The sequence below is a fragment of the Labrenzia sp. THAF187b genome (assembly GCF_009363375.1).
GTDB classification, from domain to species: Bacteria; Pseudomonadota; Alphaproteobacteria; order Rhizobiales; family Stappiaceae; genus Roseibium; species Roseibium algicola.
Window position 1 is genome coordinate 3,169,933 of record NZ_CP045344.1, and the last position, 56,093, is coordinate 3,226,025.

At 57.2% G+C, this 56,093-nt stretch carries 57 protein-coding genes and 1 other RNA gene (2 of these 58 only partly in view); 45 read left to right on the top strand and 13 right to left on the bottom strand.

Translation table 11 applies throughout. The features are described 5' to 3' along the window. The 25 genes from FIV03_RS14490 to FIV03_RS14610 all read left to right on the top strand — a co-directional run. Positions 1-548, top strand: the 3' portion of a protein-coding gene (locus tag FIV03_RS14490; protein WP_152510044.1) for a hypothetical protein. It extends 1,702 nt beyond the left edge of the window; 548 of the gene's 2,250 nt are visible here — the last part of the coding sequence; the start codon falls outside the window, past its left edge; the stop codon is at positions 546-548. 325 nt (positions 549-873) lie between these two features. Then, the gene (locus FIV03_RS14495) at positions 874-1,095 is read left to right on the top strand and encodes a hypothetical protein (protein ID WP_006936041.1); all 222 of its coding nucleotides are present in this window, start codon (positions 874-876) and stop codon (positions 1,093-1,095) included. Further along, a complete protein-coding gene (locus tag FIV03_RS14500) occupies positions 1,095-2,798 on the top strand; it encodes a portal protein (protein ID WP_152510045.1) in 1,704 nt (567 codons plus the stop codon). Before FIV03_RS14495 ends, FIV03_RS14500 begins: the two co-directional genes overlap by 1 nt. Further along, complete coding sequence (locus tag FIV03_RS14505) at positions 2,785-3,099, top strand: hypothetical protein (RefSeq protein WP_006936039.1); 315 nt, start codon at positions 2,785-2,787, stop codon at positions 3,097-3,099. The genes FIV03_RS14500 and FIV03_RS14505 overlap by 14 nt, the downstream gene beginning before the upstream one ends. A gap of 2 nt (positions 3,100-3,101) precedes the next feature. After that, positions 3,102-4,013 carry a hypothetical protein gene (locus FIV03_RS14510; protein WP_152510046.1) on the top strand — a complete coding sequence of 304 codons (912 nt, stop codon included), beginning with the start codon at positions 3,102-3,104 and terminating at the stop codon, positions 4,011-4,013. A gap of 80 nt (positions 4,014-4,093) precedes the next feature. Next, positions 4,094-4,987 (top strand): hypothetical protein, encoded by an 894-nt coding sequence (locus tag FIV03_RS14515; protein WP_152510047.1) that lies wholly within the window; start codon positions 4,094-4,096, stop codon positions 4,985-4,987. Positions 4,988-5,014: 27 nt separating this feature from the next. Continuing rightward, positions 5,015-5,296 carry a hypothetical protein gene (locus FIV03_RS14520; RefSeq protein WP_152510048.1) on the top strand — a complete coding sequence of 94 codons (282 nt, stop codon included), beginning with the start codon at positions 5,015-5,017 and terminating at the stop codon, positions 5,294-5,296. A 137-nt stretch (positions 5,297-5,433) separates the two neighbouring features. Next, entirely contained in the window at positions 5,434-6,219 is a 786-nt protein-coding gene (locus tag FIV03_RS14525; RefSeq protein WP_152510049.1) for a hypothetical protein, read from the top strand. Between the two features lie 275 nt (positions 6,220-6,494). Beyond that, positions 6,495-6,941, top strand: coding sequence for a hypothetical protein (locus FIV03_RS14530; protein ID WP_139314136.1), 447 nt, complete (start codon positions 6,495-6,497; stop codon positions 6,939-6,941). 14 nt (positions 6,942-6,955) lie between these two features. After that, a complete protein-coding gene (locus tag FIV03_RS14535) occupies positions 6,956-7,864 on the top strand; it encodes a hypothetical protein (RefSeq protein ID WP_152510050.1) in 909 nt (302 codons plus the stop codon). Between the two features lie 378 nt (positions 7,865-8,242). Beyond that, positions 8,243-9,280, top strand: coding sequence for a hypothetical protein (locus FIV03_RS14540; protein WP_152510051.1), 1,038 nt, complete (start codon positions 8,243-8,245; stop codon positions 9,278-9,280). Positions 9,281-9,491: 211 nt separating this feature from the next. Beyond that, a complete protein-coding gene (locus tag FIV03_RS14545; RefSeq protein WP_055655537.1) occupies positions 9,492-9,830 on the top strand; it encodes a hypothetical protein in 339 nt (112 codons plus the stop codon). A 21-nt stretch (positions 9,831-9,851) separates the two neighbouring features. Continuing rightward, positions 9,852-10,439 (top strand): hypothetical protein, encoded by a 588-nt coding sequence (locus FIV03_RS14550; protein ID WP_152510052.1) that lies wholly within the window; start codon positions 9,852-9,854, stop codon positions 10,437-10,439. Beyond that, positions 10,436-12,868, top strand: coding sequence for a hypothetical protein (locus tag FIV03_RS14555; protein WP_152510053.1), 2,433 nt, complete (start codon positions 10,436-10,438; stop codon positions 12,866-12,868). Before FIV03_RS14550 ends, FIV03_RS14555 begins: the two co-directional genes overlap by 4 nt. A gap of 3 nt (positions 12,869-12,871) precedes the next feature. After that, complete coding sequence (locus FIV03_RS14560; RefSeq protein ID WP_152510054.1) at positions 12,872-13,372, top strand: hypothetical protein; 501 nt, start codon at positions 12,872-12,874, stop codon at positions 13,370-13,372. Between the two features lie 211 nt (positions 13,373-13,583). Beyond that, positions 13,584-14,924 carry a hypothetical protein gene (locus FIV03_RS14565; protein WP_152510055.1) on the top strand — a complete coding sequence of 447 codons (1,341 nt, stop codon included), beginning with the start codon at positions 13,584-13,586 and terminating at the stop codon, positions 14,922-14,924. 89 nt (positions 14,925-15,013) lie between these two features. After that, positions 15,014-16,969 (top strand): hypothetical protein, encoded by a 1,956-nt coding sequence (locus tag FIV03_RS31865; RefSeq protein ID WP_152510056.1) that lies wholly within the window; start codon positions 15,014-15,016, stop codon positions 16,967-16,969. A 9-nt stretch (positions 16,970-16,978) separates the two neighbouring features. After that, the gene (locus tag FIV03_RS14575) at positions 16,979-17,251 is read left to right on the top strand and encodes a hypothetical protein (protein ID WP_152510057.1); all 273 of its coding nucleotides are present in this window, start codon (positions 16,979-16,981) and stop codon (positions 17,249-17,251) included. A 273-nt stretch (positions 17,252-17,524) separates the two neighbouring features. Beyond that, positions 17,525-17,647 (top strand): hypothetical protein, encoded by a 123-nt coding sequence (locus FIV03_RS31870; protein ID WP_286202191.1) that lies wholly within the window; start codon positions 17,525-17,527, stop codon positions 17,645-17,647. 57 nt (positions 17,648-17,704) lie between these two features. Further along, entirely contained in the window at positions 17,705-17,998 is a 294-nt protein-coding gene (locus tag FIV03_RS31875; protein WP_286202192.1) for a glycoside hydrolase family protein, read from the top strand. Next, positions 17,989-18,342: a hypothetical protein gene (locus tag FIV03_RS14590; RefSeq protein WP_152510059.1), complete on the top strand. Its 354-nt coding sequence runs from the start codon at positions 17,989-17,991 to the stop codon at positions 18,340-18,342. The genes FIV03_RS31875 and FIV03_RS14590 overlap by 10 nt, the downstream gene beginning before the upstream one ends. 7 nt (positions 18,343-18,349) lie before the next feature. After that, the gene (locus tag FIV03_RS14595) at positions 18,350-18,577 is read left to right on the top strand and encodes a hypothetical protein (RefSeq protein ID WP_286202193.1); all 228 of its coding nucleotides are present in this window, start codon (positions 18,350-18,352) and stop codon (positions 18,575-18,577) included. After that, entirely contained in the window at positions 18,574-18,828 is a 255-nt protein-coding gene (locus tag FIV03_RS14600) for a hypothetical protein (RefSeq protein ID WP_152510060.1), read from the top strand. The genes FIV03_RS14595 and FIV03_RS14600 overlap by 4 nt, the downstream gene beginning before the upstream one ends. Positions 18,829-18,960: 132 nt before the next feature. After that, positions 18,961-19,560, top strand: coding sequence for an NAD(P)H-dependent oxidoreductase (locus FIV03_RS14605; RefSeq protein ID WP_152510061.1), 600 nt, complete (start codon positions 18,961-18,963; stop codon positions 19,558-19,560). Positions 19,561-20,308: 748 nt separating this feature from the next. Next, positions 20,309-21,454, top strand: a complete 1,146-nt coding sequence (locus tag FIV03_RS14610; protein ID WP_152510062.1) for a DUF2336 domain-containing protein — start codon at positions 20,309-20,311, stop codon at positions 21,452-21,454. Positions 21,455-21,460: 6 nt separating this feature from the next. On the opposite strand, the gene FIV03_RS14615 is transcribed toward FIV03_RS14610, so the two are convergent. After that, positions 21,461-22,087 (bottom strand): LysE family translocator, encoded by a 627-nt coding sequence (locus tag FIV03_RS14615; protein WP_152510063.1) that lies wholly within the window; start codon positions 22,085-22,087, stop codon positions 21,461-21,463. A gap of 98 nt (positions 22,088-22,185) precedes the next feature. Here FIV03_RS14615 and FIV03_RS14620 point away from each other — a divergent pair, with 98 nt between their 5' ends. Together FIV03_RS14620 and FIV03_RS14625 are read left to right on the top strand one after the other, a co-directional pair. Further along, the gene (locus tag FIV03_RS14620) at positions 22,186-22,974 is read left to right on the top strand and encodes an extensin family protein (protein WP_173013851.1); all 789 of its coding nucleotides are present in this window, start codon (positions 22,186-22,188) and stop codon (positions 22,972-22,974) included. Between the two features lie 73 nt (positions 22,975-23,047). After that, the gene (locus FIV03_RS14625; protein WP_152510065.1) at positions 23,048-24,268 is read left to right on the top strand and encodes an alanine racemase; all 1,221 of its coding nucleotides are present in this window, start codon (positions 23,048-23,050) and stop codon (positions 24,266-24,268) included. A 171-nt stretch (positions 24,269-24,439) separates the two neighbouring features. Here the strand turns inward: FIV03_RS14625 and FIV03_RS14630 are convergent, their stop codons facing one another. After that, on the bottom strand, positions 24,440-24,880 hold the full coding sequence (locus tag FIV03_RS14630; protein ID WP_152510066.1) for a BA14K family protein: 441 nt from the start codon (positions 24,878-24,880) through the stop codon (positions 24,440-24,442). Positions 24,881-25,062: 182 nt separating this feature from the next. On the opposite strand from FIV03_RS14630, the gene FIV03_RS14635 reads away from it, so the two are divergent. Together FIV03_RS14635 and FIV03_RS14640 are read left to right on the top strand one after the other, a co-directional pair. Further along, on the top strand, positions 25,063-25,827 hold the full coding sequence (locus FIV03_RS14635; RefSeq protein ID WP_152510067.1) for a DUF2470 domain-containing protein: 765 nt from the start codon (positions 25,063-25,065) through the stop codon (positions 25,825-25,827). A 357-nt stretch (positions 25,828-26,184) separates the two neighbouring features. Then, positions 26,185-26,787, top strand: coding sequence for a DUF1062 domain-containing protein (locus tag FIV03_RS14640; protein ID WP_286202308.1), 603 nt, complete (start codon positions 26,185-26,187; stop codon positions 26,785-26,787). A 113-nt stretch (positions 26,788-26,900) separates the two neighbouring features. On the opposite strand, the gene FIV03_RS14645 is transcribed toward FIV03_RS14640, so the two are convergent. After that, positions 26,901-28,655: a methyl-accepting chemotaxis protein gene (locus tag FIV03_RS14645; protein WP_152510069.1), complete on the bottom strand. Its 1,755-nt coding sequence runs from the start codon at positions 28,653-28,655 to the stop codon at positions 26,901-26,903. Between the two features lie 223 nt (positions 28,656-28,878). Beyond that, positions 28,879-32,463: a hydantoinase B/oxoprolinase family protein gene (locus tag FIV03_RS14650; protein WP_152510070.1), complete on the bottom strand. Its 3,585-nt coding sequence runs from the start codon at positions 32,461-32,463 to the stop codon at positions 28,879-28,881. Positions 32,464-32,665: 202 nt separating this feature from the next. On the opposite strand from FIV03_RS14650, the gene FIV03_RS14655 reads away from it, so the two are divergent. Continuing rightward, positions 32,666-32,893 (top strand): hypothetical protein, encoded by a 228-nt coding sequence (locus FIV03_RS14655; protein ID WP_152510071.1) that lies wholly within the window; start codon positions 32,666-32,668, stop codon positions 32,891-32,893. Between the two features lie 17 nt (positions 32,894-32,910). On the opposite strand, the gene FIV03_RS14660 is transcribed toward FIV03_RS14655, so the two are convergent. Next, on the bottom strand, positions 32,911-34,362 hold the full coding sequence (locus tag FIV03_RS14660) for a glycosyltransferase family 39 protein (RefSeq protein WP_152510072.1): 1,452 nt from the start codon (positions 34,360-34,362) through the stop codon (positions 32,911-32,913). Positions 34,363-34,585: 223 nt separating this feature from the next. On the opposite strand from FIV03_RS14660, the gene FIV03_RS14665 reads away from it, so the two are divergent. From FIV03_RS14665 to arsH, 7 genes are all read left to right on the top strand, one after another. After that, the gene (locus FIV03_RS14665; RefSeq protein WP_173013853.1) at positions 34,586-35,581 is read left to right on the top strand and encodes a TRAP transporter substrate-binding protein; all 996 of its coding nucleotides are present in this window, start codon (positions 34,586-34,588) and stop codon (positions 35,579-35,581) included. A gap of 74 nt (positions 35,582-35,655) precedes the next feature. Further along, positions 35,656-36,213, top strand: coding sequence for a TRAP transporter small permease (locus tag FIV03_RS14670; protein ID WP_152510074.1), 558 nt, complete (start codon positions 35,656-35,658; stop codon positions 36,211-36,213). Continuing rightward, positions 36,213-37,517 carry a TRAP transporter large permease subunit gene (locus tag FIV03_RS14675; protein WP_152510075.1) on the top strand — a complete coding sequence of 435 codons (1,305 nt, stop codon included), beginning with the start codon at positions 36,213-36,215 and terminating at the stop codon, positions 37,515-37,517. The genes FIV03_RS14670 and FIV03_RS14675 overlap by 1 nt, the downstream gene beginning before the upstream one ends. A gap of 106 nt (positions 37,518-37,623) precedes the next feature. Further along, positions 37,624-38,178, top strand: a complete 555-nt coding sequence (locus tag FIV03_RS14680; RefSeq protein ID WP_152505993.1) for a winged helix DNA-binding protein — start codon at positions 37,624-37,626, stop codon at positions 38,176-38,178. 67 nt (positions 38,179-38,245) lie between these two features. Further along, a complete protein-coding gene (locus tag FIV03_RS14685; protein WP_023000467.1) occupies positions 38,246-38,584 on the top strand; it encodes a metalloregulator ArsR/SmtB family transcription factor in 339 nt (112 codons plus the stop codon). A 16-nt stretch (positions 38,585-38,600) separates the two neighbouring features. Next, positions 38,601-39,014, top strand: a complete 414-nt coding sequence (gene arsC / locus FIV03_RS14690; protein ID WP_152510076.1) for an arsenate reductase (glutaredoxin) — start codon at positions 38,601-38,603, stop codon at positions 39,012-39,014. Further along, the gene (gene arsH, locus FIV03_RS14695) at positions 39,007-39,747 is read left to right on the top strand and encodes an arsenical resistance protein ArsH (protein ID WP_152510077.1); all 741 of its coding nucleotides are present in this window, start codon (positions 39,007-39,009) and stop codon (positions 39,745-39,747) included. The genes arsC and arsH overlap by 8 nt, the downstream gene beginning before the upstream one ends. Positions 39,748-39,765: 18 nt before the next feature. On the opposite strand, the gene FIV03_RS14700 is transcribed toward arsH, so the two are convergent. Continuing rightward, positions 39,766-41,970 (bottom strand): bifunctional diguanylate cyclase/phosphodiesterase, encoded by a 2,205-nt coding sequence (locus tag FIV03_RS14700; RefSeq protein ID WP_209009665.1) that lies wholly within the window; start codon positions 41,968-41,970, stop codon positions 39,766-39,768. A 366-nt stretch (positions 41,971-42,336) separates the two neighbouring features. Between FIV03_RS14700 and FIV03_RS14705 the strand changes: the two genes are divergently transcribed. From FIV03_RS14705 to FIV03_RS14715, 3 genes are all read left to right on the top strand, one after another. Continuing rightward, positions 42,337-43,029: a DnaJ family molecular chaperone gene (locus tag FIV03_RS14705; protein WP_023000471.1), complete on the top strand. Its 693-nt coding sequence runs from the start codon at positions 42,337-42,339 to the stop codon at positions 43,027-43,029. Continuing rightward, positions 43,026-43,790, top strand: coding sequence for an N-acetylmuramoyl-L-alanine amidase (locus FIV03_RS14710; protein WP_023000472.1), 765 nt, complete (start codon positions 43,026-43,028; stop codon positions 43,788-43,790). The genes FIV03_RS14705 and FIV03_RS14710 overlap by 4 nt, the downstream gene beginning before the upstream one ends. 413 nt (positions 43,791-44,203) lie before the next feature. Next, the gene (locus FIV03_RS14715) at positions 44,204-44,803 is read left to right on the top strand and encodes a lytic transglycosylase domain-containing protein (protein ID WP_152511938.1); all 600 of its coding nucleotides are present in this window, start codon (positions 44,204-44,206) and stop codon (positions 44,801-44,803) included. Positions 44,804-44,892: 89 nt separating this feature from the next. Here FIV03_RS14715 and FIV03_RS14720 read toward each other — a convergent pair whose 3' ends face one another. Continuing rightward, positions 44,893-45,567 (bottom strand): pyridoxamine 5'-phosphate oxidase family protein, encoded by a 675-nt coding sequence (locus tag FIV03_RS14720; protein WP_152510078.1) that lies wholly within the window; start codon positions 45,565-45,567, stop codon positions 44,893-44,895. Between the two features lie 84 nt (positions 45,568-45,651). Between FIV03_RS14720 and FIV03_RS14725 the strand changes: the two genes are divergently transcribed. After that, a complete protein-coding gene (locus FIV03_RS14725) occupies positions 45,652-47,166 on the top strand; it encodes a PLP-dependent aminotransferase family protein (protein WP_152510079.1) in 1,515 nt (504 codons plus the stop codon). Here FIV03_RS14725 and FIV03_RS14730 read toward each other — a convergent pair. The 4 genes from FIV03_RS14730 to FIV03_RS14745 form a co-directional block, all read right to left on the bottom strand. Further along, on the bottom strand, positions 47,136-47,786 hold the full coding sequence (locus FIV03_RS14730) for a 3-oxoacid CoA-transferase subunit B (protein ID WP_023000476.1): 651 nt from the start codon (positions 47,784-47,786) through the stop codon (positions 47,136-47,138). The genes FIV03_RS14725 and FIV03_RS14730 overlap by 31 nt on opposite strands. Next, positions 47,786-48,439: a 3-oxoacid CoA-transferase subunit A gene (locus FIV03_RS14735; RefSeq protein ID WP_152510080.1), complete on the bottom strand. Its 654-nt coding sequence runs from the start codon at positions 48,437-48,439 to the stop codon at positions 47,786-47,788. The genes FIV03_RS14730 and FIV03_RS14735 overlap by 1 nt, the downstream gene beginning before the upstream one ends. Positions 48,440-48,569: 130 nt before the next feature. Then, the gene (locus FIV03_RS14740) at positions 48,570-50,255 is read right to left on the bottom strand and encodes a methyl-accepting chemotaxis protein (protein WP_152510081.1); all 1,686 of its coding nucleotides are present in this window, start codon (positions 50,253-50,255) and stop codon (positions 48,570-48,572) included. Between the two features lie 12 nt (positions 50,256-50,267). Continuing rightward, positions 50,268-50,870: a hypothetical protein gene (locus FIV03_RS14745; RefSeq protein WP_208993488.1), complete on the bottom strand. Its 603-nt coding sequence runs from the start codon at positions 50,868-50,870 to the stop codon at positions 50,268-50,270. 416 nt (positions 50,871-51,286) lie between these two features. On the opposite strand from FIV03_RS14745, the gene rnpB reads away from it, so the two are divergent. Beyond that, positions 51,287-51,709, top strand: an RNA gene (rnpB, locus tag FIV03_RS14750) — RNase P RNA component class A. A 13-nt stretch (positions 51,710-51,722) separates the two neighbouring features. Here the strand turns inward: rnpB and FIV03_RS14755 are convergent. Together FIV03_RS14755 and FIV03_RS14760 are read right to left on the bottom strand one after the other, a co-directional pair. Next, positions 51,723-53,210, bottom strand: a complete 1,488-nt coding sequence (locus FIV03_RS14755; RefSeq protein ID WP_152510082.1) for an NAD(P)/FAD-dependent oxidoreductase — start codon at positions 53,208-53,210, stop codon at positions 51,723-51,725. A 94-nt stretch (positions 53,211-53,304) separates the two neighbouring features. Then, on the bottom strand, positions 53,305-53,751 hold the full coding sequence (locus FIV03_RS14760) for a cupin domain-containing protein (RefSeq protein ID WP_031269111.1): 447 nt from the start codon (positions 53,749-53,751) through the stop codon (positions 53,305-53,307). Positions 53,752-53,876: 125 nt separating this feature from the next. On the opposite strand from FIV03_RS14760, the gene FIV03_RS14765 reads away from it, so the two are divergent. The 3 genes from FIV03_RS14765 to rsmH form a co-directional block, all read left to right on the top strand. Further along, on the top strand, positions 53,877-54,929 hold the full coding sequence (locus tag FIV03_RS14765; protein WP_209009666.1) for an AraC family transcriptional regulator: 1,053 nt from the start codon (positions 53,877-53,879) through the stop codon (positions 54,927-54,929). Positions 54,930-55,343: 414 nt separating this feature from the next. Then, complete coding sequence (locus FIV03_RS14770) at positions 55,344-55,811, top strand: cell division protein MraZ (protein ID WP_023000484.1); 468 nt, start codon at positions 55,344-55,346, stop codon at positions 55,809-55,811. Then, on the top strand, positions 55,808-56,093 hold the beginning of the coding sequence (rsmH, locus tag FIV03_RS14775) for a 16S rRNA (cytosine(1402)-N(4))-methyltransferase RsmH (RefSeq protein ID WP_152510083.1). 755 nt of this gene lie beyond the right edge of the window; only the first 286 of its 1,041 coding nucleotides appear in the window; the start codon lies at positions 55,808-55,810; its stop codon lies off the right edge, out of view. Before FIV03_RS14770 ends, rsmH begins: the two co-directional genes overlap by 4 nt.

Genomic DNA, 56,093 nt, shown 5'->3' on the forward strand with positions numbered 1-56,093 from the left:
GGCTGTTCAGGCAAAGCTATGTCGAACTGGGCGGCCACAAGGAGGCTGCCAGGGACTATGCGATTTACCGGTTCAAGCAGATGTGGGGTCTTTCGGCCTTCGCGCCGGAGGCGGAAGGGACCGTATTGAAATATCCGGTCGAGACAGCCTATCCGGATCTTGGAAAAGACGGCCATGGTTACGTGCGCAAGGACGTTGAGGACCTGCTGAAAGCACAGGGTGTGCGCGCCGCGAAATGGCATCTGATGCCAAATGACAAGACCGGCCGGGACAGGCGGCAGGCCCCGGCGGACGAGGACGGCTACGGCCCGCGCATGACATTGACCTATGACGACGAGACCGGACAGCGCCATTTGCTGACGGAAGACTTTCAGGCAAATGTCGGCCGGGCTCGGGACAGGGCGTGGCAGACGTACGCCAAAAACAACAGCAGGCGGGCCGCGCGGCAGGCCCCTGCCGCACCGGCTGGAAACGTTCCGGCGGCGCTGGCTGCCGCAGCGCCCGGTAAAGCCGCGCCGCTGGATGGAGCTTCCACCGGGGCGCGGTGAAAAAACACCGCTTCGGGCGCACAACCGGGAAGCTTCAAAATGCCTTTGAGCGGCAAGAGCTTTCCGGAAATGCGTGTCTGAACAACAGGTTCAGACATCTGGCCTTGCTGGACGCTTCGTCAAAACAGGGCTAAAACAGACCTCATACCGGTACTTTGGAAAATTGCGGCTTGGCCGGCAGGAACGCTTTGGCGCTGCCGGATACGTCCGTTCGATCTTTTTCCGGCCGCCTGCGCGGACCGGCCTTGAGGCGCTGCCGCCGTGCCGGCAGGCGGCGCTGATTACACGTTTTCAAGACATTGAGAGAAAGGGACCACCCATGTGCATGTTTGGTGGGGGAGGCTCCAAGCAGCCGGACCCGGAACCGACACCGCCGCCGCCGCGCGAACCCGATCCGCAGCGGCAGGCGCGCAACCTGCAGGAAAACGGGCGCCGGCGCCGGGCCGCCGCCTATAACACCCGGGCCACCAACCTGACCGGCCCGCTGGGCGTTGCCGATTACGGCAGTGCCTCGCGGCCCGGTGTCACACTTTTGGGGCGTGCGTGATGGGGATTGTCGACGATCTGAAAACCGAGCTGCAATCGGCCCGTGCGGAACGCCAATGGGTGGAGGCGGACTGGCAGGACTATGTCACCTATACGGCGCCGGACATGGAGCGGGCCTTCAACCGGCCCGGCGGCGTGAGTGCCCGGGATGGCATGAGCGCCCTGCGCGGGTCTGCCGCCCGGGACCGGTCGCGCAAGCTGTACGACCCGACCGCCGTCTGGCTGCTGGACAGGCTTGCTTCCGGCATCGGCTCGCTGACCATGCCCGAAGGCTTTCCCTGGCATGGGGTCGGCTTCGGCGATCCGTTTGCGCCAGCGCCCAGCCAGGCGGACGAGGAGTTTTTCGAACTGGTGCGCGATCACCTGTTTCGTGTGCGGTATTCGGGGCGATCCGGCTTTGCGCTGGCCAATCGCTCGCGTCTGCTGTCCACCGTGAAACTGGGGACGGGTGTGCTGTTTCCGGTCGAAAACGAGGACAGCCTGGCGGATATCCGCACGCCGGTTCACTACCGCTATGTGCCACTTTACGAGATTTACCTGGTCATCGATGCCCAGGGCAACGATTGCGGGTTCTTTCGGGTGCGCACGCTGAAGGCGTGGCAGGCGGTGAAGGAATATGCCGGCAAGGTGTCGCCCAAGGTGAAGGAAGACGCGGCCGACGCGAAGCGCAAGAACACTGACTACACTTTCGTACATGCCTGCTTTCTGCGCGAAGGCGGCCACGCCCAGGCAACCGACACCAGGAAATCCCGGTTCGAGAGCATCCACTTCGAGGAAGACAGCGGGCATATCTGCCGGCGGGGCGGCTTCTTCGAATATCCGCTGGTGATCAGCCGGTGGGACCGGGACGGGCTGTCGCCCTATGGCTCGCCGCCGCAGGCAAAGCTGATGAGCGACATCAAGAGCCTGCAGAGCCTGGCGCGCGACGGGCTGATTGCCAGTTCGCAGGCGGTGCGCCCGCCGATCGCCACCCATGCGCAGGAGCGCCAGCTTGACCTCAACCCCGGCCGGATCAACCCCGGGCTGATCGACGAGCAGGGCCGGCCGCTGTTCCGGCCGATGATCGACACGGTGAACCCGGGCGCGGCGGATGCGCAGATCGAGACCATCCGCGAAAAGCTGCGGGTGGGGCTTTATGGCGACCTGTGGCAGACGCTGCTGGAAGGCAATGGCCGCACGGCAACGGAAGCCAATATCCGCCGCAAGGAAATGGCCGACATGATCGGGCCGTTCTCCACCAACATCATGGCCGGAAACGAGGCCTTGTTCGAACGGGAGATCGGCATTCTGGGACGAAGGGGCGCTTTTGCCCCCGGGTCGCCCCTTGCCCCGCCGCAAAGCGTGCTGGAGGGCGATGTGACCCTGACGCCGACGGCGCCCATCGACCAGATGCGCGAGGCCGGGCATTTCGAGGCGATCATGGGCTTCCAGGAGTATCTCGGCATCGCGGCTGGGGCCGATCCCTCCATTCTGGATCTGCACGACCGGGAAGCCGAATATGACCTGACTCGCCGCGCGCTGGGGCTGCCCGCCAAGCTGAGGCGGCGGCCGGAAGAGGTGGAAGCACTGCGGCAGGAACGGGCGGCCGAGCAGCAGCAACAGCAGCAGCTTGCGACCGGCGAAAGCATGGCGCGGATCGCCCGCGACGGGGCGCCGCTTCTGCAGGCCCTGGGCGGCGAGGGAGGGCTGGATGGTCTGGCGTAGCCTCAAACGAGCCGCCCGGCGGCGCCGGGAGCGGGCTGGAGTGCTGGAACGGGCCTATCGGTCCGTTTTTTTGTGTCCGGACGGCGAAATCGTGCTGGCGGACCTGGCTGCCGAATGCGGCATCTACCAGGCGCCGCCGGTGAACCTGGAGCCGAGGGCGGGCGGTTATCTGGACGGGCGCAAGGCACTTTATGCCCGCATCCTGTCCATGATCCGCATTCCGCCGGAAGAGCATGCCGCGCTGCAGGAAGCTGCCCGGCTGGAAATGCTGCCCGAGTTCGAAACTGACGAGGAATATTGACGATGTACGACGCGATTGAGCCGGCAGCAGGACCGGAGGCCGGCGGGCACGACGGTTCTGGACACGATGGTATGGGGCATCACCCTTCGGAGGGTGGAGGTTTCATCGACGGCCTGAGCGATGCCGACCGGGACATGGCCGCCAGCCATGGCTGGCGCGATGCTGCCGGCATTCTGGAAAGCTACCGCTCACTGGAAGACAGACTGTCCGGGGCGCTTCAGGTTCCGGGCGAGGATGCCGACAGCGAGGAGCAGGCGGCCTTTTATGCCGATGTTTCCAGCCGCTGGACGCCGAAGGACGGCTATCGCTTCAAAATGCCCGAGACGCTGCCGGAAAACTTTCCCTACGACCGGGCCTTTGCGCAGGAAGCCGGAGACTGGTTCAAGGAGGCGGGGCTTCACCCCGAGGCAGCGCAGAAGCTGCACGACCGGTGGGTGGGCAAGATGGCAGAGCAGTTTTCCGCCCATGAGGAAGCGGCTGATGACGCCGCGCAGAAACAGGGCGAGGCCGCCGAGGCTGCGCATCTTTCCCTGATCAGGGAATATGGCGAACCGGACAGCGACGGCTATCAGAACGCCATTGCCAAGGCCGACCGGGCGCTGAGCACCCTGAAGACGGCCGGGGTGGATCTGACGGGATGGTTCGCGGAAAAAGGCGCCCTGACCACGGCAGGCAGCGACGGTTTGCAGCAGGTGACGGACCCCGTGGCGGTGAAGCTGCTCGCCTTCATCCACGACAGCGCCTTTTCGGAAGACGGCCTGAACGGTTTCGGCGCGGGCGGGGAGGGCGGCAATCCCTTCGAGACCGGCAATCCGGACCTCAGGCAGCAGTCGGACCTTCTGGAAAACAGCCCCTTGCGGGCACGGCAGATGATCGTTGCGGCGGGGCGGGATCCACGGTTGTTCGGGCTTTGAACCTGTCCGAAACTGTTGAACGAATTTGTTTTCTCAGTAGAAAAAGTCGATTTCGTGCGTTTCGGAAATGAAAGATAGTGATGGATAAGTATTGGAAAAATGAACTCAAAAAGAGTTTCGTTGGATCCCGAGTTGATGGCGCTTTCGATCGTGCAAACAAGGGGTCACTAAACGAAAAGGTATATATCGATACGCGGCGCAAAGAAGCGGATGAAGTTGTCGCTGAGATCTTGGCTGAGCATGAGGCGCAGACGCAGAGGCGCGAAGAACTCAGGGAAATGCGAGACTACTTGTTTGACCACTACGGCTCGAGTGGCGTCGGCCTTGAAGGGATGCAGGATGCGCTTCAAGAATTTGGTCGCCAAAGTAAAGAGCACTACCTTGCTAAACAACTAATATCGGGTTTGCTAATATCGAACTCAACTAGAGCTGATAACACATTGAGCCAACTTGGCCTTGGTATGGTCGGTGCCGGTGAGCAAATAGGGATGATAGTAGCAGAAAGATTTGACGATGAAAAAACACGAGCACTTGCGAGACAGTTTCTCGGGCTGGAACAGAATATTTCTGTAAAGGCACGGGATAGTTCTACGGAAAATCCACGTAGTGCTAAGGGAGATCTCAAAATTTCGCCAAAGGTTTCCGGTCGAACTTTTCAGCCGGATAGAAGTGCCCCGCCCAACAGAACACAGTCGCTAAGTGCGCCAGACGTAAGTTCATTCGATGAGGCATTGACGCCAACTTCTACCGAGACTGCGTCGCGATTTTTGCTTCATGAACCAGGAAGGAAAAACGCACCCATACCAGCACCCCGTCCCCACACGGGTAAGAAGCAAGAAGCTTCAGAGGTTAACCCCTTCGACGTCAAGACACCCGACCTGAAATTGCAAGCCGCGCTCCTGGAACGTTCTCCGGTACTTGCGAAACAGTTGATCATATCTGCTAGGCGTGACCCAAAGATGTTCGGCCTATAGGTGTCTGGTATTTAGGATGCAGTTGAAATGGGCTTTAGGGCCAAAAAAGGCGCCCTGAGCACGGCAGGCAGCGACGGTTTGCAGCAGGTGACGGACCCCGTGGCGGTAAAGCTGCTCGCCTTCATCCACGACAGCGCCTTTACGGAAGACGGCCTGAACGGCTTCGGCGCGGGTGGCGAGGGAGGCAATCCCTCCGAGACCGGCAATCCGGACCTCAGGCAGCAGTCGGATCTTCTGGAAAACAGCCCCTTGCGGGCACGGCAGATGATCGTTGCGGCGGGGCGGGATCCACGGTTGTTCGGTCTCTGAAAAGGCCGCCGATTTCGGAAGAGGTTTTCGTGCCAATTTCAATTAAGGGTTGATCAGGAACAAATAATGAACATATTCTGATTGTTCAGCGTCTCGATGCCTTTGTTCGAGAGCGATGATATATAAAGGGATCCGGAATGAAAATGAACACCTTTCGTTTTATCAAAGGCTTTGGGGCAATTCTGAAAGTGTCGGGGGTTATTGCTCTGCCGTCGGTTTGCCTGGCCGCGGACGGTGCAGTCATCCCGTGGGAACAGCAACCTGAAGTTCTTCGGTCTGAAATAGAGGGCTATGTCAATTCAAGCCTCGATCCCGCAATGTTCAAGGTGCAGGTCGCGGAGGATGTCCGTGTGGTCTATCTGGGCTTTTCGCCCGAGGAAATCGAACAGAATGCGGAGCAGTTTCCGGACATTCCAGGCCATGGCATCTCGCATCTGCCCTATGGACGGAACGAGTATTACAGCACTCCGGTGGATGCGTTGGATTACCAGCTTTCCAATACGATTACCGTGCTCAATCTCGATCTGGACAAGAAGCCGGGATCGGATGGTGGCAGTGGCGAGAAGAGTACGGAATTGACTGAAATTCTTGCGCCACAAGGAGAATTCTTTCAATCGCTCGGGTTATCCATTTTTGATTTGATGAGGCTCAAGGATGGTCGGGGCACTCTCGTTGAGTTCGGCCCGCCAATGTCAGTGTTCGACGATTTCGAGTTTTCCTATCGGGACAAGATTCTAGAAACGCCTTGCACATCGGTTTTTGAGTTTGCAGGAACTGACGACGGTACACAGGAAAACACCATGGTTGTTTATTCCGGCGCCGAACCCGGCTCCGCCGATCAACTTCAGTGCCTGGAGATGCAGTCTTTGGTCTTCCTGCGGCCTGCGAGCCTACCACTTTCCACAGCGCTCGAAGAGAGATGAAACTCGCTGGCAGGTGTCGGTTTACTGCGCATTTCCATAAACCTGCACAAGCTGACACCTGCCTGCAAAGTCGTGCTGTGCCATGAGCAATCGTGCCAACTGATGCCAGCAATCCGTCTGTGGAGCAGGTCAGACACCCCGGCAGAAAAATCTGGCGATCTTTTCAGTCTCCGGTGCGAAGGCCTGGTTCTCTAACCGGATGCAATTAAAGGTTTTTTGGAACATATCATGAACAATATACCGGTATCAAAAGATCAAAATCGGAGAGTTCGATTGTGAAACTATCAAGACTATCGGGCATTTTGTTGGGCCTGTTTCTCGTTGCCTGCGCGTCAGATGAAGAGAGAAATTTATCAGGTGCAAACGGGAAAACGGTGGTTTCGGCCTGTGATCCCGGACCGATTTTCGAACGGCTTGAGAAAGAAATGAAAACCGGTCTTGCTGGCGCGGATCAGGAGAGGATTTCTCGCGTATACAACGAATATTTTCGAATAGTGAGAATTTGCGACAAAACTCAAGATATGACTTATGTCGTGAAGCAAGAATATGCCGACAAAAGAACCGCCGCATTTCTCGGTTTTCCACCGCCTCCCCCGTATATTTATACGCAAAAAAAATCCCGAAAAGGTGAGCTTTGCCTCAGTCGGGAGGGCTCGGAAAGTTCGTTGATTTCCGCACCGAAATGGTATTGCGAAAAGGGCGGTTGGTCTGACAACATTTAGATAAGGGCCAAGTAATGGATAATCACGGACAGCAAACGATACGTATCGGTGAGTACAAGCTGTTTGGAGTTGCCTCACATATTGTCATCACAGCTCATGATGAAACCGGCAAGCAGATCTGGGAAGTCAACGGACTTTCACATGACAGGCAAAATAATATAATTCCAATAGGAAAACCCTGGGACGGAAGCGATACGATCAAAGGTCACTTGGATAATTTTTCAAGGATGGGGCATCTCGTCGACAACCAGACAACAATTATCGCGGGGACGCCGGCTGAAATCGAGGCATACAGGATAAGAGCTCGCAGCGCTATTGATCGGATCAATGCTCAAAACCTTGATTACAGAATCGACAACCAAAATAGCAACAGCGTGGCGGGGACGGTCCTGAAGTCTTTCGGGATTTCGCCACAGGAATTGCTGAATTCAACAAGGCATCAATTTGAAAAACCAGTCCCAGGCTTTACCGAAGATCTGATCGGCAACAAAGATGTCTTACCTGCAGGATCGGCGCAGTCAGATCCTGAATTGGATGGTCAGTCGGCGCATGGCAACAGATTACGAAACCATGTTTCTGCTCCGTTTCCGATGCCGAGACCTCATTTGGCAGCGGATGACAACCGTTCGAGGGATAGTCAGCCCGCGTTGCGTGGCGAAAGTGATATTCCGCCGCCATCCTTGAGCGAACCGAAGAGCGGTGAGGCTTTTGAGAACGGTCCCATTCCGAGCGCCAAACCGAGTAGAGCTCGCTCTATGCTCCAGCCTGATAATCTGAAGAATGCAAATCCATTCGACGTGAGAAAACCCGACCTCAAACAGCAGGCCTTCCTTTTGGACCATCAGCCGACGAAGGCGAAGCAGCTTATCCTTTCTGCTGGACGAAACCCGGAGTTGTTCGGGTTCAAGGGTGTTGTCGTTTAACTGAACGACCCCTCAAATTTACGTGGTCCGATGCATTACCTCACAAATCGGATCCATCAGACGCCAGATCCTTGCTCACTTGCGAAGTCCTTTGTGCGCTTTGCCGTCAAAGCAACTCAGGCCTGTGACTGTCATCGCGATATTGCCACCTCGGCTGAGCGATCTTACCCGCTTTGAGCGATTTCTGCCCCGTTAATCGAGGAAACGGAAGTCCTCCAAAACTGCGTATTTCTTTTTTCAACCGGAACGTTGCTTCAGCTACTTCAAAATTGGAAGGGGCGACTTTTTGGCAAATTGCCTGCGGCCATGGCGAGGAAACGTGCGTCATCGACAGCAGTCCGTTAGAGCCGGAAAATTGTCAAAATCAAAGGAAATTCAATGACATCTCAAATTTCAGACATCGTCGTCCCGCGTGTGTTCACCCCCTATATGGCGGAGAACAAGCCGGCCAAGCTGATCATGCTGGAAAAATCCGGCATTCTGGCCGGTCCGGCACCGGAAATCGGCAAGCGCTTCAAGGCCGGTGGCAACCAGATTGAAGTGCCGTACTGGGAAGACCTTGATGATGCCGAGCCGACGGTGATCGACGACAGCGACAACAAGATCGGTGTCAGCAAGATTACCGCCAGCGACATGAAGGCCTACAAGCACCGCCTGGCCAAGAAATACGGTGCCAAGACGGTGGCAAGCTATGCCGCAACGGGCCGGGGCGACAGCGCCATGAACCGGGTGGCCGAACGGATCAGCGCCTATTGGGGACGCCGCAAGGAAGAGCGCATCATTGCGACGGCTGAAGGCGTGATCGCCGACAATGTCGCCAATGACAGCGGCGACATGGTCTATTCCATCTATTCCGATGTCGGTTCGCCGACGGCCGCCAACCGCATCAGCTATCAGGCGATCAACCGGGCCCGGCTGACCATGGGTGAGAACCTGGACGACCTGCGCGTGATCGCCATGCACAGCTTCGTCTATGGCACGCTTCTGGACGACGAAAAGATCGAGTTCAAGAAACCGTCCGAAGCGCCGTTCGAGGTGCCTTATTATGCCGGGATGATGGTGGTGCATTCGGAAATGATGCCGGTGACGGCCGGGGCCAATTCGGACGAATACTCCTGCTTCCTGTTCGCACCGGGCGCATTCATGCATATCGACGAAGTGCCGAACCGCTCGACGATCTACGGCAACGAGGGCACCGAAATCACTCGTGATCCGGACATCGGCGACGGTGGTGGCGCCGACTATCTGACCACCCGCCGTTTCGAGCTGATCCATCCGGCCGGAATGGATTTCACGGCGTCTTCTCTTGCCAAATCCCAGGGCGCGAGCCTGGCCGAACTGCGCAACGCGGCCAACTGGGACCGGAAATACAACCGCAAGAACGTGAAGCTGGCCTGCCTGAAGGTGAACATCTGACGGCGTACCCTTGGGGCAGTCTGGAGGCGAGCGACCGCAGACATCCACCCCAACGTTTTTGGACCGATCGACCTTTCTGCCCGTAGCCTTTCCTGCGGGCTTTTTGCTTGGTCGGTTCGACCTCTCACGGGCCTGATCAAGTCAGGGCCTGCCAAACTTCTTCGGGCGGCGTTTGCCGCCCTTTTTCATTTTCTCGAAAAAGAGGCCAGACATGGACGAGATCATCATGCGCCGCTTGCGGCATCTCCAGCGCCTGGAAGAACAACACGAAGCCGATTTTCTGGCCCGTTGTGCCCCGGCCAAAACCGAGGTCGAAAAGCGGCAGGAACACCTGGCGGATGCGCTGGCCGCGGACTGGAACCGCAAGCAAAGGGCGGCAAGGCAGCCACAGGCCGAAAAGCCGCTGCCCAAAGGCTGGCGCAAGGAGCACTGGAAGACCCAGCAGGCCATGGCCGCGGATTATGCCGGCGTAAAAGCCGCCAACAAATACGAGGCCGTTCAGGCGCTTGCCGCCTATGAGGCCAAAGCCGGCGATCTTGCCGCCGCCTGATCCTTTCAAGGAAACTATTTCATGTCGGGAACCGTCAAAACAGCCGTTGAGATGGCGAACCTTGCGCTTGCGCATCTGAAGGAAGCGCCCATCCGCGACTTCGATTTTTCCTCCGTGGCGTCGCGCTGGTTCAGGAACCACTATGCGGCGCACCGGGATGCCTATCTTGCCATGCACGACTGGGACTTCGCCATCGAGCTGGTGAACCTGCCTGCGGAAACCGAAAAACCGCCGTTTCGCTGGGCCTACCAGTACAAGCTGCCGGCCGACACGCTTCGCATTCCACAGCAGAGTGTTGGTGGATCGCCGGGAGGGACGATCATTCCCTTCGAAGTGGTGGGCCAGCGCATCATGTCGGATCATCCGCCGCCGTTTCCGCTCCGCCATGTGCACCGGGTGGTGCGGGAGGCCGAATTCGCGCCGCTGTTCGTGAACGGGTTCGCCCTGTTTCTGGCGGCAGGCTGCGCCCATTCGATCACCGGAAAGAACAGCCGTGCTGAAGCCCTGCGCCAGGCGGCGCGGGAAGCCTTCGACCAGGCCGGAACATCCGACGCCCTGCAGGGCACACCGCTGCCCATGATTGACCTGGATATCATTACAAACAGATGAGCTATCACCTTCAAGCCACGTTCAGCCGGGGCGAACTCGACCCGGAGCTGATCTATCGTTCGGACCTGGAACTGTTCCGGTCCTCCCTGGCCGAATGCCGGAATTTTCTGACACTGAAACGCGGCGGCCTGCGCCGGCGCGGCGGCACCAAATTCATTGCGGAACTCAAGGACAGCAGTCGGCAAGGCTGGTTGATCCCGTTCGAGTTCGGAAACGGTCAATATTACATGCTTGAGTTCGGCCACCACATGTTCCGGGTGTTCACCAGCGAGGGGCGGGTCGGTACTGTTGAGGTGGCGACGCCCTATTCCTCCGAGGTTTTGCCACGGCTGAAATTCGTGCAGTCAACCGACACACTGTTCATCGCCGGTGGCGGCGTTGCACCACAGGCCCTCAAGCGATTATCGGAGCTTTCCTGGGCGATCGAGCCGATGTCGTTCAGGGATGGTCCCTATCTGGACGTCAATATCTCGCCGACGAACCTGAAACCGGCCGGCACGGGCAATGCGGTTCCGAAAATGACGTCGAACACAGCCCCAAGCGGGACGGTGTCTGCCTCCAACGGCAGCGCTTCGGCGTGGCAGGTTTTCAACCGCTCGGAGGGCAAGACAGTGCTTTCATCCGGGGCAACGGGTTGGGTGCAATACCAGTTCCCCGGCAGTGTCGTGATCGACGCCTACATGCTGCAGGCGCCGAACGACAACAGCCAAAATGACGACATGCCCTGGCAGTGGAACATCGAGGCGTCGAACAACGGCTCCGACTGGACAATTCTGGATACGCAGGACGGTCAGGATACCTGGGCCTCCAACGAATGGCGGGAATATGATTTTCACAACGAAACCGCCTTTACTCATTACCGGCTGAGCTTCACGCAAGGAGGCGGATCTGCTTCGGACAATTCCGCCATCGGGCAACTGGTGTTTCACCAGGCAGGTGGCGATCAGAGCCCTTTCACGCTGACCGCATCAGGCACTGCGGGGATCAATGGCGGTGCCGGCTTTCAGGCGTCTGACGTGGGGCGGCATATCCGGTTTCGCGGGTCGGACGGGTTCTGGCGCTGGTTCCGGATCTACAGCCGCCAGTCGGCAACCTCGGTCAAGGTGCAGCTTTTCGGCCAGGCACTGCAGGACACGAAGGCACAAAGCATCTGGCGGCTGGGGGCATGGTCCGGCACGACGGGATGGCCGGAAACGATCGGCTGGCACAAGAACAGGCTCGCCTTCGCGGGCACCAGCGAGGAACCGCAGAAGATCTGGGAAAGCCAGACGGAGGACTTCACCAACTTTTCCGTCTCCCATGTTCTGAAGGCATCCGACGCGGTGACCGCGGGCATTCTTTCCGGACAGGTGAACCGGATCCAGTGGCTGGTCGACGATAACGACCTGATTGTCGGCACGACCCGCGCGGTGCGTGCCGTCGGCAAGGCGACCGATCAGGACCCTTACGGGCCGGAGAATGTCGACCAGAAGCCCGAGACGAATTTCGGCGCCAATGACGTCAGCCCGATCAAGGTGGGGTCGGTGCTGATCTACTACGGCCCTTATGGAACCGACATGCGCGAAATGGCTTATGACTTCGGCTCCGATGGCCGGGTGTCTCAGGCGGTGAGCGAGGTGCAGTCGCATCTGTTTCAAAGCGGTATTTCCGGGGCCTGCTACCAGCAATATCCCGATAGCGTCATCTGGCAGTGGGACCAGAAAGGCCGTGGGATCGGTTTCACCTATGAACGCCAGCAGCAGGTCTATGGCATGCAGCGCCACGATTTCGGTGGTGTGGTGGAATGTATGGCGGACCTTTCGGGCGCTGGAGCGGACACCGTCTGGATGATCGTGAAACGGACCATCGACGGACAGACAAGGCGGTACATCGAAATCATGCAGCGGCCGTTTCCAGGTGGAATGATCGAGGATGCGTGGCATCTCGATTGCGGCGCGCGCTACGAAGGCCTGCCGGCAAACTCGGTCTCGGGACTTCAGCATCTGGAAGGCGAAGAGGTGATCCTTTATGCCGATGGGACCGACTATCCGGCAACTGTGACCGCCGGAGAAGCGAGCCTGCCGAATGGCCAGACAGCGGAAAAGATCCTGGTCGGGCTGAATGTTTCGGCGAGGGCGAAGACCTTGCCGTTTCCCGTTAATGCGCAGGATGGTTCGGCCATGGGCCGCAAGATGCGCGTGGACAATTGCAGCATCGCGGTTCTGGACACCGGAACCCTGAAAGCCGGGTCAGACGAAACCTTTCTGGACGAGCTGATCTACTACCGTGCGGGTGACACCGCCGGAGAGCCGGCGCCCTTGCGCACTGGCGTGCTCGACCAGCCAATCGAAACGCGATGGGAAGACGGGGGGCAGCTTACGCTGGCAGCCAGCGGCGGCAAACCCTGCACCATCCTGGCCGTCAATTTCGGCCGAGACGCGGAGCCTTAATTCATGTGTCACCCAGCAATATTGGCTGCGGTCTCCGTTGCGGGATCGCTGGCCGGCGGCGCTGTGCAAGCGCAGGGCGCGCGCCAGCAGGCAGATGCCCAGGCAAAGGCGGAAGAGCGCCGTGCAGAACTGGCTGACCGCCAGAAGGCGGTCAACCAGACCCAGGCTTCTTTTGAGCGAAAACGAACCCTGGACAAATACGAAAGGGCGCTCGGCTTCAACCGGGCTGCCGGAGCCGAACGGGGCCTATCGCAAACCGGTTCGCTAAACGATGTCGCGGACGACAATGCCTTCGAAGCTGCTCAGAACATCGAAGCGATCCGGTATGGCGCGGAAGGCAAGCGGGACAATCTGACCTTCGAGGCGAGAACAGCCCGGGAGCGGGCACATTCGAGCCGCCGCGCTGGGCGTATCAGCGCCACCGGCGCCATGCTTGGTGGTGTTACCCAGGCTTTCACGACGCTTGGCAATGCCGCCTACAACGGCGCTTTCAAATTCAGGTGACAAAACGGTTCTGACAATGGCGAGATTGCAGAAATTCAATGGTGCCGACAGCCTTCCGGGCGTTGGTAGTCCGCAAGTTGTCGCGGACACCGCAGTTGGAGAAGCGGCGGCAGGGCTGGGACAACAAATCCGCCGCTCGGCTGGGGCTTTCGGTGATCTTGCCGAGACCGCTGCTCAAAGACGCAGGCGAATTGAGGACTTTCAAGTTCAAATGGCGCAACGGGAATTTGACGCCAGGTTGAAGGAAAGGGCTGCGGAGGAACAGCGGCAGGCGCAACCAGGAGGCTTCGGCTTCACCGAGGCCATGATGGCGCATCTTGAAAGGTCGAAGGAGCAGGCGCTCAAGGAACTGCCGGAGAGTTCAAGGCCTGCTTTCGATCAGCATGTCGAGGCGCAGCGGGACCGCTATGTCAACGGCTTTGCCGCAATCGAGGCAGGGGAAAACGAACGCTATTTCCAGCAGGGTTTGGAAGAAGAAGGCATCCGGTTGGCATCAGAGGTGCGCGAGAACCCGGATGGTCTCGCAGAAGCATTCGAACAGGCAAGAACGTTGCTGAGGGCTGCTCCCTTGCCGGCCGAAGGCAAAAAGGCAGCCTATGCGAAAATAAGCGAGACACTGGCAGAGGCCTGGGCTGAGACAAGACCACTTGAAGAACTGCTACCAGCAATCGGCGACGAACTTGCAAGGCGAGAGTTTGCAGGACCGGAAGGTTTAGGAAGTGATCTCGAACAGGTGGGTGAGACCGTCCATGGCCCCGACGGGCCGGAGGCAGTTGCGGACGAAAGCCAGGTACTGGCAGAGCGGCTGAAACTGCTGCCTGGTGAAACGCTGGGCCGAATGCAGGTAAATGCCGTTAAAAGCAGAGCGGCGATTGCTGCTGGGGAAGTCGGCAAGATCGAACGCCGCATCGAGGCGAGTTTTGGCCAGTTGGACAAATCCGAGATCGAAGCAAACGGTTTGCTTGACCCAAGGCAGAAAACACGACTGATCGGTCAGCTTGAAGTCGCAAAAAAGGAGCATATCGCGAACATTGAAGCTGCGAACTGGCTCTTGTCTACTGAAATAGAGGATCGGGGACCGCAGCGCCAGAAGAACGCAGACCGGGCGTTCACCTTTCTGGATAATGGCGAAATCGACCGGGACACACTTGCACTCAAGATTGTGGAAACGAAGGGCTTTGTTCCGGAGGGGTATGCCGCCGCCTTGAGCAAGGGAACGCGGAGTAGCGAACCCGAGGTCATTGTACGAGCATTCGAAAACCTCGCAAAGGTTCTTGCGCTGGTACCGCAGTCGGCTGTGTTGGCAAAAAGAGATCGCAATCTTGTCGACAGGTTTGAAAAGTGGACCCTTTTGACAAAAGGCTATGGACTGAGCCCTGAGGAAGCCGCGGTGACGCTGGCAAAAGGCAATGATCCTCGTTCTGGGTATAGTCTGGAGGAGGCTTTTGACCGGCAGTTTCCCGGTTGGGAAGGGAAAGACCTCGATAGCCAGAGTTTGAAAGAGTTGCTGACATCTGCAGATACAAGATTTCCAGAAGGATCTGGCGGATAAACGCAACAGGTTCAATCCGGCGAGAGCCCTTTCGAGCCGCCAATGTGACCGTGGCTCAATTTCTGATCTCAATTTTTACAGGGAACTCCATGACAGTAGCAGCCTTGACCGAAGGCCGCGCCCAGATCACGGGCGACGGCGTGACGGATCGTGTCGACTTGCCTTTCCAGTTTGTCGATCAAAACAACCTGCAGGTATCGCACCGGACTGCAACCGGCGTGATTACCGTTTGGCAGTATCAGCAAAGCCCGGGCAACTGGCACTTTACCGGCGGCAACTTCGGCACCGGTACCGTGCACTTTGACGCCAGCGCATTGCAGGCAGGGGAAACGCTGACGGTTTTGCTGGTGAGCAAATACGATCAGCCTTACAGCCTGGCGGGTGGTGAGATTGACCCGGCGGTCATGGAACGCGCCATGGACCGGACGGCGATCAACATGCAGTCGGTCGCCACTCGGGCGCTGATCGAGGTCAACGGCGGCTTTGACCTGAAAGGCCGGCGGATGATCAACGCGCTTGATGCGGCCGACAATCAGGACCTGCCGACGCTGCAGCAGGTTCTTGAAATCGCCTCACTGCCAGGCGCGCAAGGGCCGAAAGGCCCGGTCGGCAACCAAGGCCCCACGGGTCCGGCCGGTCCGCAAGGCCCTGCAGGTCCGCAGGGGCCACAGGGGGAACGCGGCCCGCTCGGCTATGAAGGTCCGCGAGGCCCAACCGGCTATCAAGGTCCGGAAGGCCCGCGCGGTCCTGAAGGGCCATCCGGTCCGACTGGCTCACAAGGTCCGATTGGGCCGCAGGGTCCGCAGGGGCCAGAGGGGCCGATTGGCAAGTCATTTGACCCGGATTACACCGGCTTGACCGCCGACCGTGCGGCCTATGACGCTGAACCCAAAGACACGTCCTTTCTCGATACCGAGGCCGGGATTGTTTATTGGAAGCTCTCCAACGCGGTCGGCGCCTGGTCGACGGGCGTCAACTTCGGGCGCGGGCCGCAGGGTTTGCAGGGGCCGCAGGGCATTCAAGGCCCGGCCGGTCCTGTCGGGCTGAACCACCGTGGAACGTGGAACGTGGCAACCGCTTACGTTGAACGGGATACGGTCAGCCATGACGGGTCTTACTTCATCTGCGTGGCGGCTCATACCGGCGTCACCCCGGAAGATGCTGCGGCAGAATGGGACATTGTCACCGCCAAAGGCGAACGCGGCCTGCAGGGTTTGCAAGGCATTCAGGGACCGGAAGGGCCGCAGGGTGTGCAAGGCCCGGAAGGCATCCAAGGCCCGAAAGGCGATACTGGTGCGCAGGGGCCGACGGGTGCGGAAGGTCCGCAAGGCCCGCAGGGTGACCCCGGGTTGAGCTATCGCGGTGTCTGGACTTCGGGCGAAACTTACAATTCTGACGAAACGGTCACCTATAACGGATCATCCTATATCTCATTGCGGGTGAATATCGGTCAAAACCCGAGCATATCGCCGGATGATTGGGGCTTGCTGGCGGCCAAGGGCGACGTGGGGCCGGTGGGGGCCACGGGGCCAGAAGGGCCGCAGGGTTCAACCAGCTACGACGCCGGGACCGTCGGCGGTCTGACGTCGGGCCAGCTTCTGCGGTCTGATATCAGCGGAACGATAAGTGGCAACCTCACGGCAACCGGGCAGCTTCTGTCGAACAACCATATTTATCTTGGCCGTGCCGGGGCCGGTGATAACTGGCTGATTTTCCGAGACGCGAACAGCAATACGGACAGGTACTTTGGATGGGATGACAGTGCCAACGCTCTCGTCGCAGAAGAGAACGACGGTGGGTTTCATAAGGTTGGGATGGTCTACGACGGCTCAAGTGTAAACGAAACCAACTTTCCAATTGGGCACATCATCTGGGCATCTGCACCCGCCGGGATCAACAGAAACGCTTCACGAGCCTGCTATTTGCACACAGCGTCAACGGGCTATGCCGACAGTTCGGACGGTAACAGATCATCCGGCCTATCGGGCACGTGGCGATGCCGAGGGCAAGCCGGTGCTGTCGCCATCTATCAGCGTGTCGCGTGAGGAAAAGGAATGACCGAAATCAACGTCAAGACAACCGTCATCACCAATTTCCATGGCTTCTTTCCAAGCCACGAAACCGACCACACTCTAACCGATATGTCCAAGATCGTCGGCGCGTGCTCCTATGATGTGCAACACGCAAATGGGTACACGGAAACACTCGAAACCGGCTTGCGGCCAGGTGAAAACTTCGGGTGGAGCATCAAGGTAATCCAGGCAGCGCAGGCCTGGCGAAACTCCGGTGGGGTCATTCCGGAATGGGTTCCGCCTACGTCTGAATAAACTCGGCCAAACCGACCGAAACACACACCGCCCTTGAGGCGGTTATTTTATGCCTGAAAGGCACTCCAATGAAACTGGTTTCAGACTGGCGCGCAGTCCTGCAAAGGGCTTGGAGCGTGCGCCTTATGCTGCTTGCTGCACTGCTCTCTGGCGCGGAAGTAGCGCTGCCCTTCCTGGGTGACTTCATTGCGCCGGGCTTACTCGCTGCCCTGTCGGCGCTCACAGTGTCGGCCGCGTTCGTGGCCCGACTTCTCGCACAAAGGAATATGAACGATGGGACGTAAAACCCGCCTTGCCGGCGGCATTGGTGCGGTTGCGATTGCGCTGGTCGGTGCCTGGGAAGGTCTGCGCTTGACGGCATACCGGGACGTTGTAGGCGTTCCAACCGTCTGTTAAGGCGAAACGCTCGGCGTCAAGCTTGGGGACAAGCACACAAAGGCCGAGTGTGACGCAATGCTATTGGCCGCGTTGCAGCGGCATGAAGCCGGAATGAGAAAGTGCCTCATGCGGCCGGATGCCATTCCCGCAAAGTCCTATGTCGCGTTCGTCAGTCTCACCTATAACATCGGGGTAGGGGGCTTTTGCCGGTCGACAGCGCGCAAGCGTCTCGACGCCGGGGATGTGCGCGGGGCTTGTAACGCAGCCAAGTGGTTTAACAAGGCAGGCGGCCGGACGATCCGGGGACTTGTAAACCGCCGGGCGGCCGAGCATTCGCTATGCCTGGAAGGGCTGCAGGAATGCCGGTGATCGCCTGGATACTCCAAAGCCGCGCCGCGTGTGCTGCCCTCGCCATTGCCGCCGTTCTGGGCGGCTTTTTTGTTTGGCACAAGGTCGACAAGTCGAGCGCGGTTCGCCGGGCCGTTGTCGAGTATGTGGCCGACGCGGAATTGACCGCAGCCCGGGTGCAGCTTGAAGAACTGAAACGCCGGAAGGTTGTCACGGAACGGGCAAATCGGCGTTTCCTCTCCCTTATCGATCAGGCCAACGCGGAAGCGGAAGCCGCAGCACAGGAGTTGGACCACTATGTTTCGACCGTTGGGGATGGCTGCACTTTGCAGCCTGATCTTTTTGAGCGCTTGCGCAACCAATGACGAGCGGTTGCGAACTGCCGCCGCACTCTCGGCGCAGGCGGAAGCCTCGAAAGAGTTGCCGGGTTATCCGGAAGACTGCCGGCGGAAAGAAGCGTCCAGCGTTCGGATCGGGGAGCCACTGGATGTTGCCTTGATCCGGACAGACCAGGCACTTGGCCGCGCCAATGCCCGCGTGGTGCGGTGCGGCCGATGGTACGACGAAATCAAACAGGGCTACGCAGGAGGCGTGCAGTGAACGAAGATCAGATGTGGGAAATTGCCTGCGAAGGTGGCAAAGAAGGCGGCCGGGAGGCTGCCCAAGAAGTGCTCAAAGCGCTCGGTGTTGATATCGAGAACACCATCGAAGCGCAGAAGGACATGCACTTTCTGCGTGATCTGCGAAAAGGAACCTCCAGCGTTAAAGGCAAGGTGATCAATACCGTTGTGGGGGCGTTGGCGCTGGCTGGCCTCTACAAGCTTCTGTCGGGAATAAGGTGGGGGGCTTGAACTCTCCAAAAGGCATTGTGCGTTAACTTGACATACTGTTCACTATTTCAATGCTAGTTATCCGATAATATCAAAACTATCTCCAAAAAATGAACAAACACCGATGCCGGGTTTGAAACTTTGGAGATCAAGATGTCGTCACCGTTGAAATCAATTCTGCATATCAATGCCTCAGCACGTACCGCCGGTTCAGTGACGCGTGACCTTGGGCAGACTTTCGTGACACGTTTGCTGGCAAAATCACCAGACGCAAAAGTCATTATTCGCGATGTTTCCCAAGGGGTACCCTTCCTGAATGAAGAGTGGATCGGCGCGACTTTTACAGATCCTGCTGCACGGAGCGCAGAACAAAAAATGGTGCTTGCTCTGTCCGATACGCTTGTTGGGGAATTGAAGGAGGCAGACACAATCGTAATTGGGACGCCTGTTTACAACTTCTCTATTCCGGCTACGCTAAAAGCCTGGGTTGATATGGTCGCGCGAGCAAGAGAGACGTTCCAGTACACTGAGAACGGACCGGTCGGTCTGCTTCAGGGTAAAAAGGCGTATGTCATCATTGCCTCTGGTGGAACCAAAATAGGATCAGAGATCGACTTTGCCGGAAACTACCTGAAGCATATTCTTGGCTTTATCGGCATCTCCGATGTGACGATGATCGCGGCAGATCAATTAATGATCGATCCAGAAAACCGTGACGCAGCATTGGCTCAAACGATAGAGTTGGCCGCATGAGCGGAACCTGTGTTGGGACCTAATATACCAGTGTTTGAAATTGCGGAATGCAACTGGCTTCCTACGGAGTAAAATTTTTGGTTGTGTTTGGACGGCAGCGGCAATTGCCCAGTCTTCAGTAAGTTGAGGCGCTATTTCTCCCCTTCGACACCTGTACGGCGATCAATTCTGGAATCAGCGCAGCGTCTTTGGCGGCTGCACCTTCTGGTGCAGCCGACTACGCCGGGGATCTAAAATTGTTTGTTGAATTGTCCTGCTGTCTGCTCGGCGCAGCTCGTTTTCTTTGATTTCTTGCCGTTTGGTTCAGATTGCACCAACTACAATTGCAGCCAAAAACGCAAAGGCTGCTAGGAAGGCAATCATGTTCAGGTTCCGTACAAGTGTCATATGTCCGCTCCCGATTACCTCTTTCTGACGGGCTGATACTAAGTCAGCATAATGCCGAAGCGAAGCAAAAAAGATGCTGCAGCGCAGCGGAGAATTGCATTCCAGGGTTGTGTTTGTTGAGGAAGCATTAAGTAAAGCCTTGATTGGAAACGTTCACTGCCTTTTGCGAAAAAAACAGAACTAATTTGTCCTGGAGGCACGATCGAGGGTTGCAAGGAATTATTTGGCGCGTCGAATTATTTGTCGGGCGGCCTTCCTGCTGCAGGCCGTTTCTCCAGGTTATCCGGCGATCAACGGTAGCTTAATGTTAAGGGCCTGCTGATAATGTCGAGGCTTACGCGACTGTCGCGCCGGAGTGTCGATGATCAATCTTGCAAAACTTGCTGATCTGGCGAGGGACACAAGTGCTGGAGGGCGCAAAAGCCTGGTCAGTATGCTGACGGACCTGTTCGTGAACTCCGGTGACGACCGTGACGAGCAGATCAGCCTGCTATTTGGCGACATCGTTCTCAAAGTTCTCGGACAGCTGGAGGAAGAAACCAGGATCATACTGTCCAAACGAGTTTGCAAGGAGAAAGATGCTCCTCGTGAACTGATGGTGAAGCTGGCACAGGATGAATTTCCGGTTGCCGGCCCTGTTCTGGAAAACTCACCTGCACTCACCTCAGAAGACCTAGTCGAGATAGCATGTTCCGCGTCGATGGAGCATCTGGGGGCAATTGCCGGGCGTGAAACCGTCGATATGGCAGTTACCACTGTCTTGGTGGATCGGGGGGATACGGCGGTTTTAAGTAAAGTCGCTGAAAACCAGGGTGCAGAGTTCGCTGATGCATCCTTCCTGAAATTGGTGGAAAAAGCCCGATCGAGTGAAGCAATCCAGGCTGCCTTGATCAACCGCACCGACTTGCCTGACGCAGCTGCTCATGCCTTGCTGCCTTTCTTGACAGAAGAGTTGAAAGAAAGGGTGAGTGCACTCGGTGCCGACAGCACGCTTGTTCAGCTCCTGGCTGAACGTGCTGCTACCGAAGTGGCCGCTCGTGCGCACAAGCTTGAAGAGGCTCGTGAACAATCCAACGCATTGATCCGTGACGTGGTCAGCAAGAAGACCAAAATCGATGATGCCGTGACCTTGTTCGCCCGTTCGGATCGAACAGCGGAGCTGGGGATGTTGCTTGCCAAGGTAAGCAATCTGCCGCCCAGTGCAGTATCCCAGCTCTTGTTCAGCTCAAGCGACAAGCCCTTGATAATCCTTTGCAAGGCGAACGGCGTTACAGCCGAAGCTTACAAGGATATTCTCACGATGAGGGCCAGGCGGTTGCGCATTGGCGGATTGGAGCTGAATGCTGCCATCCAGCGATATGCAGCGCTAAGTGAAGATGGCGCCCGCAGATCACTTGAAACCTTGAAGCAATCCGGTGCTAATTTCGGTTTGAAAACCGAAGAAGAAAAAACCGAAGCGGAAGCCGTGCGGTCGAAAAAGAACATTCCCTTCGCATCAAGCCGCTGATTTTTTTCAGTTCGCAGATCTCTGCAATGTTGCCGTCATCGCAGCAGCGGAGATCAGGAATGCGCCGCCCACCTTGTTTACCAGTCTAAGCAGGGAAGGACTTCTCAGCTTTTGACCAAGGGCTGCTGCTGCATAGGCGTAAACAGCAGCATTCAAAACACCCAACGCGACGAAGGTTGTTCCCAGAAGTGCGAGCTGCGGGACAACTGGGGCCTGAGGTGCGATGAAGTGTGGCAGGAAAGCCATAAAGAAAACAATGCCTTTTGGATTGAGCGCTGTGACCACATATGCATGCCAAAATATTTTTCTGGGGGGAACATCGGCAACCTGATGCGGCCCAAGTGCAGTTGGCCGGCTTCTCCACATCTTCAGACCAAGCCAGACCAGGTAGATCGCCCCTACCCATTTGAGCAGGGTGAATGCTGTTGCAGATGTCGCCAGAATGGCACCGAGACCCATCAGCGACGCAGCTGCTGCTGTCGCGTCCCCCAAGCCAACACCCAATACGCTGGCAACCGCAGACTTGCGTCCCTGGGTCAATGCATAGCTGACAACAAGCATGATCGTCGGACCCGGGATGGCGAGGACGATCAATGTGGCAATCACATAGGCGAAAAAGAGTTCTAAAGTCATCGGGAACCATTCACTTTTTGGGTCATGCAACCATAGACGCAGGACAAACGTTGATCAATCATGAGGGTAGCTGGCAAGTACAATGTGCGGAGTTGGGAATGCACTTAAACGTCGTGTCGATTTGTACTTCTCTCGCGTTGTGTTGCCTGCCGTCTTTAGATGTTTACGCAAATCCTCCATTGCCACAGGAAAAGCCGCTTCCAGGCCTCGGTACTTCGCGATTCATCGAGGGGGTTGATGTGCCGGCGATCAAACCAGAAACTCTTCCGGAAGAGTTTTTGGAAGGGCCGGACGACGGTGGCAGGAAAGCTTCTGCGCTCGAATCCTCCACACCGGCAACTTGCGATATTCCGGGTGCTACATTTGAACAACTTGCTCCCATGCAAGGGGATCAAGCTGATGAGGACTGTGGGATCACCGTACCTGTCAACCTTTCTGGGTTCCGTGGCGAGGATGCCGAAGTGACCTTCCCGATGAAAGCCACGCTATCATGTGGTTTTGCGACGTCACTTACTGCGTGGGTGATTGAAGATGTCTTGCCCATTGCACAAGCACAGTTCGGGAAACCAGTGTCCGAGTTTCTAACAGGCCCTGGTTACCAGTGTCGCCGACGAAACAATCTTCCAGATGGAAAGCTTTCCGAACATGCGCTTGGCAAAGCCATTGATATTGTGGCCTTCCGATTAAGTGACGGTACCGAGATTTCAGTTGAAAAGGATTGGGCGCGCAACACGCAGAGCGGAAGCTTCCTGTCCGCCATACACAAGGCTGCCTGTAAAAGGTTTACCACCGTACTCGGCCCCGATGCAGACCCAAATCACAAGTCTCACTTCCATCTCGATATCGGATGCCACGGCAAGAGCTGTAATTACATTATCTGCCAATAACCCAATCCCGGCTTGCAAATCAGCCTCAAGCTTGTTCCTTTCTATTCGATGACTTCTAACGCCGGAAGGACTGATGGAACGTTATAAAACAGCTATTGACGCCGCCTTGGATCTTCGTCCCGATCAGCCTGTGTATTGTTTCCGGCCGGACGTGCTGAGGCATGACGCACAGCAATTCCAGTCGCTCTTCCCCGGCAAGACGGCTTACGCGGTCAAGACGAATGGCGAGCCATTTGTCCTTGAGGCATTGGCAAAGGCCGGGATCAGTTGTTTCGATGTCGCATCGCCTGCAGAGTTCGCCGCGGTGAAAGAGGCTGCGCCAAAGGCTGAGATGCTTTACATGCATCCTATCAAGGCGCAGTCAGACATTCGGCTAGCGTTGGAAACCTACGGTATTCGAACCCTTTCACTCGACCACGAAGACGAAGTCGCGAAGATCCTGCGTGTGGTTAGGGCCCTTGATATAGATCCTGGGACGATCACACTCTTCGTTCGTATCGCCACCAAGGGGCATGCTGCTTACGAGTTGTCGAAGAAGTTTGGCGCGGCTCCAGGTCACGCCGTTGAGTTGCTGCAACGGATCGACCGTATTGGGTTCAAATGCGGATTGTGTTTCCACGTTGGAAGCCAGATCGAAGAACCGGAGACCTATGAGCGAGCGCTGGCTTCAGCCGATTGGATCAGGTCACGTGCTGGTGTTCCCGTTGTGGAGCTTGATGTCGGGGGAGGGTTTCCGGCCGTTTATGGTCACGATCCGCGCCGCAAGGCACCTGAGATGCCCTCGCTCGTGGAATTGATGGGGCAGTTGAAAGCCGATATCGCTGATTGGCAATTCGATGACCTGCCTCTTGTCGCCGAGCCAGGCAGAGTGATTGTGGCCCGATCGATCTCTCTCATTGTCAGAGTGCTGTTGAAGAAGGGGCGGCGCCTTTACATCAATGATGGCATCTGGGCGTCTCTTTCCGACAGTTGGACCGGAAAGATCACGCTGCCGGCTCGTTTCATTCCGGACCCGGCTCGCAAAACACGGGCTGGTCAGCCCGACAAGATTGTTCCCTTCAAGGTCTGCGGCGCAACCTGCGACAGCGTCGATATTCTTTCCAGGCCTTTCTGGCTACCAGAGACTGTCGACACGGGAGACTGGATCGAGATTGGCCATATCGGTGCCTACAGCTTGTCGCTTCGTACAAGGTTCAATGGTTTTTATCCCGACAAGGTCATTGTGGTCGACACGCCGTTCGATTTCGGTGCTGCGCCGGAAGGCTTCGCTTCAATAGAAACCATGGCGGATTGATTCAAACAGGCAGATTGAACGAAACACCCCTGGTTGCACTGTTCCAACGAAGCTGTTCAGTTCCCTTGGGGCACGACTCTTCTGAAAAGAATGACAACAAACGGGTGACCGGTTCGGCCGGTCGGTCGTTTGTTGCCACGAGTTCTTCAGTACCACCAGGCGGGCGCAAGCTTATTGGCAGAAACGCTGTTCACCCTGGTAGGTGGTATAGGTACCGGTCGACGGGTTGAACGACCGGTATTTCGAAGAGCAGTACTGGTACCAGGCTGGGCTCCACGGCTGATAACCGATGGCGGTGTTGACGCGACCAGGATAAGGAGCCGGCGGATAGTGATTTACCGGCGGCGGGCCTGCGTAGGCCGGCTGGCGGGTCGCTCCCAGCAGAATTGCTCCTGCAGCGAGGCCGATGACACCTGCCGCGACAGCCGCGCCGAGATTATCATTGTTTTTGTGTCGGTTATGATTTCGATTATTGTGTCTCTGGTTATGGTGGTGGCCGCCACGGTGGTCACGCCAACCGTTGCGCGAGCCGGCTTCAGCAGCCGCGAAGGTCGGCAAAAGAAGGGCGCCCGTGAGGGCGGCGGCAACAAGACGTTTGCTCATGGTCTTCATTGGTTTTCTCCAAAGGCAGGCGCTGTTCTCGATTGGCGCCGTATCTGATGGTGAGACAATCGCATAGGCGCCCTGAACCGGTTCTGAGATGTCTGTTCATCTGACGTTCAGAATTCGGGTGAAGGCGAAAACCGTGGAATGCAACTTGTCTGCGCCGACAGAAAACAGAACTTGGAGGGGCCGTGAGCCTGGAAAAAGAACCGAAATCAGTAATCCGGCCGACGGATGATCAAGCCAGAAGATTGGCCAAGGAATTGATCAGAACCGCGAGGTTTGGTGCTTTGGCGGTGCTCGAAGCCGCAACGCGGCATCCACTTGCCAGTCGGGTTGCAGTGGCGACCGATTTGGATGGTGCGCCTGTCATCCTCACAAGTACATTGTCCGGACACACAGCGGCAATTCTGGAGAACCCTTCATGTTCGCTGTTGTTGGGTGAACCTGGGAAAGGCGATCCGCTCGCTCATCCGAGAATTTCTCTTTTCTGCAAGGCAGTGAAGATATCGAGAGGAAGTTCAGATCATGAGCGGTTGCGCAACCGTTACCTCTCTCGTCATCCCAAAGCCGAACTTTATGTCGATTTCGGAGACTTTTCCTTTTTCAGGTTGGAGCTCTCCAGGGCAAGCCTGAATGGAGGCTTTGGCAAGGCTTTTGAATTGGAGACAGAGGACTTGTTGGCAACAGTAAGTTCGCCTGGTGACTGGTCTTCAATGGAAGCCGGAGCGGTTGCGCATATGAACGCAGACCATAGGGATGCGGTGAAACTTTACGCGCAGAATTTGCTGAAGGCCGGAGAGGCCAATTGGCGGCTTGCCTGTCTGGATCCCGAAGGCGTTGATCTTGTGGCTGGAGATAAGGTTGAACGTCTCTGGTTTGCAGATCCATTGCAAGATCCGTCCGAACTGAGGCCTGCATTGGTCGCTCTGGCTTTGCAGGCGCGCAACACCTGAGCACAATTCGAACGACGTCCCGTCGAAACTCCAAGTTGAGCTTGCTTGTCATTTTCGTAAGCGTTATCGAGACTCATCTGTTTCAATTTGGACGTTTGTTTTGCCAACACTCTGACCGGTCATCGATCCCGCCATGCATTCGCTCGAATGCGTCATGAACTTTGTTCGTCCTGGCGGCGGATCGGGGCCGGTGTGGCTTGGCCATGCGCATCTGATCCTGTTTCGGTTCACTGCATACATTTCGAAAAAGCTTCCAGCCAGACTGAGTGCCGATAGCTGACGCTGTCCGGCCGTCCCGACTGCCTGTGACGGACTTCCCGTGCGAGGAAGACCCACGGAATGTCGTCTATATTGAACATGGAATGGTCCGTTGTCCGTTCTCAGACACCTAGAATAAAGCGTCCCTGCCAACGATGCGGATTTGTGAAACCTTTTGGTTCGACTGGCAAATTCCGGTTGAACGCGAATGGAAGCCAGCTTGACGCCTGGTTAATCTATCGTTGTGATGATTGTGGAAGCAGATGGAACAGGGCCATTTTTGAACGTCGAGCCGTGAGCAGCCTATCGGCAGAACTCATGGAAGCCCTGCAGCGGAACGATGAGGGAGTGGCGTTCAGCTTCGCCTGCAACACCACTGGGAGAGGTGGAGGCAAGGGGGACGCTGATTTCAGCCTGAAACGACGAATGGTTGCCGGTGATTGTGCAGATGCCTGCAAAGTGGCGCTGACAATCCTGAATTCGGATCACGTCCAGGTTCGTCTGGATAAGGTCCTTGCAAAAGGGCTTGGTCTCTCGCGCAACCGCGTTCTGCTCCTGGTGGAGCAAGGATCGCTGAAATTTCCCATGAACAACGGGAAGATCTTGAAGAGACGGGTTCCCGATAAGCTCTGTATCGAGCTTTGCATTGGTCTGGCAAGCGACAGATCGGTCTTTTGGAATTATCTGGTCTCCACGGATTAACCGCAGGAGCGGGAGTTGAAAATCGGATGGCTCCAGATCCCCGTGTCCGCGTTGCGGGCACGGGGCAACGATCAGTCGTTTTGGCCGGTGTTCCGGAGCGAGGCGAGCAGTTGTCAAGCTGCGCGCAGGTGACCGAGAAAATCGCCTAACCCGTCGCGAATTGTCGTTATCTGGGAGGAAATGTTCTGAATGCCTCCCACGACTTCTTGCACCCTGTCGCCGGATACCTGCGCTGCCTGGTTCACTTCGGAGATATTGAAGGTAATGTCAGCACTGCCTTGCGCAACCTGATGCGCGTTTTTGGCTATCTCTGACGTAACTGCGTTTTGCTCTTCAATCGCAGAGGCAATTCCGGAAATCTGTTCGCGAATTTCCATCATGGCTTTGACAACCGTGGTAATTGCATCAGAACAGGTTGCTGCCCCGGACTGGACCCCGCTCAGCTGTGAACCAATCTGATCGGTCGCCTGTCCGGTTTGCGTGGCTAGCGCCTTTACTTCGGAAGCCACGACGGCAAATCCCTTGCCTGCTTCACCCGCTCTCGCTGCTTCGATCGTTGCGTTCAAGGCCAACAGGTTGGTCTGGGCAGCAATGTCGCTGATCAGTTTCAGGACATCCGTGATCTCCTCTGCCGATGTAGACAGTTTTCCGACTGTCTCTCCGGAAACTTCGGCCTGTTCAGATGTACGAGAGGTGGAGGAATTCGCGAGTGTAATCTGGCGGCTGATTTCGTGAATTGAACTCGCCAGTTCCTCAGACGCAGATGCAACAGATTGGACCGATGCTGTGGCCTGTTCGGCTGCCGCGGCAACCGTGTTGGACCTTTCAATGGTCTCATGACTGTTGCGGGCCAATTCGTCGGCACCGGATGCAAGTTCGCTCAATGCGGAAACTGCTGCGTCACAGCTGGTCATCAGGAGCCTTTCAAGCTCGTCCGCCAGTCGCAATCTTGTGTCCCGACGATCCGCTTCTGCCTGCATCTCCTCTTCGCGAGCCTGATCCTGCAGGCGCTTCATCTCTATGGTGTTTTCACGAAAGGTTTCGAATGCGCTTGCCACCTGACCGATTTCGTCCCTTGTTCGCACATTGACTTCGACTTCCGTGTTGCCTCTCGCCAACTCCAGAAGGCCTGCCGAAACCTGATGCAAAGGACGGGAAATCAGATATCTGGCGAATAGCACCGAGCCGACCAGACACAAAACCAAGGTCAGCGCCGCGGTGATCACGATCTGCTGAAAGGCTTGTTTCTCATGATTTTCCGCGGATGTTGCAGCCGCTTGCGTAAAGCTCTCTATCTCGGCAAGCAGCGTCACCAATTCATGGTCCAGCCGGCTTTGTTCCTTTTCCAGCTCCATGACCAATTTGCTCGCATCCGACAGATCGTTCTGTTCAATTTTCTGCAAGATGGCAGCTATCTCGGCTGAGTATATTTCATATTCGCTTTCGATGCGTTTAAGCTGCTCCAGCGTTTTGGAAAACTCGTTGCGCTCCAATACGCTGGAAGATTTTTCCAGCGCCGAAACGGCTAGCTCCTCCGCCTTCCGGATTTCATCGGAAACCTGATCGTTCAATGTAGTCAAAGTAGACTTCAATGCGGTCGCTGCAGCGGCGTCTTCTGCAGAGGTTAGGCCGGATATGCGCATTATGCGCTCAATAACTGCTGCCTGTTGCAGTTGATGGCTGGCCACCTGACTGATCGCTTGCGTGAGTGGAATATCCTTTTCCGCAATGTTTTGAAGTTCCTTCCCGATCATTCCCATCTGAATGATGGCAACTGCGGCCACAACAAGCAGGCCAAGACTAAGGAAGGCAACCAATGCTAGAATTTTCGCCGCAACCGAAGTTGCAATGGGATTTGATGCAAACATTTCTCAAAAGCCCGAGTTTCTCGGCGCCATAGGCAGCGCAAGAGTTAAAGTTGTGTCAGTTTAGGCGGACTCAGATTGAAAAAACGGTAAACTTTGTCCCTGAGAGAAAGAATAATTCTCGTATAGGTAGAAGTAACGATGTGCTTATCAGCAGCGGAATAACAAAAAAACGGCCACCCAATCAGATGGCCGTTCTTTTTCTTCGATCTACTGAATATTTGGCTCAGGTGTGACCCCAACCACCTGCCGTCGGCGTGATCACGGTGACCGCTTCTCCGGCCTCAAGAACCGTCTGATCACAGCCCTCCAGTTGTTGGATCTCGCCATTCAGCCGCCGAACTTCGGTGCGGCCGAGTTCGCCGTTGCTGCCACCATCCAATCCTTTCGGCGGAACGGTACGGTGGGACGCAAGGATCGCGCAGTCCATTTTCTCAAGGAAACGCAAGGTCCGCTTGGTGCCGTCACCCGCTGACCACTTGCCTTTGCCACCGGACCCCTTGCGGATATGGAAATCCTCCAGGAGAACCGGGAAACGGAACTCCAATACTTCGGGATCAGTTAGGCGCGAGTTGGTCATGTGGGTATGGACACCATCCGTGCCATTGAAGCCAGGCCCTGCCGGAGAGCCGGAACAGATGGTTTCATAGTACTGATACGTGTTGTTGCCAAATGTCAGGTTGTTCATCGTTCCCTGAGCATTGGCCATGGCACCAAGAGCTGCGAAGACGGCATTGGTGACATGCTGGGACGTTTCCACGTTACCCGCCACGACCGCAGCCGGATAGGAAGGCCGCAACATGCAGTCATCCGGAATGATGATGTTGATCGGTTTGAGACAGCCGGCGTTCATCGGAATGTCGCCGTCTACCATCACCCGGAAGCAATAAAGGATTGCCGCACGGGTCACAGGTTCCGGCGCATTGAAGTTGTTCGGTTTGACGCCTGAGGTCCCGGTAAAGTCGACCGTTGCCTCGCGCTTTGATTTGTCGACGGTAATCTTGACCTTGATCACGGAGCCCTGGTCAGTCGGATACTCGTATTCGGAGTCCTTCAGCGCCTCGATCACGCGGCGAACGCTTTCTTCTGCGTTGTCCTGAACGTGCCCCATATAGGCCTGGACCACGTCCAGTCCGAAGTGGGTGACCATCTTCCGAAGTTCCTGGATACCCTTTTCGTTTGCGGCGATCTGTGCAGACAAATCGGCGACGTTCTGATGCGGGTTGCGGGCGGGGTAGGGATGGTTGGTCAGAAGCTCAACCAGTTCCTGTTCGCAGAAACGTCCTTCGTCGACGATCTTGAAGTTGTCGAACAGAACACCTTCCTCGTCCACGTTGGTTGCGCGCGGCGTCATGGAGCCTGGGGCGGAGCCGCCGACATCAGCATGGTGGCCACGGGACGCCGACCAGAAAAGGATCTCCTTGCCTTCGTCATCGAAGACCGGCGACACAACTGTGATATCGGGTAAGTGCGTGCCACCGTTGTACGGGGCGTTCAATGCAAACACATCGCCCGGCTTGATCTTGCCCTTGTTGAGCTTGATGACCGTTTCCACCGAACGGTCCATGGACCCGAGATGAACCGGCATGTGTGGTGCGTTGGCAACCAAGGCACCGTCTGCGTCGAAGACGGCACAAGAGAAATCAAGACGTTCCTTGATGTTGACCGAGTATGCGGTGTTCTGAAGGGTGACCCCCATCTGTTCCGCGATAGACATGAACAGGTTGTTGAACACTTCCAGCATGACAGGGTCGGCGTGCGTTCCGATGGCTTCTGCGCGTTTCAACGGCACGATACGCTTCAGGATCACGTGATCCTTTGAATTGATCTCTGCCTGCCAGCCATCTTCAACAGCGATCGTGGCATGTGGTTCGATGATCACCGCAGGTCCGGTCACCTTCATGCCCGGTTTCAGCACTTCGCGTTTGAAGATACCGGCCTTGTGCCAGGTGCCTTCGGAGTAAATGCTTGTAGAGGTTGCCGGGGAGGGCGTCCCTGTGGCCAATGTCAGATCCGGCTCGGTGAGACCGGCGCCGCCACCGGCCGTTTCGACTTCCAGTGCTTCAACGACGACCGGCTTTTTCTCATAGGCAAAGCCGAACTGTTTCTTGTGTGCATCCTCGAAGGCTGCCCGCATTTCAGAGACGGACCCGAGGGGGACCGGTAGCGGGGTGTCAGTGCCGTCGTAACGCAAGTGCGCGGTTGCGGTCGTGCGGCGCGCCTCCGCAGTGATCGACTGCCTGTCGAGTTCCGCTTCCGTCTGGCTGGCAAGCTGATCACGAAGAGCCTGCAGTTCAGGGATCAAATCGTCCGTAAGTGTCTTGACGACGGCCTGTTGCCGGTCTGCGCGGATATCGGCCAGTCCCATGCCATATGCCGACAGGATGCCCGAGAACGGGTGCAGAATGACGGTCTTCATGCCGAGACTGTCAGCAACGCGGCACCCGGTCTGACCACCAGCGCCACCGAAGCAGGTCAACGCGTATTCGGTCACGTCGTAGCCGCGTTGGACCGAAATCTTCTTGATGGCATTGGCCATGTTCTCGACGGCGATTTTCAAAAAGCCGTCTGCAACATCTTCCGGGGTGCGTCCATCTCCAATACGCACAGCCAGATCCGTGAAACGTTTGCGAACAACGTCGCCGTCAAGCGGCTGATCCTGGTCCGGACCAAAGATCTTCGGAAAGAATTCCGGTGCCAGTTTGCCTGTCATCAGGTTGGCGTCGGTAACGGTGAGAGGCCCGCCGCGTCGGTAACAGGCCGGTCCCGGATTTGCCCCGGCTGAATCGGGGCCTACCTGAAAGCGGCCGTCGGCATAATGAAGGATCGAACCGCCGCCTGCTGCAACCGTATGGATCATCATCATCGGAGCGCGCATGCGCACACCGGCGACTTCCGTTTCGAATGCGCGTTCGTAGTCGCCGTCGTAGTGGCAGACGTCTGTAGACGTGCCGCCCATGTCAAAACCGATGATCTTTTCGAACCCCGCCATGCGTGAGGTCTCGACTGCGCCGACAACACCTCCGGCGGGGCCGGACAGAATTGCGTCCTTGCCCTGGAAGAGGTCTGCAGCGGTGAGACCTCCGGAAGACTGCATGAACATCAGCCGCGGACCTTCACCCAGTTCTTCCTGTACCTGGTTCACATAGCGGCGCAGGATGGGTGACAGATAGGCGTCGACCACAGTGGTGTCGCCGCGTCCCACCAGCTTCATCAGCGGTGACACTTCATGGGACACAGAGATCTGCGGGAAGCCGATGTCTTCAGCAATCTTTTTCAGAAGTTGTTCATGGGCCGGATAGGCGTAAGCGTGCATCAGCACGATTGCGATGGAGCGAATGCCGTCATCCCATGCGGCCTGCATTGCGCTGCGGGCCTGTCCTTCGTCCAGCGCGAGTTCCAGTTCGCCATCGGCGCGGACACGTTCGACGATCTCGTGGACGCTCTCATAGAGCAGCTCAGGCTTTATGATTTCCTTGGCAAAAATATGCGGTCGCGCCTGGTAGCCGATCTCGAGCGCATCCCGAAAGCCTTTCGTGATGAACAGAGCCGTTCGCTCACCCTTGCGCTCCAGAAGTGCATTGGTGGCAACGGTCGTGCCCATCTTGACGGTCGCGATCTTGTCCGAGGGAATAGTCGCGCCTTTTTCCACGCCAAGCAACTCCCGGATGCCTTGAATGGCGGCATCGCGATAGGCTTCCGGATTTTCGGAGAGCACCTTGTGCGGATGCAGCGTGCCGTCCGGTGACCTGCCGACGATGTCGGTAAAGGTGCCGCCACGGTCGATCCAGAAATCCCACTTGGCTGTCATGATCTTCCCTCTGATGCTGCCGGCTTTAAGGAATACGCGATTCCATGCCGATAATTAGCGTTTTGATAGCAAGTGAATTTATGCTGACATTTTATCGATAAAATGTCGATGAAAAAATCTGAATGGGTTGTTATTTGATCTTTTTATCGCTTGCGGTACCCCCATATGACCTTGTGGTAAAAGGGAAAACTGAAAGCTGCCGATGTCGGAAAACGATAAATCAGAAGAACGGGATCCGTTTCTGCTGCGTCTGGCGGAGGCTGTCGACTTCACAATCAGTATACTGACAGCAGACCTCTGGTTCGTTGGCATTTTCCTGCTTGTCGCCCTGCTTCTCGGCGCTTCCCTGCTTGGGCTTTTGCTGGAATTTGCAATTGGTGCAGGGGTATTTGCGGCTGTAGTTGTCTGTTTCTGGTTGTTTTTCGACTAGCATCCAGGCGAGTGAGTTTATTCGACAGGGGCTCGCTCCAAAAGTGTCAGGCCACTTGCTCCCCAGCCAAAGCGCCTGGCTGCCGGAGTGCCTTCCCGAGGGGCAAAGGCCTCTTGCGCTTCGCTAAGTTCCTCACTGCTTGTGTGGACGATCAATAGCCATCGGGCATCAGCGGTGCCTTTGTTTATATCGGCAATTGTCTCAACTGCCGTGAAGGTGCTGGGGTCGCGCAAGTAATAAGACAGGGCCGGTGCGGCAAATCCCTTGAACAGCAAGAGATGATCGCCATCGGCTTTCTGTGCCAGATAGTCCTGTGCGATCAGACGCCATTCGGGGCGTATTCTCTCCAGCAGCGTGAATTTCAATTCGGGAAAACTCAACCATATCGCGGCTGCAAACAGCGCGATCGGTGCAACCTGTGGCGCCAGGCGCTGGGCTGTTACCGAGGCGAGCAGGATAAGCCCTGGCCATGCCGCGATCAGGTAACGATCAAAAAGGATCGGCTGCACGCTTATGGAATAGAGATAGGCCAAAAGCGGCGGACCAACGGTGTAGGCAAAGCAGACGAGGATTGCGTCCGCACTTTGCGGTTTGCCGAAGTACCTGCCTGGCAGGTGAACGATGGTCAGGAGACTGGCGACGGCCAAACCTGCCAGCATCCAGAACAATGGCAGCGACCCGGCAATACTGAAGGCGATGTTGATGAGAAACGTCGGATCAGGATAAGCAATCCAGAAGCCTTCTTCGGCCACCGACCTTGCTCGCATCGCCAGGATGATCAGCCAGGGTAAAAAGGCAAGCGCGCTTGCTGCCATTGCAAGGCAGACAAGAACCGCATTGGTGAGACTGATGCGGCCGGATTTCAAGATGCCGGTCAATGCCAGTATGACGCAGACCATACCAACGGATGCGAAGCCCAGAAGGGCGTAGATGTGACTGTAGAGGAACAGGGCTCCAGCCGCTCCAAGCGCTACCAACCGCCAGGCCGATGGCCTTTCAAGGTTTTTCAGAACCAGGAGCAGAAAGGCGAGCCCGCATGTTGCCAGCAGGGCATACATGCGGGCTTCTGTCGAATACCAGATGTGGAACGGAGAGACGGTCAGGAGAGCTGCAGCAAGCAGGCCAGTGGTGTTTCCGGCCAGCGTTTTCCCAGTCAGATAGATAAGCCAGACGGCAAGAACACCCAACAGCACGGATGGCAAGCGTAATGCTGTTTCACTGTCACCTGCCACGGGCATCGTCAGCCAGAGCAAAATATTATGCAGCGGCGGATAATTGTCAGCTGCAACAGCGGTCAACAGCTCGGCGATGGTTCCCCTGGACTGGCTCCAGCTGACGGCTTCATCATACCAAAGGCTCGTCCTGTCCAGGTTCTGAAAGCGTAACAAGGCTGCCACTGCCAAAATGAGCGCCAAAATCAGGCGGTTGGCGCTATTGCCAGTCAAGAGGCGTTGGTTGGTGTTTGACACGAATTCAGGTTTCCAGGTTGTCTGGCCGGAACGCTAGCCAATCCTTTTCGCGGAGGGAAGGACGCTTTGGATTTGAAGATGACAATCACAATTTATCGATAAATTGTTGATGTTGACGGTTTTTGAGTCTAGTGTTTGTGAAGATGTGCTCCACAAGGTGTTCGAAGAATGCACCTCGAGCAGCATCCCGACGGGTAATCCCCGCTTCCTAGAGGAGAAAATCATGCTGCAATCTCGTTCCCTGACACGTGCCGGAATCCATCTGGCTGCTGCCGCCGCATTCGGCCTTGCGGGTTTCACTGTTGCTTCCGCTGAAACCAAGTGGGACATGCCGACACCTTATGGTGACAGCAACTTTCACACACAGAACATTGCTGCCTTCGCTGAAGAAGTGAAGGAAAAGACTGACGGCTCGCTGGTTATTCAGATCCACTCTGCGGGATCGTTGTTCAAGCATCCGGAAATCAAGAACTCGGTCCGCAAGGGGCTTGCCCCGATCGGCGAAATTCTGGTGTCCCGCCTTTCCAACGAAGATGCGGTCTTCGGAGTGGATTCCGTACCTTTCCTGGCTCCGTCCTATGACCAGGCCTGGAAGCTTTACCAGGCGTCGAAGCCTGCACTGGAAGAAAAGCTCGGCGAGCAGGGGCTGCAACTGCTTTATGCCGTGCCGTGGCCACCCCAGGGTATCTATGCCAAAAAGGAAATCACCAAGGGTGACGATCTCAAGGGTCTGAAATTCCGTGCCTACAACACAGCGACCGAACGCCTGGCCCAGCTGGCTGGCGCCGTGCCGACGCAGGTTGAAGTGCCGGATATTCCGACCGCCTTTTCCACCGGTCGTGTCGAAGCCATGATCACGTCACCGTCCACCGGTGCGAATTCCAAGGCATGGGACTTCCTGAGCCACTATCATGACACCCAGGCCTGGTTGCCGAAAAACATGGTGTTCGTCAACAAGGGTGCTTTCGACGCCCTGAGCGACGACGAAAAGGCAGCTGTCCTTGAAGCCGCAGACGTTGCTGAGAAGCGTGGCTGGGAAGCTTCCAAGGTAGAAACCAAGACGCAGACCCAGGTTCTGGTCGACAACGGCATCACTGTCGTTGAGCCGAGCAGCCAGCTGATCCAGGATCTCGCAGCAATCGGCGAGACGATGGCTGCCGAATGGCAAGAGGAAGCCGGTGAAACCGGCCAAGCCGTTCTCGAAGCCTATAAAAACTAAACAGCTTAAGAAGCGCCGGACCTAACAAGTCCGGCGTTTTTTAATATCAGCTGCACATCCGGTAGGGGAAGCCGATGCGAAAGGCTTTGAATACGCTTTATCAAGCGTCAACGGCTATGGCTGCGTGTTGTCTCGTTGTCATTGCCAGTCTCGTTGTTCTTCAGGTGTTTGGGCGCATATTCGACTGGTCTCGAACGGTCTTTGGTCTTGAGCCACTCGGGCTGCAGGTTCCTTCACTTGCTGAAATTGCAGGTTTTCTGCTGGTGGGGGCATCCTTTCTTGCCCTATCCGGGACGCTGCGAAATGGTGATCACATCAGGGTCGCGATCCTGCTGCAGTCCGTGCCCAAAGCCGGAGCACGCATCCTGAATGTCTGGGCGGTCGCGGTCGCTCTTGCGCTGGCGGCATTCTTTACGTGGAACGCCGGACAGCTTGTGCTCGACAGCTTCAAATTCAACGAAACCTCCTACGGCGTCATTCCGATCCCGCTCGTCTTTCCGCAGTCGGTGATGACTTTCGGACTGCTGGTGTTCTCAATCGCTTTGCTGGACGACCTGATCATGGCGCTCACTGGCAAGGCGCCGAGTTTTGAATCGGTCGTTAAGGCCGATCCGATAGAAGGGAAAGAATAATGGATCTCTCCCTTGTCGCCCTCCTGCTCGGCATTGGAATGCTGGCGGCGCTTGCAACCGGTATCTGGGTGGCCGTTGCGCTGTTTGCCGTCGCGCTTGCTGCAATGATGGTTCTTGTGTCCGCGCCGGCCGGTCCCGTTCTGGCAACGACGGTTTGGGGCGCATCGAATTCCTGGGATCTGACGGCGCTACCCATGTTCATCTGGATGGGTGAAATCCTGTTCCGATCTCGTCTGTCGGAGGACATGTTCGCTGGTCTTTCGCCCTGGATGCGCAATCTGCCGGGCCGGCTGCTGCATGTGAACATTCTCGGGTGCGGCATCTTTGCTGCCGTGTCGGGTTCTTCAGCCGCTACCACCGCCACCATCGGTCGTATGTCTCTGCCTGAATTGAAGCAGCGCGGATATGACGAACGCATGGCGATCGGCACACTGGCAGGGTCGGGTACGCTGGGCCTGCTCATTCCGCCATCGATCATCCTGATCGTTTATGGCGCGGCAACAGAGCAGTCGATTGCCCGGTTGTTCATGGCAGGCGTTCTGCCGGGGGCAATGCTTTGCCTCCTGTTCATGGGCTATGTCGCGATCTGGGCACTGCTGAACCAGGACAAGATGCCTGCGAAGGAGGAAGTCATTCCCTTCATCGAGCGACTTCTTGCAACGCGCAGGCTGTTTCCGGTGATCGGTCTGATCGTGGGTGTGATCGGCTCGATCTATGCGGGTCTTGCTTCGCCCACAGAGGCGGCGGCCATCGGCGTCATGCTTGCATTGCTTCTGTCCTGGGTAAGCGGAACGTTGAGCCGCAAGAGCTTTGCTGAAGCGTTGATGGGCGCAACGCGGACATCCTGCATGATCGCGTTCATTCTGGCTGGCGCAGCATTCCTGACCGTTGCCATGGGGTACACCGGCATCCCGCGTGAGTTGGCTGCCTGGATCGGGTCGCTGAACCTGTCACCCTACGCGCTCCTCATTGCCCTGACGCTGTTCTTCGTGGTGCTCGGGTGTTTTCTGGATGGCATTTCGGTGGTGGTTCTGACGACCTCCGTGATCCTTCCGATGGTGGAGCAGGCAGGCCTCGATCTTATCTGGTTCGGTATTTACCTGGTGCTGGTTGTCGAAATGAGCCAGATCACGCCACCAGTCGGGTTCAATCTGTTCGTTCTGCAGGGCATGACCGGGTACAACATCTTCAAGGTTGCCCGCATGGCCTTGCCGTTCTTCCTGTTGATGATCCTGGCAATCGTCTTGATTGTGGCCTTTCCGGGCTTGGCTCTTTGGTTGCCGCAGACGATGTTGAGCAACTAGTGCATTCCTTCCCGTGAACGAACAGGGGCGGATGTACACACACTTTTGAAACGATCAGAAAAGGGCCTTCAACCGGATTCGGCTGGAGGCCCGCTGAAAAACCAAAATGTGCCGGAGATCAGATGTGACGGATAATCCCGACTCCAGAAGCGATGCCCCCATCGGGCCTGTTGTCTCTGCAGCGCATCTTGCCTCCGGTGCAATGCCTGCGCTTTCGGAGATCGAATTTGCTGTGACCATGATGGTCAATGCCTATCACCGATGGATGGTACGCTGTATGGCGGCCAGCGGGTCGCAGGGGCTTGGTCCTCTGGATGTGCTTGTGCTTCATTCGGTCAATCACCGCGGCCGAGCCAAGACACTGTCAGACATCTGTCTTGTGCTGAACATCGAAGACACTCACACGGTTACCTATGCGCTGAAGAAGCTTGAAAAGGCTGGCCTCATTTCATCTGGCCGTCGGGGCAAGGAAAAGACCGCCGAAATCACGAAATCAGGCGAAACTGCCTGTCTTGAGTACCGGCGTCTGCGCGAGGCTCTCCTGGTCAAGCCAATGAAGGCGCTGGGCCTCGACGAAAACGAACTCTCCAAACTTGCCGCCACATTGCGACTGGTGTCCGGCAATTACGATCAGGCCGCTCGCGCCGCTGCAGCCATGTGATATCGCACACAGGGGGACGTTCGCTTTCATTTGTTGAATGTTCCAAAATTTCTTGTAGTATCGAATTATGGAAGATCAGGAAGCAGTCTCTGCATTGGGCGCCTTGGCACAGGAAGACCGGCTGGCGGCGTTCCGGTTGCTGATGACGGTTGGGCCAGATGGCTTGCCGTCCGGCTCGGTTGCTGAGCGGCTGGACATACAGCCAACCAGGATGTCGTTTCATCTGACCACGTTGGAACGGGCCGGGCTGCTGACGACCCGCCGGGAGGGCAGGCATATTCTTTATGCTGTCGACTATGACCGCATGCGGAACCTTTTGGGTTTTCTGATGGAAGATTGCTGCGGCAACGATCCCGCTGTCTGCTGTTTTCCGGCAGCCGATTTTAAGAAACCTTCGGGACTTTGACAGGACGATACCTCACATGAGCATGACGATTTATCACAACCCGAAATGCGGCACGTCCCGCAACACGCTGGAAATGATCCGTAAATCCGGCGTCGAGCCGCAGGTGATCGAATATCTGAAAACGCCGCCGAGCCGGGAAGAACTCGTTGACCTGATCAAGCGCACCGGTCTTCCGGTGCGGGACATCCTTCGCCAGAAGGGAACGCCCTATGATGAATTGGGTCTCGGTGAGGACAGGTGGACGGACGATCAACTGATCGATTTCATGATGGAACATCCGATCCTGATCAACAGGCCGATCGTGGTGTCGGAAAAAGGCGTCCGCCTGTGCCGTCCGTCCGAGAAGGTGCTGGATCTGTTGCCAAAGGATATCGGGTCTTTCACCAAGGAAGACGGCGAAGTGGTTTCGTCCGGAGCGTCAGATGCCTGAGGCGAAAAGTTCGCATGCAGACTTGAAGAACGTGACGGCGGCAGACTTTGAGATAATCGACCGGGAAAAGTTGCAGGTTCCAACAGGGCCGTCGCATCCACCTCGGATATTGCTGCTCTACGGTTCCCTGCGCGAGCGGTCCTACAGCCGCTTCCTCGTACACGAAGCACAAAGGCTGCTGCAGGCTTATGGTGCGGAGACCCGGATCTACGATCCATCAGGTCTGCCGCTGCCCGATGACAGTGGTGCCGATCATCCCAAAGTCACTGAACTGAGAAATCTATGCGCCTGGTCCGAAGGGCAGGTCTGGTGCTCTCCCGAACGACATGGGGCAATGACCGGTGTACTCAAGTCGCAGATTGACTGGATCCCGCTGAGTTTTGGCGCTATCCGGCCGACACAGGGCAAGACACTGGCCTTGATGCAGGTCTCGGGAGGTTCGCAGTCTTTCAATGCGGTCAACCAGATGCGTGTCCTCGGCCGCTGGATGCGGATGGTTACCATCCCCAATCAGTCGTCGGTGCCCAAGGCCTACCAGGAATTTGACGACGATGGCCGGATGAAACCATCAGCCCTTTACGACCGGGTGGTCGATGTCATGGAAGAGCTCGTCAAGTTCACGCTGCTGGTTCGTGGCCGATCGGACTATCTTGTCGATCGTTACTCCGAACGCAAGGCAGACCGCGAGCGGCAGTCGGCCGCTCAGGATGCCGCAGCCGTTGTCAGCCTCTGAAAACCTGCAATCGCGGTTTCAGCCTGCAGTCTGCAAGGGGACCTGCTCAATCTGCGACGTCGGGTCCTCGCTTTCCCCTCCGATAGCGGGTTGCGGGCCAGCGGGCCTCACGCTCTTGGCAAGTTTGGGGGCAAGGCGAATGCGCGGTGGCACCTGGGCCGGCGTCGCTTGTTGCTGCATTCGGGGGAACCAGCGTCTACCGGCTGGGCTGAGTGGAAACACCGGATACGCGGCCTCGTGTTTTGCAACGGTATCAGGCTTGCCGAACAGGAAACCCTGGACGAGATCGCATCCGGCTGCGCTCAGCAGTATGGCCTGTTCCTCGGTTTCGACACCTTCCGCGGTAATCGTGACATCCAGCGAGCGGCCCAGGCCAACGATCGATGTCACGATCGCGTCGGTACTGGCATCCTTGCCGAGGTTCTGGATGAAGGCCTTGTCGATCTTGATCTTGTCGAAAGGAAACAGGCTCAGGTAGCTCAGCGATGAGTAGCCGGTTCCGAAATCGTCCATGGCGATAGAAACACCCATGTCGCGGATCTGCTGAAGTGTCTCGATGACTGCGTCCGTGTTCGAAATCAGCAGGCTCTCGGTGATTTCAATTTCAAGCCGCTTGGGGTCTAGACGGGAATTCTGAAGCGCCTGGGCAACGCGCTTCTGGGTTTCGCCGGCAATGAACTGAGCGGGAGAAACATTGACTGCGACCTTGCGCGAGCGGTCCTGCCATAACGCTGCTTCGCGGCAGGCGTGGTTGAGGACCCATGTTCCGATTTCCTCGATAAGGCCCGTGTCTTCTGCAATCGGGATGAAATCGTCCGGCCGGATGATACCCTTGGAAGGATGGTCCCAGCGGATCAGGGCCTCATAGCCTTTCAGTGCTCCGTCCTTCAGCGCATATTGCGGTTGATAGAGCAACTTGAACTGGTTGAACTTGAGCGCTTTGGCGAGTCCTTCTTCCACTTCCTTGCGTTTCTGTGCCTCTGCATCAAGGCTTTGTGTGTACCACGAGAAGGTGGAACGCCCGCTGTGTTTGGCCCGATACAGAGCAAGGTCCGCACAATGAAGCAAACGAGAGGAGCGCCAGGAGCCGTCGGTTGCCCTTGCTAGACCAATGGACAGCGAAATCCTGATGTCCTTGCCGTCGATCGTGCAGGGCGCTTCAGTGGCCGCAATCATGTCCGTTGCAAGTCGGGTCATGCGGGCGGGGTCGGACAAGGATGTCAGCATGACCGCAAATTCATCGCCTGAAAGGCGGGCAACCAGGTGGTTTCCGAAAACCGCCTTCAGGCGTTCCCCCACGATCTGAAGAAAAACGTCGCCGATGCCATGACCGTAGGTGTCGTTGATTTCCTTGAACTTGTCGACGTCGATCAGCATGACGCCGATATTGGAGGCCTTGGCCTGTGCAAGGCGCAGCGCCTCGGTCAGGCGCGCGTTGAAGACGGCACGGTTCGGCAAACCGGTCAACGTGTCGTGATGTGCCAGATACTGAATGTCTCTGCTGGTCTGGAGCTGGTCATAGAAGCGCAGCCAGAGGAGAATACCAGCAAACATGAAAGAGGCCAGGCAGAGACCGCCAATCGCGGCACTGATCAACCAGATCAGCGGGGTAAGGCCGTTCAGGATTTCCGACTGGGTCACCAACAGCAAAAGCCCCGGAAAGTCCGGGGAGGCTCCTTCGGGACGGTAGGCAATCAGCGCATTTGTCCCAAACGTTCCGTGCCACGACATGTCCGGAATGGCAACGAGCGGACTGTTGCCGTTCAGAGCGGCCTTTGCCTGCGAGATCGTATTGCTGGTACGAAGCTGCCCTTCGCTGTGCCAGAGAATTTGCACCGGTGAGGGGCGCTGGAGGCTGGATCCGGTTGGCGCAGGGAAGATCGCGACCGCGTCCAGCACCTTGGATGTGTCCAGAGCCTGACCGGCATTGCGTTGCAATTCGCCAACCAGGTCGTTCGACCTGCGGCTGTCGGCAGAAGCCTCTTCAGTCAGCCGCAATGCGGACAAGTCGGCTGCCGGTTCGGTTTCGATCCGGCTCGCCAATGCCTGCAGGATCGAGTTGAAAGTCTTTTCCTGCGGCAGGAAAGCTTGCTCAAGACTTCGGACGACCAGCCAGTGCGTTAGAAGACGATTGCTCGCGTAGACACCCAGCGCCAGCGTCAGCACCAGCGACATGGAAATGAAAAAAATGACAATGTTGCTTCTTCCCAGGGGGACTGCCATCCGGCGAGGAACCATCTTGCGAACACGAGTCGCGAAAGGCTAAGCGTAATTCCTTTAACCATCATGAATCACAAGGTTGCTCAAACCCAAGGGAAACCCGCGGAAAATGGTGGGGTAGGCTTGACTGTCCGCAATCTGGGAAGCTGCGTTGCAGTGGTCCATTCGAAGGTCAAAAACATTGGCGCTCGGGAACTCGGATTCCGCTCGTCCAGGGGCGCGACCAGCTGAAGCACCAATGAGGACAGGCGAGCGTTGATCTGGTCAAATCCGGCCCATGCCGATAAGAGTCTGCAACGCATCGATTCATGCGGTTCACGGCAAGCTTTCCTGCCTGCCTTTTCCCACCGGCCCAGCGGGAGCTGAAGTGTGAGTGTCTGGAGTAGCCTCGGCGCTATTGTGAGTTCGATCGGAACAGGAGGGGCGCAGATCGTCGACCGCCTGGTCCAGCTCGTGCTTGCGCGGCCGGAGGGGACCAACAGTGTCGGCTTCACCGTTGCGATGATTGCACTGTCGGCCAAGATGGCCAAGGCCGATGGTGTGGTGACAACCGATGAAATTATCGCTTTCCGCGAACTTTTCGATGTACCGCCCAACGAGGAACGCAATGTCGCCCGCCTGTTCAATCTGGCGCAGGAAGACATTGCCGGCTTCGAGGTCTATGCCAAGAAACTGGCGGATCTGTTCCCTTACGACCGCAAGACGCTGCTCGACATTCTGGATGGGCTTTTTCACATTGCGAAAGCTGACGGCGTCGTCCACGAAAGCGAAATAGGCTACCTTTCCAGAGTGGCGGAGGTCTTCGGGATCGATGACCGGGAGTTTTCCAGGATACTCGCCAGACATGTGCGCAATGATGGCAACCCCTACGAGGTGCTGGGTTTGGGGCCGGAGGCAAGTGACGGGGAACTCAAGTCCCATTACCGCCGCGAGGTCCAGGAAACCCATCCCGACCGGCTGATCGCAAGAGGTGTTCCGGAGGAGTTCGTGAGGATTGCGAATGATCGTCTTGCGGCGCTGAACGAAGCCTGGGCGAAGATCTGCGCGGAAAGAGGCATATGAGCGTTGCGACTGATACCGGTGTGAAGGCCAGGGTCCATCCGTCTCCCAACCACGGACAACGGGCGCAGGGGGCCCCTGTGGATATGGTCGTGCTCCATTACACCGGCATGCCGACCGGCGAAGAAGCCTTGCAGCGCCTGTGTGATCCTCGCTCGGAAGTCTCCGCCCACTATGTCGTCAACGAGGATGGCAGCATCCTGCAATGCGTGCCGGAATCCCGCAGGGCCTGGCATGCGGGGCGTAGCTTCTGGAAAGGCGAGACCGACATCAATTCCCGATCGATCGGCGTCGAGATCGTCAATCCGGGGCATGAGCACGGCTATCAACCGTTTCCGGAGCCACAGATCGAAGCCGTTGTCGCGCTTGTTGGCGATATCTGTGCCCGTCACGGGATCCATCCGTGGATGGTCCTGGCGCATTCGGATATTGCTCCAGCCCGAAAGGAAGACCCGGGTGAACTGTTCCCATGGGATCGCCTTTCAGAAGCCGGCATCGGTCTATATGTAAAACCGTTTCCACTCGGGGCGGGTCTGCTGATGCAGGAAGGCGATAGCGGCCAGCCTGTTGAAGCGGTGCAGTCAATGCTCGCACTCTATGGTTACGAGCTGGACATCACCGGCGACTTCGACTTGAAGACACGCCAGGTGGTTGCCGCGTTTCAACGCCATTTCCGGCCAGAAAAGGTTGACGGTGTCGTCGATCAATCGACCATCGAGACGTTGCATGCGCTGCTGCGCAAGCTGCCTTCCCTGTCGGCCTGATCGAACGGTCGGTTTGGTTTCTTTGTGCGGTTACGAGTTCGGACCAACGAAATAAACGCGCAGTCAACAAAATTAGTTCCCGCAACGCAGCATTTTTAGGCGGCTCTGCGCCACGAGTGGTCACAGAATTTCTTCTGATGGCCCATCCATTGCCGAATTGCTTGCTAATTTTGGCCACAAACTACAGAAAATGACTAAGAACAGCATTAAATTCCTGTAATTTTATGTAATAATTTGAAATAATTCGTGATGTATTAGCGCCCATTTTCGTCCAATAGCTCCGGCATTTCTCCCGCCTGATTTCAACGCAACGAAAACCAAAAGGGCTGGACTGAATGTTACGGTCATTCAAGACACTTACTGGGGCGCTGTGCCTTTTCGCCTATGCAACCACTCTTGCAGCACCGGCTGCAATGGCAAAAGGTACGGGTTCCGGGTCGGAGCCGATCCTCCATATCATCGACCCGGACAAGAAGAGCGAACCTGCCGAAGCCAAGCCGTCGGTCGGCTCTGGTTCCAAACCGATCCTGCACATCATTGAATCGAGCAAGCAGGAAACGCAGGAAAAACCTGCCAAGAAGACAAGAACTGCAAGCCTGACGCGCAAGGTGTCCCCAAAGCGGACGGCTGTTGTCAGCAACGACAAATACGCCAAGCTCATCCGCAAGGCCGCCGCCAAACATGGTGTGCCGGTCAAGATCGCCAAGGCAGTGGTCCAGGTGGAGAGCAACTTCAATCCGCGTGCACGCGGCAGCGCCGGTGAAGTCGGTCTGATGCAGATCAAGCCGGCAACCGCACGTGGCATCGGCTACCGCGGGTCGACCAAGGCGCTCTATGACCCCGAAACCAATCTGGAATGGGGCATGAAGTACCTTGCCGGCGCGCACAAGAAGGCGGGCGGCGACGTTTGTGGCACCATCTTGCGCTACAACGCCGGTCATTTCGCAAAACGGATGAACCCGGTCAGCAAGCGCTACTGTTCCAAGGTCAAGCGGATCCTGGCCTCCAGCTAAAAGCAGCAGGGCGGTCAGCCGTGGGCAAACTGAAAACCCCGCCGGGATTTCCGGCGGGGTTTTCTTTTTGTGTGCTGAAGGCTGTCAGCTTATGCGAACTTCTTGCGGGCGGCTGGAACCGAGGCGGGAACCGGCGTTTCGGCAGGCACATCAGGTGCCGAGAGGGGCTGGCCGAGTGCGGTCACCACAGGCACCACACCAGCCCATATATCGGTCCCGAGATCTTCCTTGTCGTCCACCGGTCCGCCGGTGCGGACCTTCGTGCTGACATGGTCGATATCCATGACAAGCACACCGGTTGCCTTGTGTTCCTTCGGCATCATTTCGCGGCATTCATCCCAGCGGCCAGGCAGAAGATGATCGGTGATAGCAGCCAGGGCTTCGATCTGTTCCTGTTCGCTTTCGACAAGCCTCGCCGTGCCATGCACGATCGCACATCGATAGTTCATGGAATGATGAAAAGCCGAACGCGCGACCACCAGACCATCTACTAGTGTCACGGTAAGGCTCGCCGGTACGCCTTCCGCGTTTGACTTGATAATGCGGGTGGTGCTCGCTCCATGAATATAGATGCGGTCGTCGATCCGGGCATATGCCATCGGGATCACCATCGGTCGGTCTTCGTGAATGAAGCCGCAATGGGCGACAAGGCCCGCATCCAGGATGTCGTAGGCAACGGTGCTGTCGTATCCGCCGCGGTTCATCTGGCGGATCTTGGCATAACGGGGCAGATCCGCTGCCTGGCGTTTCTCCAGAGTGGACATGGTCTCGTCTCCAATTGACTGTTTGTCTTGTGTTGTGCTGTTTGTCCGATAAATTGGCTCCAAAGAAGATCCGGTTTTTGGAAAATGACAGAACCAGTTTTTCCTGAAGGCATCCTGTCTCTTGAGCGGTCGGCAGACGTGCCACTGGCGGAACAGATCTATCGCGGCTTTCGTGACGCCGTGCGCACAGGCTTGCTGCGCTCGGGAACAAAGTTGCCATCCACGCGGCGGTTGGCAGCGTCGCTCAACGTTGGACGCAACACCGTCAACACGGCTTATGATCTACTGCAAGCCGAAGGCGTGATCACCGTGCGCACCGGCGCTGCTCCCCGCATTACCGAAGGGCTGGTGCTGGAAGGTGTGCAGGCGCAGCGCAAGGTGGAAGCATTCGGGCTGAAGCTGTCGCAACGAGGCAGGACACTGAGTGCCAACTTGCGCGGCGAGGGGTGGGCCTATCGCCAGGGAGGCTTGCAACCGGGTGCGCCGGCACTTGATCTGTTTCCCTACGAGGAATGGGCAAGATCACTGCGCAGGGCCGCCCGGCTCGAGCGCAGCGCGGATCTCCACTATCAGAATTTTGCCGGTCTTGAGGCGCTCAAGCGGCAGATCGCCCGGCACCTTGCGGCTGAACGCGGGGTTCGGGCTGACCCTCATCGAATTCTTGTCACCAGCTCAACACAGGCCAGTCTGACGATGCTCAGCCAGGTGCTCACTGATCCGGGCGACGACGTCTGGCTGGAGGAACCCGGCTACCTCGGCGCGCGGACGGCCTTTTCCGGGGCAGGTCTGACGATCCGGCCGCTGCCGACCGACGGCGAGGGTGCGGACGCGTCGAAGATGGCTCATCTGGATCAGCCGCCGAAGCTGATCTATGTCACACCGTCCCATCACTATCCCCTGGGGGCACGCATGCCTTTGGCGAGGCGGCTGATGCTTCTTGATGTTGCCCGCACCTGCGGCGCTGTGATCCTGGAAGACGACTATGACAGCGAGTTCCTGTTCGAGGGGCGGCCTGTGGCTGCGCTGCACGGATTGGCGGATGAGGGACAGGTTGTCTACATGGGCACGTTCGCGAAGAGCCTGCTCCCCGGGCTCCGGATTGCCTATTGCGTCGTGCCAGAGGTTCTTGTGGCCCCACTCACCCAGACCATGCGCAACATCGGCTGTTCTGCCAATGTTCAGGCTCAGGCTGCACTCGCCCACTTCATGGATAGCGGAGCCTATCAGAAGCACCTGAAACAGATCCGCCCGGTCTATCTGGAGCGGGGGACGATGCTCGCCGGCGCGTTACGGCAGAGGCTGGGCAATCGTGTTGAAGTTGCGCCTCTTACAGGCAATGTGCAGTTGACGGTCATGTTCCGGGAGCCCGTCAACGATATTGCACTTGCAGTTGCCATGCAGGACCGTGGCTTTGCCGTTTCACCACTCAGCAATTGTTATCTGACCGAAGGAGGGCGGCCGGGGCTTATTGTCGGCTTTGCCGGTGCGAATGCACGGCAGATCGAGGAGGGCGTGGACACCCTTGCCGGTTTGCTTGGTACTGGACACGCGTGTTGTCCAGTCTTCCTTCAAAGCCGCATGGTCGGGACGTCCCCGTGAACGATCAGTGAGGCTTCTGTTGCGGAGATGACATCATCGACACTCAGGCCGGGGCCCGTTTCTCGAAGGACGAGGCCGTCGTCCGTCGGTTCGATCACGGCCATTTCGGTCACGATCAGGCTGACACGACGGCGAGCTGTCAGGGGAAGTGTGCATTCCTTCAGGATCTTGGGGTGGCCCTTGGCCGTGTGAACCATTGCGACGATCACCTGTTTGGCGCCGGCTACAAGATCCATTGCACCGCCCATGCCTGGAACCATCTTGCCCGGGATCATCCAGTTCGCGAGATAGCCACGTTCATCCACCTGCAGGCCACCGAGAACGGTCATATCCAGATGTCCGCCGCGGATCAGGCCGAAGCTCATGGCGCTGTCGATGGAGGCAGCTCCCGGAACGGCGGTCACAAAACCGCCACCGGCATCGGTGAGGTCGGGGTCTTCCATCCCTTCCGGCGGGCGGGCGCCAAGGCCGATTACACCGTTTTCGGCCTGAAAGAAGACATGTACTTCCTTCGGCAGGTAGTTGGCCACCAGTGACGGCAGGCCGATGCCGAGATTGACCAGCGTACCGGCCTTGATTTCCTGTGCAACGCGGCGGGCGATGATTTCCTTGTCGTCCATCAGGCTGCCCTTTCCAGAAGATGATCGACGAGAATGCCGGGCGTTTTCACGCTATCTGGCGAAATCACACCCACGGGTACGATCGTGTGCGGTTCCGCGATTACGGTCTTGCCTGCCAGTGCCATGATCGGGTTGAAATTGTGGGCGGTGAGGGAATACTCCAGATTGCCGACGTAGTCCGCCCGGTAGGCGGCCAGAAGGGCGAAATCGCCATGGATGGGCGTTTCCAGAAGATATTCCTTGCCGTCGACGGTAATCTTCTGCTTGCCTTCCTCAACGAGCGTGCCAATGCCGGTCGGGGTCAGTATGCCACCCAGACCGACGCCGGCCGCCCGGATGCGTTCGACCAGGGTCCCCTGGGGAACCAGTTCGACATCAATCTCGCCGGATATCATCTTCTGCTGGGTTTCCGGGTTGAGGCCGATGTGAGAAGCGATCACCCTTGAAACCGAACCCGCGCTGACAAGCTTGCCGATGCCGCGACCCGGCATGGCCGTGTCATTGGCCACAATCGTCAGGTTTCTGGTGCCTTTCGCCACTATGGCGTCAATCAACCGGTGGGGTGAGCCCACCCCCATGAAACCTCCCACCAGCAGGGTGGCTCCGTCTGGAATGAGGTCCGCAGCTTCCTGCGTCTTGATCGCGTGTTTCACGAAAACTTCCCCCGGAATGAAATCCTAAGGGGACGTTAGCCGCTGGCGTCGCACAAGAGAAATGAAGTTTGTGCGACGCAGTATTTTTACCGAGGCCGTGAAACCCGTTACAGGGCTCGATCAAGGCTGGTTACGCTGCCCGTACCTTGGCCAGGAAGTCCTGCATGGCGTGGCGCAGTGTATTGGACTGTTCATGCAATTCGCCGACAGCCGCATTCATGTCCGAGCTCAGGTTTGCCGTTTCGCTGGCAGCGCCGCTGACCTCGGAAATGGATCTCGAAACACTTTCGGTACCCTGTGCGGCTTCGGAGACGCTGCTGGCGATTTCGGTCGTTGCCAGGTTCTGTTCTTCCGCTGCACCGGACATGGCGTGCGTGTTTTCCGAAATCTTCTGGACGAGACCGGCAACAGACTCGGTTGCTTCTGTCGACGCATCCGCGGCCTGGCGCATTTCGGTGATCTGCCGGTCGATTTCCTCCGTCGCCTTGGATGTCTGTTCCGCGAGTGCCTTGACCTCGGATGCAACAACGGCAAAGCCCTTTCCGGCCTCGCCGGCACGGGCAGCTTCAATGGTCGCGTTGAGGGCGAGCAGGTTGGTCTGTTCGGCAATATCGGTGATCAGCTTCGTAACGTCGCCGATGCGCGAAACCACCTGCTGTACCGTTGCCACGGCTTCGTTGGACCGCCCAACTTCGTTTTCCGCTTCCTGAGCGATTTGCGAAGAGGAACGCACCTGGTCCGTGATCGCACGGATGGAGGCGGAAAGTTCCTCTGTCGCGCTGGCCACGGTATTCACGTTGGCGGTGGCTTGCTCGGCGGCTGCAGAAACGGCCAGCGCCTGGTCCGTGGTGTTGTTGGCAATTGTCGACAGCGACCCGGCGGAACTGGTCAGTGCATCGAGCCTGGAAATCATGCTGTCGCAGATGTTGAGGACCGTTGCTTCGAAATCGCTGGCGAACTTCTCCATTTCCTCGTGCTTGACCCGTTCGGCGTTAATCCGTTCGGCTTCGGTCTGTTCCTCGAGTTCGCGCGTGCGGATCAGGTTTTCACGGAAGACGCCCAATGCGCGGCCGAGAAGGCCGATTTCGTCCCCCCGATCGCTGACATCAACCGTGAGCGACGTGTCACCTGCAGACAGTTTGTCGGTAACAGCCGACAATCTGGAAAGCGGGGCAGAAATGGTAAAGTGATTGATGAAGCCAAGGATCATCGCCAGCACTGTCAGGATCAGTGTGCTGGAAAGAGAAACGATCTCGACCGTGTTCAGAGCCTGGTTTTGCGCGACAACCGATTTCTGCCGTTCCGCATCAACTGCGTCGGCAAGCTGTCGGCTTTGCTGCTGTACAGCTGTCAAAAGACCCGAGCTTTCCGGTGTCAGGTCAATTGCACGCGCCATGTCGACCGTTTCCGGTGTGCGCATCAGATCGATCTGGCGCGCGGCAATCTGGCTGTACCAGGTTTCCCAGCTTGATTTCAGTTCGGAGAGATGAGTTTGGAAATCAGGCAGGTTCGCGTCGACAAGTGAGCCGACTTCCGAAAATCCTGTCTGAATTTCATCGTTCAGATCCTGGGACCGGGTGAGAAGATCACGGTTGCCGGTAAGCAGGAAGGATTTCACCGACAAAGCCTGCGCTGCGATCTTTTCCGTGAGTTCGGCCGTTTCCGCGTTGAGATCCGACAGGTTGTTTGCGGCCTTGACTTCATTCAGAGCCGAATGCGTCTGATAGGCACTCATGCCACCGGCTACTGCACCGACCAATGCGAGCGTCAGGAACCCTGCGGCGATCTTTTTGCTGACGGAGAGATTTTTGAACATGGTATTTCCCGCTTAAGATCCCGTACCTTGACGACGCATCAGTTCGGTCAGGTTGAATTCGACTGTGGCGGCCCCGATGGCTTTCTTGGTTTCGGGGTCGGTGATCGTCATGTTGAGCTGGGCGCGCCAGATCTTGCTGCCGTCATCCCATTCCGGTTCGTCGATGAAAACGGTTTCAGGGCCGTTCGGGAAGGTTTTCTGGAACTTGGCCTCGTCTCCTTGCCAGTAATCGCTTGTGATCGCACTTTGCCCGACGTTCAGACCGTTCGCGTCCATAACGAAGATTTCTGGATAGAGGCCGAGGGAGCCTGCCTGAACTCGCAGGAGGTAGATCGACAAGGGGGCGGACAAGGTCGCGGAAATCAGGGGTTTGTCCGCTGCCTCGCGTTCCTGTCGCCATTGGGTGTCCAGTGCGTCGATGTCTGCCTGTGAAAGTGACCCGCGCAAATTGTTTTGTGCGTTGATCGACAAGGCCACGATCGGGTTGGAAAGCCATTCGGCAACGGCTTCCACAATCTCAGGTTGGATCAACGCTTTCGCATCGGGCGGTGTTTCTGCAGCCTGGGCTGCAGTTGCCAGCATGATCGCAGGCAGGAAGACGCACAGTTGACGCATTTTTAGCTCCATGTTTGTTCCCATTACCTTCCGTCACATGGGTTTCTCATTGCTTAATATTTGGGCAATGACGGGAAAAAGTTTTTATCTTTCGAGGGTCTGGTAAAAATTTATATTGGTATTTTTTACAATGATTAGAAATGCTTTCCTCTTGTGTCGTTCCGGGGTGCCGCAGGCTTTTGGCTGCCTGGCCCGATGGCACCTTGACAGTTTTGCCAGCCTCTAGCCCTGCAAGAGCTAGCTTGTGTGAGGATTGTGAAGCGTGCGAACGGGTGAGGAGGGGTGCAAAGTCGCAGCCGCCGGTGGACGGCAGGTTGGCGGAATGACACAGGACCGGGACGCTATCCCGGGAATTCGCGCAGCACGGTATCGACTGTCGCTTGACCTCGTCCGCAAAGCCTCCTAAGTCCCATGCGCCAGTCGGTCGGACAGCCGCTGCCGCAAGTGCCGAAAGGCCGCGGGGGAGGAAAGTCCGGGCTCCATGGAAACACGGTGCCGGGTAACGCCCGGCGAGGGCGACCTTAGGGAAAGTGCCACAGAAAGCAAACCGCCCCGGACAGATCGAGAGATTTACCCGGGGTAAGGGTGAAAGGGTGGGGTAAGAGCCCACCGCGCAACTGGCAACAGCGGCGGCATGGTAAACCCCACCGGGAGCAAAACCGAATAGGGACAGCGCGAACCGGAGCGATCCGGTTCAGGCCGGTTTCCAGGCCAGTTGTCCGGGTTGGTTGCGATAGGCGTCTGGCAACAGACGTCACAGATGAATGGCTGTCACGTCCGCGTCAGGTCTCGTATCTGGCCGGGCCATACAGAACCCGGCTTACAGGCCGGCTGGCTCTTAACCTTCCCTGTTCAGCCCGCTGCATATTGCGGCGTGCTGCCAAGAAATGTTCCGTAAGCTTCTGCGTTCGGGTAGGAGAACTGCTCCGCCAACGGGTTCGCGCGTTTTCGCTTGGCAGCCCCCATATCCGCCAGCAGTTCGTCGAAGTGCCGGAAGTGAAAAGGGGCAGAGCAAAGGCCGCCATAGACCTGGGCAGCCGGCCGTTCCCGCCGCCGCCAGTGGAGCATCTGGTCGATGTTGCTGCGCATTTCCCTATCCGTCGGTTGATGGGCCAGTTGCCCGTCGGCATAGCGAACCAGCCAGTTGGCAATCATTTCCGCCGACAGCACGGTGCAAAAACTGGAGTTGAAGCCGACAAAGCCCATGTCGGGCAGGTCCGGGTTCACAGACAGACGGTAGACCCTGTATTGCCCGTCGGCCTCTATCAGTTTGTCCCGGTATTCCTTCGCCAGGTAGGGAATGCCGAGTTTCCAGCCGACGGCCAGCACAGCCAGATCACAGGGCAGTGCTTCTCCCGTGGATAGGATGACATTGCCATTCTCATAGCGCTCGAAGGTTCCCCGAACCGGGCGGATGCTGCCCGCTTCAAAACCTTCGAAAAGCCCCGGTGTCACGATCGGCAGCGAACAGGAGGCGTCTTTTTCGATCGGGATATCCGGAACCATGTCCCATTTCTTCAACTTGAGCTGAAACTTGAGCAGGGTTTCCAGCCCTCTGAAATTTGCCCAGATCAACGGCTTGAAGACAGCAGAGACCGCTTTTGCAAGGCCGGTCCGGCCCCAGCCGTTGAACTGCTGTTCCTGGGCGCGCATGTAGAGCAGGCGTTTGAAATTGATGCCACCGACAAAATAGGGCACGCGCCAGACCGGTTCCCGGTAAACCAGCGTCACCGATTTCGTACCGTTTCTGGCGGCATTGACCACCAGGTCGGTCGCGGATTTGGAGCCGCCGAGAACGATCACATGTTTGCCCTGCGCCATGCTGCTGTCGGTATAGTCCGAGCTGTGCAGCACCTGGCCACCGGCGGCCTCGAAGGCTTCTTGCCCAGGGTGGGAAATGACGTTCTTGTCCGAAAACTGACCGGTGCAGATGGCGACGAAGTCGAAATCTTCGAACCAGGTTCTTCCGGCCGCCTCAAGTGTCAGTGTCCAGCCCGGATTGCCATCCTTGCGGCGATCCATGGACAGGACATTGGTGTTCAGCCGGAACAGGCGGCCGAGTTGGTGTTTTGTCGCATAGGCATGCAAATAGGCATGTACCTGAGGCCCTTTTGGCCATTCAGGATAGTCGTCCGGCATGGGCAGGTCGGTGAAGCGGTAAAGGTCCTTGGGCGACTGGGTCTGCACGTCCGGGTAGGACCGCGAAAGTTCCCAGACACCACCGAAATCGTGGCTTCGCTCGAAGCCCATCACCCTGTGTCCGCGTTCGTCGAAGGCTTTTGCAGCCGCAAGCCCGCTCACGCCGCCGCCGATTACGGCGACAGTCTTGCGTTTCGTCATTCTCGATGTCCTTTCGCCTCAGGGGTGGCCGGCAGTGTGGTATCTGCCGGCAATCCACCCCGTCACGTCAAAAGCTGGATCTGGCCGTGTCGGCTCAGGCCTGATCGGGAGGCGGCAGAAAGTCGACCTCGTGCAAGGCGGAAAGCCGGACCAGTTCAGCCGGATCTGTCACGCCGTCGAGCGCGCCGAAGAGTTCGAAGAGTTTACGGGACGGCGCAACGCCGAAGACACAGGTGGCCGTCTTGCCGGACCTGTTGAAGATGCCGTGGGCTTCCCCCATCGGCATGCGGATCGTGTCGCCCGCCTTTGCCTTGTGGGTCTGACCACCCATTTCGACTTCCAGCTCTCCTTCCAGCATCACGATCCATTCGTCCTGGGTCGGATGTATGTGAGGCGGGACAAAGGTCTCTGCCGGAATGAGCGCATGCCAGATGAAGGCATTGCCGCTCAGGAGTTTCGGCGTATAGGTGTGCCCGACCACATTCCAGCTGATATTGTCCAGTCCCGCGTTAGCTGCGGTAATGCCTGCGCCATCTTGCATGATTGTTCCCCTCATCGCTCATTTGGTGCGCTTAGGTCTTTCGACAGGAGAAAGGCTAAGCGCGGCTCGATGGATTTCTTTATCCAGAAAGCGAAATTACTTGGCCGGATGCAGTAAAATGACGCATGGCACACAAGGTGGCGCTTGAACGGGCCTCGCAGCAGCGGCATGCTTCCACAATGTTGTCTCAGGCAAAAAGCAAAACACCGCTCGATCGCTTCAAATGCTTCGAAACCACGGATGTGGACGAAGCCAGGGAAATCGTTGCCCGTCACTTCTGCAATCATCGCCTGGGCCGTTTTTCGGCATCCGACAGGTTTGATGCCTGCCAGAACCGGGTGCGTGGGCAGCATCTTTCTCTCAACTACCTGCGGTATGGCGCTGATGTGGCGATCGAGCCGGGAGAACTTGCCGAGTTCTACCTTATCCAGCTGCCGATTGCCGGCACGGCTGAGGTCCGCAATGGTTGCCGTTCCATGGTGTCCACGCCGAGGGTTGCCTCCATTCTCAATCCGGACCGGCACACAGCCATGCGCTGGCATGCCGGCTGCCAGCAGATCCTTCTTCAGATCGAGACCGGTTTCCTGCAGGAAGTTGCAAGCAGAATGGCCGGTGTGAGTGTCGGTCAGGTTCGCTTTGAACCCGAATTCAATCTTCTGTCTCGCGCTGGCGCTGCCTGGCGCCGTCGCTTGCGCGGTGTTCTTGGCGCAGTCGAAGAGCGTCGGGTTTTTCAGGGGGAAGGGAGCCCGGAACAACGCCACCTGGAAGAAGCCCTTGTCGGAGCGCTGCTGGAATTTCAGCCGAACACCGCGTCGCCGCTGCTGGAAAGGCGGGAGACCGGCAGGTCACCGGCCATCCTGAAGCGTGCGGTCAGCCTGATCGGCGAGCGTTTTGCCGACGACATCAGTCTTCTGGATATCAGTACCCACGCAGGAACCTCGCCCCGGAACCTTCAATTGCAGTTCCGGCAGGAATACGGCTGTACGCCGCTTCAGTACCTACAGGACGTCCGGCTGAGTTACGCACGGCACCTGTTGTTGTCGGAGGGGCGCAGCCTGCCCGTGGCAGAGGTGGCCTACCGGTCCGGCCACCGGCACCTGGGCCGGTTCTCGGTTGCCTACCGAGAGCGGTTCGGCGAGACACCAGGGGCCACGGGGCGGGCGCTCAGGTTCGGTTGAGACACTCGCCACAAAGGCGGTTTTCTTTCTCCACAAGTCTTTCCAGATAGGCAGAAATTGCCGGTTTTCCGGGCTTCGGTGCGGAAAACCTCCGTATTCCTGCGAATCCGATTCTCCAATTGTGTCAAGGCTTCATTAAGCATGTTTGGCTTAAGGTCATTCGACGGGGTCGTGTGCGATCAAATCGAGCCGGAATCCATGAGATTCCATTGACCGCCCATGATTTCCCATGGTATCCCATAAATACCCAGAATGGGGAGCGCGGGCCCATCTCAGTAGGGTCATGGACATCGATTTAACGGTTCTGAAAGTGCCGTTTTTGCAAATTGCGTGTCCGGGCAAGTTGCCGGCCTTCCTCTCATTTACGGGTGAACTTGGGATTTGAACGGGTGGGGACCCGTTTCGAGGGGATGAATGGCCGGCTTTGTTTCTCACTTTACCAACCGGCTGGATGCCAAGGGTCGCGTGTCGATCCCGGCGCCCTTCCGTACGGTATTGGCGAGAGATGGATTTGAAGGCCTTTATTGCATTGCTTCTTCACACTGCGCGGCTGTCGACGCGGGCGGAAACGATCTGCTTGCTGAAATCAACAAGCGCTCGGAAGCCTTTGCAAAGCTCTCTCCCGATCATGATGCACTGGCGATCGCCCTGTTCGGTGCCAGTGAAAACCCGAGGATCGATGGGGACGGCCGCATGACCATTTCCGACATGATCCGCGAACACACCGGAATTACCGACCAGGTCACCTTCGTCGGCATGAATTACAAGTTCCAGATCTGGGAACCTGAAAAGTTTCGCGAGTACCGCGCAGAGGCCCAACGGCGTGCGCTCGCGATGCTGTCGGGGCAAAGCTCCGCATCCTCTCAGGGAGAGCCGGTATGATGGCGCTCGGCGACAGAGACGTTGCTCCTGACGCTGGCGGACCCGAGCGCCATGTGCCGGTTCTCCTGAAAGAGGTTCTGGAGTGGCTTGCGCCGCAGCCCGGCGAGGTGATTGTCGACGGTACCTTCGGTGCCGGCGGTTATTCCCGCGCAATTCTGGAGCGTGGTGCCCATGTGATCGGTATCGACCGGGATCCTGACGCGATTGCCGGCGGGCAGGAGCTTGTGGAGGCTTCCGAAGGCCGGCTGATGCTCGTGCCGGGTCAATTTGCGGGTCTTGAAA

Excerpts from the sequence above, each read along its gene's own strand:
- FIV03_RS14495 (WP_006936041.1), top strand. The coding sequence starts at position 874 with ATGTTTGGTGGGGGAGGCTCCAAGCAGCCGGACCCGGAACCGACACCG.
- FIV03_RS14500 (WP_152510045.1), top strand. The coding sequence starts at position 1,095 with ATGGGGATTGTCGACGATCTGAAAACCGAGCTGCAATCGGCCCGTGCG.
- FIV03_RS14505 (WP_006936039.1), top strand. The coding sequence starts at position 2,785 with ATGGTCTGGCGTAGCCTCAAACGAGCCGCCCGGCGGCGCCGGGAGCGG.
- FIV03_RS14510 (WP_152510046.1), top strand. The coding sequence starts at position 3,102 with ATGTACGACGCGATTGAGCCGGCAGCAGGACCGGAGGCCGGCGGGCAC.
- FIV03_RS14515 (WP_152510047.1), top strand. The coding sequence starts at position 4,094 with ATGGATAAGTATTGGAAAAATGAACTCAAAAAGAGTTTCGTTGGATCC.
- FIV03_RS14520 (WP_152510048.1), top strand. The coding sequence starts at position 5,015 with ATGGGCTTTAGGGCCAAAAAAGGCGCCCTGAGCACGGCAGGCAGCGAC.
- FIV03_RS14525 (WP_152510049.1), top strand. The coding sequence starts at position 5,434 with ATGAAAATGAACACCTTTCGTTTTATCAAAGGCTTTGGGGCAATTCTG.
- FIV03_RS14535 (WP_152510050.1), top strand. The coding sequence starts at position 6,956 with ATGGATAATCACGGACAGCAAACGATACGTATCGGTGAGTACAAGCTG.
- FIV03_RS14540 (WP_152510051.1), top strand. The coding sequence starts at position 8,243 with ATGACATCTCAAATTTCAGACATCGTCGTCCCGCGTGTGTTCACCCCC.
- FIV03_RS14545 (WP_055655537.1), top strand. The coding sequence starts at position 9,492 with ATGGACGAGATCATCATGCGCCGCTTGCGGCATCTCCAGCGCCTGGAA.
- FIV03_RS14550 (WP_152510052.1), top strand. The coding sequence starts at position 9,852 with ATGTCGGGAACCGTCAAAACAGCCGTTGAGATGGCGAACCTTGCGCTT.
- FIV03_RS14555 (WP_152510053.1), top strand. The coding sequence starts at position 10,436 with ATGAGCTATCACCTTCAAGCCACGTTCAGCCGGGGCGAACTCGACCCG.
- FIV03_RS14560 (WP_152510054.1), top strand. The coding sequence starts at position 12,872 with ATGTGTCACCCAGCAATATTGGCTGCGGTCTCCGTTGCGGGATCGCTG.
- FIV03_RS14565 (WP_152510055.1), top strand. The coding sequence starts at position 13,584 with ATGGCGCAACGGGAATTTGACGCCAGGTTGAAGGAAAGGGCTGCGGAG.
- FIV03_RS31865 (WP_152510056.1), top strand. The coding sequence starts at position 15,014 with ATGACAGTAGCAGCCTTGACCGAAGGCCGCGCCCAGATCACGGGCGAC.
- FIV03_RS14575 (WP_152510057.1), top strand. The coding sequence starts at position 16,979 with ATGACCGAAATCAACGTCAAGACAACCGTCATCACCAATTTCCATGGC.
- FIV03_RS31870 (WP_286202191.1), top strand. The coding sequence starts at position 17,525 with ATGGGACGTAAAACCCGCCTTGCCGGCGGCATTGGTGCGGTTGCGATT.
- FIV03_RS31875 (WP_286202192.1), top strand. The coding sequence starts at position 17,705 with ATGCTATTGGCCGCGTTGCAGCGGCATGAAGCCGGAATGAGAAAGTGC.
- FIV03_RS14590 (WP_152510059.1), top strand. The coding sequence starts at position 17,989 with ATGCCGGTGATCGCCTGGATACTCCAAAGCCGCGCCGCGTGTGCTGCC.
- FIV03_RS14605 (WP_152510061.1), top strand. The coding sequence starts at position 18,961 with ATGTCGTCACCGTTGAAATCAATTCTGCATATCAATGCCTCAGCACGT.
- FIV03_RS14610 (WP_152510062.1), top strand. The coding sequence starts at position 20,309 with ATGATCAATCTTGCAAAACTTGCTGATCTGGCGAGGGACACAAGTGCT.
- FIV03_RS14615 (WP_152510063.1), bottom strand. The coding sequence starts at position 22,087 with ATGACTTTAGAACTCTTTTTCGCCTATGTGATTGCCACATTGATCGTC.
- FIV03_RS14620 (WP_173013851.1), top strand. The coding sequence starts at position 22,186 with ATGCACTTAAACGTCGTGTCGATTTGTACTTCTCTCGCGTTGTGTTGC.
- FIV03_RS14625 (WP_152510065.1), top strand. The coding sequence starts at position 23,048 with ATGGAACGTTATAAAACAGCTATTGACGCCGCCTTGGATCTTCGTCCC.
- FIV03_RS14630 (WP_152510066.1), bottom strand. The coding sequence starts at position 24,880 with ATGAAGACCATGAGCAAACGTCTTGTTGCCGCCGCCCTCACGGGCGCC.
- FIV03_RS14640 (WP_286202308.1), top strand. The coding sequence starts at position 26,185 with ATGGAATGGTCCGTTGTCCGTTCTCAGACACCTAGAATAAAGCGTCCC.
- FIV03_RS14645 (WP_152510069.1), bottom strand. The coding sequence starts at position 28,655 with ATGTTTGCATCAAATCCCATTGCAACTTCGGTTGCGGCGAAAATTCTA.
- FIV03_RS14650 (WP_152510070.1), bottom strand. The coding sequence starts at position 32,463 with ATGACAGCCAAGTGGGATTTCTGGATCGACCGTGGCGGCACCTTTACC.
- FIV03_RS14655 (WP_152510071.1), top strand. The coding sequence starts at position 32,666 with ATGTCGGAAAACGATAAATCAGAAGAACGGGATCCGTTTCTGCTGCGT.
- FIV03_RS14665 (WP_173013853.1), top strand. The coding sequence starts at position 34,586 with ATGCTGCAATCTCGTTCCCTGACACGTGCCGGAATCCATCTGGCTGCT.
- FIV03_RS14670 (WP_152510074.1), top strand. The coding sequence starts at position 35,656 with ATGCGAAAGGCTTTGAATACGCTTTATCAAGCGTCAACGGCTATGGCT.
- FIV03_RS14675 (WP_152510075.1), top strand. The coding sequence starts at position 36,213 with ATGGATCTCTCCCTTGTCGCCCTCCTGCTCGGCATTGGAATGCTGGCG.
- FIV03_RS14680 (WP_152505993.1), top strand. The coding sequence starts at position 37,624 with ATGTGCCGGAGATCAGATGTGACGGATAATCCCGACTCCAGAAGCGAT.
- FIV03_RS14685 (WP_023000467.1), top strand. The coding sequence starts at position 38,246 with ATGGAAGATCAGGAAGCAGTCTCTGCATTGGGCGCCTTGGCACAGGAA.
- arsC (WP_152510076.1), top strand. The coding sequence starts at position 38,601 with ATGAGCATGACGATTTATCACAACCCGAAATGCGGCACGTCCCGCAAC.
- arsH (WP_152510077.1), top strand. The coding sequence starts at position 39,007 with ATGCCTGAGGCGAAAAGTTCGCATGCAGACTTGAAGAACGTGACGGCG.
- FIV03_RS14700 (WP_209009665.1), bottom strand. The coding sequence starts at position 41,970 with ATGGCAGTCCCCCTGGGAAGAAGCAACATTGTCATTTTTTTCATTTCC.
- FIV03_RS14710 (WP_023000472.1), top strand. The coding sequence starts at position 43,026 with ATGAGCGTTGCGACTGATACCGGTGTGAAGGCCAGGGTCCATCCGTCT.
- FIV03_RS14715 (WP_152511938.1), top strand. The coding sequence starts at position 44,204 with ATGGCAAAAGGTACGGGTTCCGGGTCGGAGCCGATCCTCCATATCATC.
- FIV03_RS14720 (WP_152510078.1), bottom strand. The coding sequence starts at position 45,567 with ATGTCCACTCTGGAGAAACGCCAGGCAGCGGATCTGCCCCGTTATGCC.
- FIV03_RS14725 (WP_152510079.1), top strand. The coding sequence starts at position 45,652 with ATGACAGAACCAGTTTTTCCTGAAGGCATCCTGTCTCTTGAGCGGTCG.
- FIV03_RS14730 (WP_023000476.1), bottom strand. The coding sequence starts at position 47,786 with ATGGACGACAAGGAAATCATCGCCCGCCGCGTTGCACAGGAAATCAAG.
- FIV03_RS14740 (WP_152510081.1), bottom strand. The coding sequence starts at position 50,255 with ATGTTCAAAAATCTCTCCGTCAGCAAAAAGATCGCCGCAGGGTTCCTG.
- FIV03_RS14745 (WP_208993488.1), bottom strand. The coding sequence starts at position 50,870 with ATGCGTCAACTGTGCGTCTTCCTGCCTGCGATCATGCTGGCAACTGCA.
- FIV03_RS14755 (WP_152510082.1), bottom strand. The coding sequence starts at position 53,210 with ATGACGAAACGCAAGACTGTCGCCGTAATCGGCGGCGGCGTGAGCGGG.
- FIV03_RS14760 (WP_031269111.1), bottom strand. The coding sequence starts at position 53,751 with ATGCAAGATGGCGCAGGCATTACCGCAGCTAACGCGGGACTGGACAAT.
- FIV03_RS14765 (WP_209009666.1), top strand. The coding sequence starts at position 53,877 with ATGGCACACAAGGTGGCGCTTGAACGGGCCTCGCAGCAGCGGCATGCT.
- FIV03_RS14770 (WP_023000484.1), top strand. The coding sequence starts at position 55,344 with ATGGCCGGCTTTGTTTCTCACTTTACCAACCGGCTGGATGCCAAGGGT.